This window comes from Kitasatospora sp. NPDC059648 (genome assembly GCF_042734825.1).
Classification (GTDB): Bacteria; Actinomycetota; Actinomycetes; order Streptomycetales; family Streptomycetaceae; genus Kitasatospora.
This window is the reverse complement of the sequence record NZ_JBHWDU010000017.1, coordinates 19,658-68,168: the sequence shown is the minus strand read 5'-3', so window position 1 is coordinate 68,168 and position 48,511 is coordinate 19,658. Positions and strand designations below refer to the sequence as shown.

Annotated in this window: 53 protein-coding genes and 1 pseudogene; 19 read left to right on the top strand and 35 right to left on the bottom strand. The window is 71.4% G+C overall.

Annotated elements, in window-relative coordinates:
- Positions 1–116: 116 nt before the first annotated feature.
- Entirely contained in the window at positions 117–248 is a 132-nt protein-coding gene (fxlA, locus tag ACFV1W_RS13610) for an FxLD family lanthipeptide (protein WP_380416096.1), read from the bottom strand.
- A 101-nt stretch (positions 249–349) separates the two neighbouring features.
- Complete coding sequence (locus tag ACFV1W_RS13605) at positions 350–1,243, bottom strand: TauD/TfdA family dioxygenase (protein ID WP_380416027.1); 894 nt, start codon at positions 1,241–1,243, stop codon at positions 350–352.
- 177 nt (positions 1,244–1,420) lie between these two features.
- Here ACFV1W_RS13605 and ACFV1W_RS13600 point away from each other — a divergent pair, with 177 nt between their 5' ends.
- Together ACFV1W_RS13600 and ACFV1W_RS13595 are read left to right on the top strand one after the other, a co-directional pair.
- Entirely contained in the window at positions 1,421–1,852 is a 432-nt protein-coding gene (locus tag ACFV1W_RS13600; protein WP_380416026.1) for an NUDIX domain-containing protein, read from the top strand.
- Positions 1,853–1,855: 3 nt separating this feature from the next.
- Complete coding sequence (locus ACFV1W_RS13595) at positions 1,856–3,004, top strand: helix-turn-helix domain-containing protein (protein ID WP_380416025.1); 1,149 nt, start codon at positions 1,856–1,858, stop codon at positions 3,002–3,004.
- 85 nt (positions 3,005–3,089) lie between these two features.
- Here the strand turns inward: ACFV1W_RS13595 and ACFV1W_RS13590 are convergent, their stop codons facing one another.
- The 9 genes and pseudogenes from ACFV1W_RS13590 to ACFV1W_RS13550 form a co-directional block, all read right to left on the bottom strand.
- Entirely contained in the window at positions 3,090–3,860 is a 771-nt protein-coding gene (locus ACFV1W_RS13590; protein WP_380416024.1) for an endonuclease/exonuclease/phosphatase family protein, read from the bottom strand.
- Between the two features lie 189 nt (positions 3,861–4,049).
- Positions 4,050–4,373: pseudogene (locus ACFV1W_RS13585) on the bottom strand (glycoside hydrolase family 15 protein); the annotation flags it as partial.
- 148 nt (positions 4,374–4,521) lie between these two features.
- Complete coding sequence (locus ACFV1W_RS13580) at positions 4,522–5,469, bottom strand: hypothetical protein (RefSeq protein WP_380416023.1); 948 nt, start codon at positions 5,467–5,469, stop codon at positions 4,522–4,524.
- Positions 5,470–5,533: 64 nt separating this feature from the next.
- Positions 5,534–5,782, bottom strand: coding sequence for a hypothetical protein (locus ACFV1W_RS13575; protein WP_380416021.1), 249 nt, complete (start codon positions 5,780–5,782; stop codon positions 5,534–5,536).
- Positions 5,779–6,300, bottom strand: a complete 522-nt coding sequence (locus tag ACFV1W_RS13570; RefSeq protein ID WP_380416020.1) for a hypothetical protein — start codon at positions 6,298–6,300, stop codon at positions 5,779–5,781. Before ACFV1W_RS13570 ends, ACFV1W_RS13575 begins: the two co-directional genes overlap by 4 nt.
- 32 nt (positions 6,301–6,332) lie before the next feature.
- Entirely contained in the window at positions 6,333–7,850 is a 1,518-nt protein-coding gene (locus tag ACFV1W_RS13565; RefSeq protein ID WP_380416018.1) for a Mur ligase domain-containing protein, read from the bottom strand.
- A gap of 91 nt (positions 7,851–7,941) precedes the next feature.
- Positions 7,942–9,345 carry a glutamine synthetase family protein gene (locus ACFV1W_RS13560; protein WP_380416016.1) on the bottom strand — a complete coding sequence of 468 codons (1,404 nt, stop codon included), beginning with the start codon at positions 9,343–9,345 and terminating at the stop codon, positions 7,942–7,944.
- Entirely contained in the window at positions 9,342–10,838 is a 1,497-nt protein-coding gene (locus ACFV1W_RS13555; protein WP_380416014.1) for an amino acid permease, read from the bottom strand. Before ACFV1W_RS13555 ends, ACFV1W_RS13560 begins: the two co-directional genes overlap by 4 nt.
- Before the next feature lie 66 nt (positions 10,839–10,904).
- On the bottom strand, positions 10,905–11,558 hold the full coding sequence (locus ACFV1W_RS13550) for a hypothetical protein (protein ID WP_380416012.1): 654 nt from the start codon (positions 11,556–11,558) through the stop codon (positions 10,905–10,907).
- A 577-nt stretch (positions 11,559–12,135) separates the two neighbouring features.
- Here ACFV1W_RS13550 and ACFV1W_RS13545 point away from each other — a divergent pair.
- Complete coding sequence (locus ACFV1W_RS13545; protein ID WP_380416010.1) at positions 12,136–13,494, top strand: helix-turn-helix transcriptional regulator; 1,359 nt, start codon at positions 12,136–12,138, stop codon at positions 13,492–13,494.
- On the opposite strand, the gene ACFV1W_RS13540 is transcribed toward ACFV1W_RS13545, so the two are convergent.
- From ACFV1W_RS13540 to ACFV1W_RS13530, 3 genes are all read right to left on the bottom strand, one after another.
- A complete protein-coding gene (locus ACFV1W_RS13540) occupies positions 13,472–15,259 on the bottom strand; it encodes a S9 family peptidase (RefSeq protein ID WP_380416008.1) in 1,788 nt (595 codons plus the stop codon). The genes ACFV1W_RS13545 and ACFV1W_RS13540 overlap by 23 nt on opposite strands.
- A gap of 158 nt (positions 15,260–15,417) precedes the next feature.
- Positions 15,418–15,939 (bottom strand): RibD family protein, encoded by a 522-nt coding sequence (locus tag ACFV1W_RS13535; RefSeq protein ID WP_380416095.1) that lies wholly within the window; start codon positions 15,937–15,939, stop codon positions 15,418–15,420.
- Positions 15,940–16,476: 537 nt separating this feature from the next.
- On the bottom strand, positions 16,477–17,289 hold the full coding sequence (locus ACFV1W_RS13530) for a helix-turn-helix transcriptional regulator (protein WP_380416006.1): 813 nt from the start codon (positions 17,287–17,289) through the stop codon (positions 16,477–16,479).
- Between the two features lie 418 nt (positions 17,290–17,707).
- On the opposite strand from ACFV1W_RS13530, the gene fabG reads away from it, so the two are divergent.
- The 4 genes from fabG (at position 17,708) to ACFV1W_RS13510 (ending at position 21,208) form a co-directional block, all read left to right on the top strand.
- Complete coding sequence (gene fabG / locus ACFV1W_RS13525) at positions 17,708–18,412, top strand: 3-oxoacyl-ACP reductase FabG (protein ID WP_380416004.1); 705 nt, start codon at positions 17,708–17,710, stop codon at positions 18,410–18,412.
- Between the two features lie 406 nt (positions 18,413–18,818).
- Positions 18,819–19,370: a hypothetical protein gene (locus tag ACFV1W_RS13520; RefSeq protein ID WP_380416002.1), complete on the top strand. Its 552-nt coding sequence runs from the start codon at positions 18,819–18,821 to the stop codon at positions 19,368–19,370.
- Between the two features lie 21 nt (positions 19,371–19,391).
- Positions 19,392–20,642 (top strand): MAB_1171c family putative transporter, encoded by a 1,251-nt coding sequence (locus tag ACFV1W_RS13515; RefSeq protein WP_380416000.1) that lies wholly within the window; start codon positions 19,392–19,394, stop codon positions 20,640–20,642.
- Positions 20,639–21,208 (top strand): hypothetical protein, encoded by a 570-nt coding sequence (locus ACFV1W_RS13510; RefSeq protein ID WP_380415998.1) that lies wholly within the window; start codon positions 20,639–20,641, stop codon positions 21,206–21,208. Before ACFV1W_RS13515 ends, ACFV1W_RS13510 begins: the two co-directional genes overlap by 4 nt.
- Positions 21,209–21,234: 26 nt before the next feature.
- On the opposite strand, the gene ACFV1W_RS13505 is transcribed toward ACFV1W_RS13510, so the two are convergent.
- Positions 21,235–22,116, bottom strand: a complete 882-nt coding sequence (locus tag ACFV1W_RS13505) for a helix-turn-helix domain-containing protein (protein WP_380415996.1) — start codon at positions 22,114–22,116, stop codon at positions 21,235–21,237.
- A gap of 723 nt (positions 22,117–22,839) precedes the next feature.
- Between ACFV1W_RS13505 and ACFV1W_RS13500 the strand changes: the two genes are divergently transcribed.
- From ACFV1W_RS13500 to ACFV1W_RS13460, 9 genes are all read left to right on the top strand, one after another.
- Positions 22,840–23,154: a transcriptional regulator gene (locus ACFV1W_RS13500; RefSeq protein ID WP_380415994.1), complete on the top strand. Its 315-nt coding sequence runs from the start codon at positions 22,840–22,842 to the stop codon at positions 23,152–23,154.
- Position 23,155: 1 nt separating this feature from the next.
- Positions 23,156–24,205, top strand: coding sequence for a hypothetical protein (locus ACFV1W_RS13495; protein WP_380415993.1), 1,050 nt, complete (start codon positions 23,156–23,158; stop codon positions 24,203–24,205).
- A complete protein-coding gene (locus ACFV1W_RS13490; protein WP_380415991.1) occupies positions 24,205–24,912 on the top strand; it encodes an ATP-binding protein in 708 nt (235 codons plus the stop codon). The genes ACFV1W_RS13495 and ACFV1W_RS13490 overlap by 1 nt, the downstream gene beginning before the upstream one ends.
- 109 nt (positions 24,913–25,021) lie before the next feature.
- On the top strand, positions 25,022–25,588 hold the full coding sequence (locus ACFV1W_RS13485; RefSeq protein WP_380415989.1) for a WhiB family transcriptional regulator: 567 nt from the start codon (positions 25,022–25,024) through the stop codon (positions 25,586–25,588).
- Positions 25,585–26,604: a DUF2637 domain-containing protein gene (locus ACFV1W_RS13480; RefSeq protein ID WP_380415987.1), complete on the top strand. Its 1,020-nt coding sequence runs from the start codon at positions 25,585–25,587 to the stop codon at positions 26,602–26,604. The genes ACFV1W_RS13485 and ACFV1W_RS13480 overlap by 4 nt, the downstream gene beginning before the upstream one ends.
- 84 nt (positions 26,605–26,688) lie before the next feature.
- Complete coding sequence (locus ACFV1W_RS13475) at positions 26,689–26,913, top strand: hypothetical protein (protein WP_380415986.1); 225 nt, start codon at positions 26,689–26,691, stop codon at positions 26,911–26,913.
- A gap of 179 nt (positions 26,914–27,092) precedes the next feature.
- Positions 27,093–27,527 (top strand): MobC family plasmid mobilization relaxosome protein, encoded by a 435-nt coding sequence (locus tag ACFV1W_RS13470; RefSeq protein WP_380415984.1) that lies wholly within the window; start codon positions 27,093–27,095, stop codon positions 27,525–27,527.
- Positions 27,524–29,272, top strand: a complete 1,749-nt coding sequence (locus ACFV1W_RS13465) for a mobilization protein (protein WP_380415982.1) — start codon at positions 27,524–27,526, stop codon at positions 29,270–29,272. Before ACFV1W_RS13470 ends, ACFV1W_RS13465 begins: the two co-directional genes overlap by 4 nt.
- Before the next feature lie 110 nt (positions 29,273–29,382).
- Complete coding sequence (locus tag ACFV1W_RS13460) at positions 29,383–29,781, top strand: hypothetical protein (RefSeq protein WP_380415981.1); 399 nt, start codon at positions 29,383–29,385, stop codon at positions 29,779–29,781.
- A gap of 204 nt (positions 29,782–29,985) precedes the next feature.
- Here ACFV1W_RS13460 and ACFV1W_RS13455 read toward each other — a convergent pair whose 3' ends face one another.
- From ACFV1W_RS13455 to ACFV1W_RS13440, 4 genes are read right to left on the bottom strand one after another with little or no spacing between them, the layout of a single operon-like run.
- Entirely contained in the window at positions 29,986–30,447 is a 462-nt protein-coding gene (locus ACFV1W_RS13455; RefSeq protein WP_380416094.1) for a GNAT family N-acetyltransferase, read from the bottom strand.
- Between the two features lie 26 nt (positions 30,448–30,473).
- The gene (locus ACFV1W_RS13450; protein ID WP_380415979.1) at positions 30,474–30,893 is read right to left on the bottom strand and encodes an arsenate reductase ArsC; all 420 of its coding nucleotides are present in this window, start codon (positions 30,891–30,893) and stop codon (positions 30,474–30,476) included.
- Positions 30,894–30,929: 36 nt separating this feature from the next.
- On the bottom strand, positions 30,930–31,682 hold the full coding sequence (locus ACFV1W_RS13445) for an aquaporin (RefSeq protein WP_380415977.1): 753 nt from the start codon (positions 31,680–31,682) through the stop codon (positions 30,930–30,932).
- Positions 31,679–32,071: an ArsR/SmtB family transcription factor gene (locus tag ACFV1W_RS13440; RefSeq protein WP_380415975.1), complete on the bottom strand. Its 393-nt coding sequence runs from the start codon at positions 32,069–32,071 to the stop codon at positions 31,679–31,681. Before ACFV1W_RS13440 ends, ACFV1W_RS13445 begins: the two co-directional genes overlap by 4 nt.
- 88 nt (positions 32,072–32,159) lie before the next feature.
- Between ACFV1W_RS13440 and ACFV1W_RS13435 the strand changes: the two genes are divergently transcribed.
- Positions 32,160–32,669: an ArsI/CadI family heavy metal resistance metalloenzyme gene (locus tag ACFV1W_RS13435; RefSeq protein ID WP_380415973.1), complete on the top strand. Its 510-nt coding sequence runs from the start codon at positions 32,160–32,162 to the stop codon at positions 32,667–32,669.
- A gap of 454 nt (positions 32,670–33,123) precedes the next feature.
- On the opposite strand, the gene ACFV1W_RS13430 is transcribed toward ACFV1W_RS13435, so the two are convergent.
- The 8 genes from ACFV1W_RS13430 to ACFV1W_RS13395 form a co-directional block, all read right to left on the bottom strand.
- The gene (locus tag ACFV1W_RS13430; protein ID WP_380415971.1) at positions 33,124–33,837 is read right to left on the bottom strand and encodes a VIT family protein; all 714 of its coding nucleotides are present in this window, start codon (positions 33,835–33,837) and stop codon (positions 33,124–33,126) included.
- A gap of 93 nt (positions 33,838–33,930) precedes the next feature.
- Complete coding sequence (locus tag ACFV1W_RS13425) at positions 33,931–34,143, bottom strand: ferredoxin (protein ID WP_380415969.1); 213 nt, start codon at positions 34,141–34,143, stop codon at positions 33,931–33,933.
- Positions 34,140–35,429 (bottom strand): NADH-ubiquinone oxidoreductase-F iron-sulfur binding region domain-containing protein, encoded by a 1,290-nt coding sequence (locus tag ACFV1W_RS13420; RefSeq protein WP_380415968.1) that lies wholly within the window; start codon positions 35,427–35,429, stop codon positions 34,140–34,142. The genes ACFV1W_RS13425 and ACFV1W_RS13420 overlap by 4 nt, the downstream gene beginning before the upstream one ends.
- A complete protein-coding gene (locus tag ACFV1W_RS13415) occupies positions 35,426–36,118 on the bottom strand; it encodes a ferric reductase-like transmembrane domain-containing protein (protein ID WP_380415966.1) in 693 nt (230 codons plus the stop codon). Before ACFV1W_RS13415 ends, ACFV1W_RS13420 begins: the two co-directional genes overlap by 4 nt.
- Complete coding sequence (locus ACFV1W_RS13410) at positions 36,115–37,056, bottom strand: FAD:protein FMN transferase (protein WP_380415964.1); 942 nt, start codon at positions 37,054–37,056, stop codon at positions 36,115–36,117. Before ACFV1W_RS13410 ends, ACFV1W_RS13415 begins: the two co-directional genes overlap by 4 nt.
- Complete coding sequence (locus tag ACFV1W_RS13405; RefSeq protein ID WP_380415962.1) at positions 37,053–37,478, bottom strand: hypothetical protein; 426 nt, start codon at positions 37,476–37,478, stop codon at positions 37,053–37,055. The genes ACFV1W_RS13410 and ACFV1W_RS13405 overlap by 4 nt, the downstream gene beginning before the upstream one ends.
- A gap of 100 nt (positions 37,479–37,578) precedes the next feature.
- Positions 37,579–38,925 carry an ATP-binding protein gene (locus ACFV1W_RS13400; RefSeq protein WP_380415960.1) on the bottom strand — a complete coding sequence of 449 codons (1,347 nt, stop codon included), beginning with the start codon at positions 38,923–38,925 and terminating at the stop codon, positions 37,579–37,581.
- Positions 38,922–39,611, bottom strand: a complete 690-nt coding sequence (locus ACFV1W_RS13395) for a response regulator transcription factor (protein ID WP_380415958.1) — start codon at positions 39,609–39,611, stop codon at positions 38,922–38,924. Before ACFV1W_RS13395 ends, ACFV1W_RS13400 begins: the two co-directional genes overlap by 4 nt.
- Positions 39,612–39,825: 214 nt before the next feature.
- Here ACFV1W_RS13395 and ACFV1W_RS13390 point away from each other — a divergent pair, with 214 nt between their 5' ends.
- On the top strand, positions 39,826–42,156 hold the full coding sequence (locus tag ACFV1W_RS13390; protein WP_380415956.1) for a heavy metal translocating P-type ATPase: 2,331 nt from the start codon (positions 39,826–39,828) through the stop codon (positions 42,154–42,156).
- A 122-nt stretch (positions 42,157–42,278) separates the two neighbouring features.
- Here ACFV1W_RS13390 and ACFV1W_RS13385 read toward each other — a convergent pair whose 3' ends face one another.
- The 8 genes from ACFV1W_RS13385 to ACFV1W_RS13350 all read right to left on the bottom strand — a co-directional run bounded on the left by ACFV1W_RS13385 (position 42,279) and on the right by ACFV1W_RS13350 (position 48,065).
- On the bottom strand, positions 42,279–43,550 hold the full coding sequence (locus ACFV1W_RS13385; RefSeq protein WP_380415954.1) for an IS256 family transposase: 1,272 nt from the start codon (positions 43,548–43,550) through the stop codon (positions 42,279–42,281).
- 127 nt (positions 43,551–43,677) lie between these two features.
- The gene (locus ACFV1W_RS13380; RefSeq protein WP_380415952.1) at positions 43,678–44,634 is read right to left on the bottom strand and encodes a ferritin family protein; all 957 of its coding nucleotides are present in this window, start codon (positions 44,632–44,634) and stop codon (positions 43,678–43,680) included.
- Positions 44,635–45,462: 828 nt separating this feature from the next.
- Complete coding sequence (locus tag ACFV1W_RS13375) at positions 45,463–45,699, bottom strand: MarR family transcriptional regulator (protein ID WP_380415950.1); 237 nt, start codon at positions 45,697–45,699, stop codon at positions 45,463–45,465.
- 113 nt (positions 45,700–45,812) lie between these two features.
- Entirely contained in the window at positions 45,813–46,142 is a 330-nt protein-coding gene (locus ACFV1W_RS13370) for an esterase (RefSeq protein WP_380415949.1), read from the bottom strand.
- Positions 46,143–46,218: 76 nt separating this feature from the next.
- Positions 46,219–46,431 (bottom strand): hypothetical protein, encoded by a 213-nt coding sequence (locus ACFV1W_RS13365; RefSeq protein WP_380415947.1) that lies wholly within the window; start codon positions 46,429–46,431, stop codon positions 46,219–46,221.
- A gap of 511 nt (positions 46,432–46,942) precedes the next feature.
- Complete coding sequence (locus ACFV1W_RS13360) at positions 46,943–47,383, bottom strand: hypothetical protein (RefSeq protein WP_380415945.1); 441 nt, start codon at positions 47,381–47,383, stop codon at positions 46,943–46,945.
- Entirely contained in the window at positions 47,346–47,690 is a 345-nt protein-coding gene (locus ACFV1W_RS13355; protein WP_380415943.1) for a hypothetical protein, read from the bottom strand. Before ACFV1W_RS13355 ends, ACFV1W_RS13360 begins: the two co-directional genes overlap by 38 nt.
- Before the next feature lie 27 nt (positions 47,691–47,717).
- Positions 47,718–48,065 carry a DUF317 domain-containing protein gene (locus ACFV1W_RS13350; RefSeq protein WP_380415941.1) on the bottom strand — a complete coding sequence of 116 codons (348 nt, stop codon included), beginning with the start codon at positions 48,063–48,065 and terminating at the stop codon, positions 47,718–47,720.
- Positions 48,066–48,284: 219 nt separating this feature from the next.
- On the opposite strand from ACFV1W_RS13350, the gene ACFV1W_RS13345 reads away from it, so the two are divergent.
- Positions 48,285–48,511, top strand: a 227-nt coding sequence (locus ACFV1W_RS13345) for a hypothetical protein (protein ID WP_380415939.1), incomplete at its 3' end; no start/stop codon positions are given.

Genomic DNA, 48,511 nt, shown 5'->3' with positions numbered 1-48,511 from the left:
GTTGGCCGCGGGGGTCGCGGATGGGCGCTGGGGGGCGGCCCTGGTATGTCGGCGGGGGGCGGGGCGGGGGGGTGGCTGGTGCCCCGGGCTTACACCCGGGGCACCAGCCGGCAGGGTCAGTGCACGCCGGTGGTGCAGGCGCCGCAGGTGCTGCCGCAGCCGTCGTCGGTGAGGACCTGCAGGCTGGCCGCGTCGGTGGTCTCGACGGTGCTGACGTCGAGGTCGAACTCGTCGCCGACGACGGACATGGCGGCCTTGGTCTCGGCCGGGATCTTCTGAGACATGGTGGCTCCTCCTTCGGGGGTTTCCCTTGCGGGACCTGGAGTCGGGGCGCGGAATGCGCCCCGCATCACCAGGAGACGGTGGGGCGGCAGTACCGCGTGTCGACGGTCATTTGTGCTGCGCGGGGCCGCAGTTCGCCGGGAGTGCCCGCGGGTTCGGCTTCCGTTTGCGGGGCGGTGGGGTTTGGCATGGACCACGGCGCGGGGAAGCCGGGGCCGAGAGCGAGCGCGGAGTGCGCCTCGCCCAGAGCGCGCAGTATCAGCCGCTCGCCCGAAAAGGCGGTGCGCCCGTGCAGCAGGCGGTGGTTGTCCAGCACGATGCCTTGTCCGGGGGTCAGACACAGTCGCTGGGTGTTCCGGTCGATGGCCTGGCGAAGAGCGGGCAGGTGCGCATCGGCGTCGGGCGAGAACCGGGCGAGGTCGTCCTGCCGCAGTCGCAGTCGCCAGCGGCTGGCCGGCAGCTGCTGGAGGACCGGGGCGAAGTGGCCGCTCGATCCGCCGAAGTAGGCGGCCCGGTCCGCGGCGAGTGCGTCGATGGCGGCGGGGTGGTGCGCGGCCAGCTCGGCGAGGACGGTCTGGGCGTCGACCAGCAGGCTCTCGCCGCCCGTGTCGCCAGCCCGTGCGCACGCCAGTAGGAGCAGTCGGGGCGGATCCGGGTGCTGCGCGCACTCGGTGTGCAGGGCCAGGGCGCCGCGCCCCAGGCCGGCGAAGCCCGCCCGTCCGGCGTGGCGGCCGGTGTCGCGGATGACGGTCAGCCCGTCCGGGTCGGCATCCCGGTGCCGCCACAGCGAGGACATCAGCTGGCCGGCCGCGAGGAGCACATCGTCGCGCCCGCCCAGCCTGGTGAGCCTCACCAGCCCGTGTGAGCGCAGCTCCGCTCCGGCTTGCTCGCGCACTGCTCCGTCCAGCACGCCTACGGTGAACTCCTGGCCACTGGTGCCGTTGATGTCGAAAGACGGCATGGTGGATCTCCCTCGTGGGGCCGAGTGGATGGGAGGCGACACACTCTCCACGCCGGACCGCCTCCATGGAAAGTGACAGATTGTCAAAGCGCGATCACTGGGCAGCCGGGCATCGTGTCGCCGCGCAACTGCTACCTTCGACAAGCCCGTGCCCGCCCACGCGCCCCGGAAGAAGCGATGACCGGACAGACAGAACAGCCCTACGTGCCAACGGCTTTCCCGATCTCCATCAAAGGCGTGGTGCTCGACCCGAAGGGACGAGTGCTGCTGCTGCAGAACGAGCGCCAGGAGTGGGAGCTGCCCGGCGGGAAGCTGGAGGGCACCGAGACCCCCGAGCAGCGGGTGGTCACGGAAATCCAGGAGGAGAGCGGCTGGACGGCGACCGTCGGCCCGCTGCTGGACGTGTGGATGTACGAGCCGATCCCCGGCCGCAAGGTCTTCATCGTCACCTACGGCTGCACCGCCACCGACGCGCACCGACCCCCGGTCGTCAGCCACGAGCACAAGGAAGCCTGCCTTTTCCACTGTGACGAGGTGCCCAGCCTGGTCATGCCGCAGGGCTACAAGAACTCCATCGCCCGCTGGTACGAACTCCAGGACCGGGCCTGACTGGTGGCCCGGATCGACCCCTACTGCGGCATCCGCTGGCACTGGACCACCCCCAGAGCCCAGGACATCCTGCGACGCCGCGCCCTGCCCGAGATCCTCCAGCTCTACCGCGAACTCCACGGCCTGCCGCAACAGGAACTCGCCGACCACCTCGGCTACTCCACCAGCTACGTCTCCCGCATCGAGACCGGCTCGCGCACGGTCACCGACATCGGCGCCCTGCGGCACATCGCCGAACGCCTGGGCCTGCCGCCGCACTGCTTCGGCATCACCGACGACGCCGACGGAGACCACCAGCTCGTGATCCAGCTCGCCGAGTCCGTGCTGCGCCTGGCCGAGATCGCCCGCCAGGCCGGCCAGGCCACCACCGCCGTCGCGGAGTTGTGGCCGCTGGTCGCCCGCTTGGAGGCCCGCACCGCCGACGGCCACGCCGACCTCGACACCTTGCGCCTGCTCGCCCGGGCCCGGGTCGGCCTCGGCGTCGCGCTCGGCCACGTGCTGCCGGAGGAGCGCCTGGCTACCGCGGCCCGCTGGACCGGCAAGGGCCTGAGCGTCGCCCGGCGCCTGGGCGATCCGGGCCTGCATGCCCACGCGCTGCGCCACCATGGCAACGAGCTGCGCAAGTCCGGCTTTCACCTTCGCGCGCTGGACCGGCTCGAACAGGCCCGCGATACCGCCCGCACCGCCACCGAACGCGCCGAGGCGGTCGTCCTGCTCGCCCGAGCCGCCGGAGCCGCCGGGAACGCCGCCGTCTTCGACGATGCGGTCGAGGACGGCCACCGACTCCTGGACGAGGCGGCGCCCACCGCGCTGTTCTCCGAGTTCACCCTTCACGAGGTCCGCCTTCGAGGCCTCATGAGCACCGGCCGGGTCGCCGAAGCGGTACGGCAGCTCGACCAGGCGCCGGCCGCCGGACTCGCAGCGACGTCCCAGTGGCGGATCATCGCGGCGATCACCGCCGGCGAGGTGCTGCTGCGGCAAGGGGATGCGACCGGAGCTGCGCAGCAGCTGACGGCCGCGGTCGACGGGGCGACCCTCCATCGTCTGCCGCACCAGCTCCAGCGCGTCGTTCGGGCTGGTCGCCGCCTGCCCGAAGTCCAGGGGCGGGCGGACGAAGCCCTGGCACGACTGAGGGCTGAGATAGCGGCCTGACGTCCGGCTCGGGGCTGCGGCGACGGACACGGCTGGTCCTCCTCTCCTTTGGGTGAACGGGTTTCGGGCGGGCAGCTGGCGGGAGTCAGCGGGTGTGGGCCTGCCGGTAGTCGAATTCCGGCTGGCGTGCGAGGCCGGTCATGAACGCCTCCTCGTCCCAGACGGAGACGAGGAGCGGGTGGTCGGAGAGCTCGGGCAGCGGGATGACCTTGAACTCCCTGAGCGTCGGCAGCAGGACGCGGGAGGCGCGTTGGAAGTCGATGCGCTGAGGCGGACCTTGGCGCAGGTTGACGTGGGGGTACTGGCTGGCGGTCGGTGCGAGGGCGTCGGCCTGGCCGAGACGGGTCGCCGCGTGGAGGGCGACGTCGTCGATGCCGACGCGGGTGAGGGCGCGGTCGGGCTCGGTGTCGCTCTCGCTGCCGCCGCGGGTGCGGTGTTCCTGGTGGGTGCGGTCGAGGATGTTCGGCCAGTCGGGGAAGGGCTGCTGCTCCTGCCCGGAGGCGCTGTACGAGTTGAAGTCCCCGCCGAGGAGCACCGCGCGGTCGGGCCGGTGCCAGGTGGCGATGTTGCCGGCCTCCATCCGGCGGCGTCCGGGCAGGCGGAAGCTCAGGTGCACCGAGGCGAGCTGGAGCGGGACACCGGTCTCGCCGTGCTTCACGGACACGACGCACGGCGGCAGCCACCACTCCTTCTCCTGCGGCCAGACGCCGGTCACACGGAAGGTGTCTTCCCGGACGAACAGCCCCGGGGGGTTGTCCGACTCCGGGGGCGCGGTCGGCGCGAGGAAGGCGCGCATGCCGAGCATGCGCTCGGCCTCGTGGAGCAGCCGTCCGCCCCCGGCGCGGGAGTGGCTCATCTCCTGCCGGAAGAGGACGTCGAACGGGTATTTCGCGAGCACCTCGTGGGCCGCGTACCACCTGTCGAAGTGGCCGCCTCCCCTGGGGTGCTTGGTGAAGCGTCGTGGTCGAGATTGAAGCTGCCGATCGTGATCGTGCCCATGGGTGCTCTCCTGGAACGGGTGGACTGGGATGGGTGTGGAGGAGCGTCAGGACCAGGTGCCCGCCAGGGCGCCGACGGGAACGCGGTCTCGCTGTCCGGGGAAGTGAGCGGCCTCGCAGGCGGCCAGGCGCAGGGCGGTGCCGGCCAGGGCGAGGTGGCTGAAGGCCTGCGGGAAGTTGCCGCCCTGGCGCTTGGCGCGCGGGTCCCACTCCTCGGTGAGCAGCCCGAGGTCGTTGCGCAGCGCGAGCAGCTTGTCGAACAGCTCGCGGGCCTCCTGCACCCGGCCGATCATGGCGAGGTCGTCGGCCAGCCAGAACGAGCAGGCCAGGAAGGCGCCCTCGTGGCCAGACAGGCCGTCGACGTTGTGGGCCGGGGGTTGAGGATGGTTCCGGTGAAGCCGGCCGCAGCCAGGAGAGCGACGGCGTCGGCCTGCCAGCTGGGACGGCCCGCGCCTGAACCGGCCAGATACAGCGACGGGGAGCCATCGGGGGTGTAGTGCTCCGGGTACTCAACCAGCCTCACCGTGCACCGCGGGAGACGGTGGTCAGGGCGGGCCGACCGAGTAGAAGGGTCATGACGACGGCGTGGGTGCGGTTGCGGGCTCCGATGCTGGCGGTAGCCCGGGTGATGACCCGGTCGATGGTGTCCTGGTTGGTGCCGGTCATCCGCGCGACGGCGCGCACCTCGTGGGTGGCGAGCAAGGAGAGCACCTGGTGGTCGCACGGGGCGAGGTCCGGGAGTTTGCCGGGCAGGGCCGCGCGCAGCTCGGCGGTGTCGAGCAGCTTGGAGACGATGAGGTCGGCGATGGCGCGGGTACGGTCGGTGAGGCCCCGGCGGTGCATCACCCGCGACATCGTGTTGGCGGCGGAGCTGGCGGAGCAGCCGAGTTGCTCGGCGACGCCTTCGTAGGAGTGCCCGAGCGCGAGGTGCAGAGCGACGCCGTACTCGCGCTCGCTGAGTCCGGTGACATCCCCGGCAACCGTGCTGAGGGCTCCGGCGCGGCTGAGGAGTACACGGCGTGCTCCGCCAGCTTGGGCGTCGCGTGCCGCCTCGTCCGTGGTGATGACCAGGCAGTTCTCGACCGGACGGCCGAGTGCACGGGCTGCGGCGCGATAGGGGTTGAGGCCCCGCTCGCGGGACTCACTCGCCGACACGGACGCGGACCACACGTTGGGGACGCGCTGCGTGGTGAGCATGCCGGTCACGCCGAGGCCCAGGCGCTCGGTGACCAGGGCGCAGGGGATCGCCATGGAGCCGGCGCGCATCAGCAGCCGCACCAGCGGCGCGGGAATGGTGGCCGAGACGGGGGCGCCCGCGGCCAAGAGCACGGGCGCGGCCCCAGAGAGGCGAGTGACGGGCAGCTCGGCGAGCGCCTCGGCGTCGACGAGGACGCCCGCGCGGTTGATCAGGTGGCGGTCCAGGTCGCGGGCCGCCAGTCCGTCGGCAGGTGGTCGTAAGGTGCTCATCTTCCGTCTGGGGTCGAAGGGGTGCGGCCCAGGCCCGAACGGCCGCCATGGGTAGCGCAGGTGTTCAGTCCGGTGGGAGCGGTTTCTGCGAGGATGAGCCGGAACGGCGCCTGGGCGCCGAGCGTGAGGTGATCAGCCGGTCGGCGACGGCCAGGGTGCCGAAGGCGACGAGGGCAAAGATCGCCAGATAGAGCGGCTGGGTGAGCTTGGTGCGGTGCTGGAGGAGATAGACGACGACGGCCCCGACCTGGACTCCCAGCAGGAAACAGACCAGCCCGACGGCAGCCCGGCCGGTGGCGCGACGGGTGTTCACGCCGCTTGGCCGCGAGGTTCGATGACACGGTCGAGTGGTTCGGCGGGCCACGTGGGGTCGATATCGCTGAGCAGGACCAGGCCGGCCAGGACGGCGGCGATGCTCGCCTGCACCTGGTTGCGGACCCCCAGCCAGGAGCGCAGGTCCCGGCCGTAGCCGCGCATCGTGGCGGTCGAGACGCCGAAGTCGGCCGCCAGCTCTGGGGCGGTGCGCCCGCCGACCCAACCCGCGAGGACCCGCTGGAGGCGGCGCGGGAGATGAACTGCGTTGGTGAGCGCGGTGCAGGGCTCGGTGGTGCCGGTGACGATGCTGTGCGCGGCGCCCCAGGCGACGAGTTGCAGCACGGTGCGCGTGCCGGTGGCGGTGAACAGCGCGCGGACGGCGGCGTCGACGTCGGTGGGGGCCAGGGTGAGGGCGGGGTCGGCCGCGATCGTGCGGGTTTGGGACTCGGCGGCGATGTGGACGAGGAGCCGGGCGTCGCGTTCGGACAGGTTGTGGGCGGGAAGGGTGGTGGCCATGGCAGCAGCAACTCCGGTGGTCGGCGGGCGGTTCACGGACGGTCAGTGGTGGGGGAACCGGTTCGCGCGAGGCGCTCCAGCAGCCGGGGGCCGAAGCGGGCGGCTTCGCCGGTGCCGATGACGAGCACCAGGTCGCCGGGCTTGGCGAGGTCGGCGACCTGCTGCTCGGCGCTCGGTTCGCATGGGCTCAAACGCACCTGGTGAGCCTTGCTGGCTCCCAAGGGAGGCCTGGCGGCGTTGATGACGACATCGAGCGGGTCCGGGACGTTCAGCACGGTCAGCGGGGTGGCGACCGGCAGCAGCACGGCACGGTGGGCGGCGGCGAGGGCCTTACCCAACTCAACGGCATGAGCGCTGGTACGGGCGATGCCGTCCGGTTCCAGGACGACGATGACGTTGCCCTCGGTGAGCATCCGGGCGGCCGTCACATCATCGGCGACCTCCTGGGGGTGCCGGGCGCGGGAGTCGCGGACGGTGATCCGCGCCTGGGTGCCGGCTTCAGTCAGGGAGCGCTCCACGCCCTTGAATTCGGCCAGGCGCTCGGCGATCGTCTTGGCGCTTTCCCCAGCGACGAGGGCGGTGGCGATGGCGGCGCAGGCGGCCAGGGCGTGGTGGTCGCCCGCGATCGGCACGATGAACTGGTGCTGCTTGCCCTGGTGGCGGAGGGTGAGGAGATAGCTTTCCCCGAGCCATCGGGGCTTGAGGACCCACACGTCCGCGCTCTCGACAAGGCCCACGGTCACCACCGTGGGGCCGGGGCGGTCGCTCAGCCTCTCGTGCACGATCTTCGCCCCGTTGTCCCAGAGCGGCAGGACCACGGTGTCAGCGGAGCGGGCGAGGTTCGTGGCAGCGTTCAGGGCCTCGATGGTGTCCTCGAAGTGCGGTGAGTTCATGGTGGCGGCGGTGATCAGCGCCACCGACGGGGACGGCCGCTGGTACACGTTCGGGACATTGGGGCGGTGGCTCCACGAGCCGGGCGGCGCGGCCTCGTGCGTGCCGGCGTCCGGGCACAGGTCCACCACGAGGCGCCGTCCGCCGCCCTGGCCGGGGGTACCGCCAACGGCGGGGGCGTTGAGGATCCAGCCGGTTCGGCCGTCGGCCAGGGCAGCGGCCAGGACGGCTGCCGCGGTCGTGGTGGCGTGGCTGCCGCCGACGGCGATCAGCGGATGGCCGAAGTCCTCGCAGAGCATGGCGAGCGCGTGTGCGCGGGCGAGCACCGGCACACCCAGAACTTGGGCCCGGTCGAGTTCCGGGTGCGGGGCGACGACCACCCCGGACCACACCACGGCCGTTCGATCGTTGCGGACGTGCCCGGCGTCGGAGCCGACCATGAGTTCCACGCCGGCCGCGCGCAGCCGGTCGGCGGCGGGGCTCTCCTGGTGCGCGGGGTCGATACTGCCGGTGACGTCCAGGCCGCGGGAGGCCAGCCAAAGAGCCAGGCCCTCCATGCCGGACTCGGTGACGCCGACCAGGTGGGCCTTGGCCAGCAGGCCGGGCCCAGTGGGGGCGGGCTTCACGCTCTTCTTCTGGGGGCGGATGGTGGTGTCCATGAGGGGTCTCCGGCAGTGTCAGGAACAGGGGGTGGGGTGGAACCGGGACGGCCGCGGGCTCGGGGGTGTGGCTCCGCGGCCGTCCCGGGGCTCAGGCCTGGGCGAAGCCGCGCGCGAGCTCGGCGTCGGTGACGCGGGCGGCGTGGTGGTCGACGTCCAGGCGGGCGAGGGAGGCGAGGTGGGCGACGACGTGCTCGCCCAGCAACGCGCAGGCGAGGGGGCTGGTCTCGAACGCCTTGATGGCGTCCCAGGCGTGGCGAGGTACCTCGGGCAGGTCCTCGTCCCAGCCGGCGTCGCCGGTGACGGGCTCGCCGGGCTTGAGATCTGCGGTGACGCCGTGGCGGACGGCGGTGACGGCGGCGGCGAGTGCGAGGTAGGGGTTTGCGTCCGCGCCGGGCAGGCGCACCTCCAGGTGCAGGCCCGGTCCGTGGCCGACCACCCGCACCGCGCAGGAGCGGTTGTCCCGTCCCCACGCGATCCTGGACGGTGCGAACGGGCCCCCGAGGCGCTTGTAGCTGTTCACGTACGGGGCCCACATCGGAGCGGTGGCGGGCAGCACCTCCAGCAGCCCGGCGACGGCCCGCTCACCCAGCTCCGACAGCGCGTGCGGGTCGTCGGCGCGGGCGAGGAGGGGCTCGCCACCGGCCCACAGGGACAGGTGCAGGTGCATCCCGGAGCCCACCCCGTCCGCCGGGGCCGCCATGAACGTTGCCGCCATGCCCTGCCGGTCCGCCAGCGCCCGCGCGGTGTGCTTGAACAGCACGTGCTGCTCGCAGGCCTCCCGGGCCGGGCCGTAGGGGAACGTGACCTCGATCTGGCCCGGGGCGCTCTCCAGCTTGACCGCCTCGACGGGAAGCCCCGCCCTGGCCAGGGCCTGCCGCAGCGACCGCGAGAACCCGACCGCCGCGCCCGGCCGGTCGAGGGAGTAGTCGCGGTTGTCCCACGTCACCGGACGCAGCCTTCGCCAGCCGGCCGCCGCCGCATCGGCGGCCGTGCTCTCGTAGACGGCGAACTCGGTCTCGATCCCGACCCGCACCTCGTATCCCAGGCCCTGGAGTTGGTCGAGCTGCTCGTCCAGGATGGTCGCCGGGGCCTGCGGATGCGGCCGGTCACCGTCGACTGGGTGGGCGAACACCACGGCGGTGCCCGGTTCCCACGGGAGTGTGCGGGCCCGGTCGAGATCGGGCACCAGGGTGATGTCGCCGAAGCCGGACTCCCAGGAGAACGTGCCGCGGTCCTGGGGTGTCATGCCCAGGTCCGTGCCGATCACGTACCCGCACATCTCCGGGCGGAGTTGCCCCGACGCCAGCCGCGCCAGCAGCACCTGAGCATCGAATTCCTTGCCCTTGAGCCGTCCCTGCGGATCGACGGTGGCCAGCATCACGGTGTCCAGGCCGAAGACCTCCACCAGCTCTGCCAGTCGGCCGACCGGCGCGGCGGTGTCGACGGACGCGGTCGCGAGGGAGCGGGCGGCGGTGCGCATCGCGGGGCTCATACGATCTGCTCCTCGACCGCGGCCAGCTGCGGGTCCCCGACGACCGGCACGGAGAACCTCCGGCCGGCCAGCCGCCACCACAGCGCCGCCAACGCCAGGACCACCAGCAGGGTGACGGGGGCGTAGTTGAACGATTCCACGGTCACCGGGTAGCGCTGCGGCAGGCACACCAGCACCGTCAGTACGACCACCCACGCCACCGCGGCGATCCCCACCGGACGGCTCCACCGGCCCAGGTGCCACGGTCCCGGGACGAAATGGTCCCGCTGCCGCAGCCGCAGGTAGACGGGCACGATGTACGACGGCGTCATCCCGATGACGTTGACCGCGGTGACCGCCCCGTACGCCGCCGCGTTCCACATCGACGGCACCGCCAGGACGAACGCCACCGCCACCGACAGCCACACCGCCGGCACCGGAACCCTGCGGGGAGACACCCTGCGCCAAGTCGCTGAGCCGGGCAGCGCGTTGTCCCGGGAGAAGGCGTAGATCATCCGCGAGCACGCGGTGACCTCGGCGGATCCGCAGAACAGCTGGGCGCCAATCACGATCAGCAGCAGCGCCTTCGCCCCGGTGGTCCCGAGTGCGTCCAGGAAGACCTGCGCGGGCGGCACGTCCGCCGCAGCGGTGCCCGCGTAGTCCTGCACGGCGAACAGCAGGCCGGCCAGCAGCACGAACCCGGCGATCAGGGAGACCCAGATCGAGCGGACGATGCCCTGCGGTGCGGCGACCCGTGCGTTCGTCGTCTCCTCGCTCAAGTGGGCGCTCGCGTCGTAGCCGCAGAAGGTGTAGCCCGCCAGCAACAGGCCGACCGCCGACACGTAGATCGGGTTCGACCACCCGGTGCCGTTGGCGAAGTGCCCGAACACCCAGGAGGGGGACTGGTGGTGGGAGGGGATGACCGCGAGCACGCCGACGATCACCAGCACGCCGCCGATGTGCCACCAGACGGAGATGCTGTTGAACAGGCTGACCGCCCGGACGGCGAAGACGTTCAGCAGGGCGTGCAGCACCAGGACACCGGCGAAGATCGTGAGGATCAGGCCAGGGGTTGCCTCCACTCCCCACTGCAGGTCTGCGAACGCCGCGATGAAGCTCGCGGCGCCGTAGTCGATTCCGGCGATCCCGCCCAGCAGGCCGAGGAGGTTCAGCCAGCCCGTCGTCCATCCCCAGCGTGGGCCGCCCAACTGCCGGGCCATGTAGTAGAGGCCGCCGCTGGTCGGGTAGGCGGAGGTGACCTCGGCCAACGCCATGCCGACCAGCAGCACGGCCAGGCCCACACCCAGCCAGCCCCACATCATCACGACGGGGCCGCCACTGATCAGGCCGAATCCGAACAACGTCATGCAGCCGCTGAGGACCGAGATGACCGAGAAGCTGACGGCGAAGTTGCCGAACAGGCTCATCCTGCGCACCAGTTCGGGCTTGATCCCGAGTAGCTGCAGATGGTCGTCATCCCCTTGGGGAAGGGGAACGCGTTCAGAACGCGGCATGAGGAAGCCTCCGAGGAAGGTCGGTGGTGTTGGGTCCCGGTTCGCTCACCGGGGCGGGAGAAGAGGTCAGCGGCCGGCGGCGGCCGACTGGGACAGGGCCTGCCGGAAGAGGTCGTCCGGCCGATCGCCGACGCTCACCCACGGCTGGGATGAGATGAAGGGCGCCATCACCGCGAACACCTCGGCAGCATCGACGGGACGACGGGCCGCCCAGAGCGCGTGCGCCAGATGGCTCTCGTCCACCACCGGCCACCGCCCCCGCTCGCCGGGCGCCGCCCGCCAGTTCTCGTACGCCCGCAGCACCGCGGTACGGAGTCTCTCGTCGTTCGTCCACTGCAGCCGGGCCGCGTCCTTTCGCGCCGCCCGGCGATACCGGTCGACGAACACGTACAGCGGAAGGGCGTGCACCGGCGACCCCGCCGGCGCACCGGGCAGGAAAGCCGCCAGGAACTCGGTCGCCGTGCCCGAGCCACCGCGGGCGAGCCAGACGCGGAGCATCCGGTGGAACGCCTCCCGGTTCCAGGGGTCCGCCCGCCGGGCCTGGGCGAGAAGCCCCCACGGTCCGGGCGGAAGCATAAGGTCGGGCGCCGGAACTCGGTGCTCGGGACGAGACTGGCCGGGATCCAGCTGCGCCAGCGCGAGCAGGCCGATCCACGGCACCGGGTCGTCGGTGAGCGTGGTCGCAGCCTCCCAGCACAGCTCCCGGGCGGAGTGCTCCATCCAGGCAACCGTTCGGGGATCCGTCGGCTGCGCACTCGCCATGAGAGCCCGTTCCACGGCCGCCCGCGCCAGGAGAGTCACCAGCCCGATGCTGCCTGCAGCCTCGGCTCGCCAGTGGTCGAGGACATCCGTACGCGACGCGACAGCGGCGAGGACCTGGGTTCGAGTCGTCCAGACCGGCCAGTTGCCCCATGAACTCGCCAGCACCGCGCGGGCAGCCATCCAGCGGCCCTGCTGCAACTCCTCCACAGCCCCACGAAGCTCGCCGTCGTGGCCGGCAGGGTGCTGGACGAACCGACCTGGATCAAGGGCGAAGGCTGTGTCCACGGCCGGTGTCCTTTCTGGAGGCGATGCCGAGTGCGCCCGAAACACGGGCGGGAGGGCTGGGCAACCGTCGAGTCGCCGGAGCCTGTGCGATGGGTGGGGCCGACCGGCGCTGCCGAATTTGGGTGGGTCATACGGAACCACCAGCCAAAGCCCGTGTGACAGTGCAGACTTGTTGCATCGTGTGGCGTTGATGTTGAAAATCTGCCCATGACCTGCGAAGTCAGCGGCCAAAATTCTCTGGGGGGCGCAAATGACGCGATGGGGACGGCTCGCCGTGTTGCGCAGGGCCGCGGGCTACACCCAGGAACAGCTGGCGACGGCGATGGATGTGGACCGGACGACCATCCACCGGTGGGAGAATGGCAAGGCGACGCCGCGCCCGTGGCAGATGCCGAAGCTCGCCCGACTGCTGAAGGTCTCTCGGGACGAGTTGCGCTCCATCGTCTTCGGGAACCCGGATGCTGATGGTGCTCCGCAACCGGGAGTAGAGGCAGGGAAAGGCGAGTTCCCGGCGGCCGCGCTTTCGCTGCCAGGACCAGGTATCAGCGGGCAGGGAGCCGCGTCCAACGTTGGCGATGTCGGACGGCAGCTCGACACGGTAGACGCTCTGATCAGCGACTGGGCATCCGTCAACTCGAAAACTCCAGCTTCCGCTCTGGCGCTGTGGGTCACGGAAGAGGACGTCGTTGTCGCTGAGGGCATGCTCGGCTTGTTCCGCCAGCTCGACCACACGCACGGGGCCCGTCAGCACTGGCGGCAGGTCAGCTTCTACATCGACACCGAACTCGAAGGCCTTCTGCGCCGGCCTGCCGTCGGTGAACAGGTCGCGCGTCAACGTGCCCAGCTCACGGCCGGGTTCTGCGAGCTTGCCGGCTACCAGGCCGTCGACATCGGCAACCCCGACCGGGCCCAGGAGTACTACCAGCGCGCCTTGGCCCTGACGACGGCAATCGGCGATCAGTCGTACGGTGCCTACCTCGTGGCTGTGAACCTCGGGCACCTCGCCCTGCACCGCGGGAACCCGGAGACGGCCCTGCGGTGGGCCTCCTCCGCCCGCGCGGCAGCCGGTACCGCCGCGAGCCCAGCCACACGGGCGGCCATCACCGCCGTCGTAGCTCGCGCGAACGCAAGAATGCTCAGGGAAAGCGAGGCGACCCAGCTGATCCTAGAAGCCGAGAAGCTTCTCGACGCAGCCAGCGCGGAAGACGAACCCACCTGGATCCGCTACTTCACCCACGCCTACCTCGCGGACGAGGCCGCACACTGCCTCCACGACCTCGGTCGTGCGCCGGATGCCAGGATCCAGCTCGCCGACGCCCTCGGAGGCGTCGGCAAGGACAAAGTCCGTCGGCGCGCGATCGACGCCGCTCTGCTCGCCGCGACCTGGCTGCGCAGCGGGGACGTCGACCAGGCATGCGCGGTCGCCCGCGATGCCGTCGTCTACACCGCCAGGACAGGATCAGGACGGTGTGTCGAGCGGGTGGCCGGCATCCTGGCCGACCTGCAGACACACGCCGACTACGTCGCGGTCCGGGAGCTGCGCGAGTTCGCCCGGGCCGTGCTGCCGGACGCCGACAGGCTGGCGGTCAAGCTGGCAGGCGGCTCATGATGCGCCGGTAGAAGTCGAGTTCGGCGCGGAGCGCCTGCTCCCGTGCCAAGGGCGCCGACAGGTAGTGGTCGCCGCCTTCCAGTAGCAGGCTGCCATGGTCACCGCCTCGGCCGGCCAGCTCGTCGGCGAAGCGCATGGCCTCCTCCGCAGACGTGATCGTGTCGGCGGAGCCATGGATCACCAGAACGGGGCAGCGGACCCGCTCGGGCTTCACCGCGCCGGCCGGGCCTCGCAGCGCGGCTGCGTGCGGACGCTGAAACGCCGGAACAGACAGTTCCCACCGACCGGGGTCGATGATCGCCGAGATGGCCGTAGCGGCAGTGAACGGTCCCGGACGGCATGCCGCCTGGAGCGCCGTGTACCCGCCCGCGCTCGCCCCGCTGACGAACACCGCTCCGGGCGTTGCCTGGCCGATCGTCAGGAGATGTTCTGCGACGGCCGCGCAGTCGTCTACGTCGTAGGAGCCCCAGTGGCCGTGCAGCGACTGCCGGAAGGCGCGGCCCTGACCCGTACTGCCTCGGTAGAGAACTTCGGCGACGATGAAGCCGTGGCTGACGAAATACTGAGTGACCCAGTCCAGCCGTAGGGGGACGTCATCCGTCGGGCCAGGATGGGCCCGCACGAGGAGAGGAGCCGGTCGTGTGTCTCCAGGCGGCAGGTGCAGCAGGAAGCGCACCGGCTCACCCGGACCCGCGATGGTCTCGACCGAGGGCGGAACCGGCTTCCAAGGCACAGGGAACTCGGAAGCCTCACCCACCGGGAATGCCTGGGCGTCCGCCCGTGCTGACAGATCGACCGACCAGATGGCCGGCGGACTGCTTGCCGTGGAGCCGACCACGGCCAGGAGGCTGCCGTCGACGGTGACGTACGGCTTCACGGACGTGAGATTCGAGCCGAGCCGGCGCCGACGGTCCTCGGTATCGACGGCGAGCAGCTCGGTGGCGAACCCGTCCATCACCGTCAGCACGACGGTGCCGTCTCCGGTGAAACCGTACGACTGGTAGCCGCCTTCCCAGGGCGCCGGCGCGCAGTCTGCCTCGGTCGGCGCGACTGCCTCCACCACGTCATTGCGCAGCCGGTACAGGTTCCACCGCCCTGTCCGGTCCGACATGAAGTACAGCAGGCCGTCCGGTCCCCAGGACGGCTGCACCACCGACTCCCCGGGGCCGCCCGCCACAACGCGGGTCGGCCCGACGGTGTCCGATCGGATGTCGGCCAGCACGAGGCGAGTGCTGTCCCACGGCATCTGCTCGCGCTGCCACTCCACGTACGCCAGGGTTCCTGCCGCCAGCCGAGGAGAGCCAAGGAACTCGCGGGAGCGAACCAGGACCCGCGTGTGCCCGGCTCGGGACACGGCAATGATCTCGTCCGCGGTGTCGTCCCCGCGAACCGCGAGCAGACCGCCGCCCGGTGCTGGAGCGAGATCTCCGTACTGCGCGGAACCGACGACAGAGTCGATCCGCTCGGGCACGCGGCCAGCCGCTTGCCGGAGGAGGGAACCGTCGTCACCGACGAACCAGACTCCCTCCGATGTCACCGTGAAGGCGCCGCCACCGTAGGCGTGGAGCTGACCTCCGACTGAGACGTCGGGGGGCGTCACCGCGACGGCTGAGCCTGACCGGTCGGCGCGCATGACCCGGCGGCATCCGCCGTGATCGGGATCCGACTGCAGCCACCACAGTGAGCCCGACGCCGACCGGAGCTCGTCGTACGCCACTACCTTCCGGGCCACCCACTCGGGCGGGAGCCCGATGCCCTCAGTCATACAGTCGCGGTCCTCTCAGCATGCGCTGCTGGCTGCTCGTCGGCTATCCGCCGCTTGGAGAGCCACCGTACCCGGCCGTGGGCCGAGGAAGCCTTCGGGGCCTACAGCGGTGGCTCTCCCGCACGGGAGCTCTACGACGGGCGTGGCGCCCCCGAAGATCAGTCGGACGTCGGCTTGGGGGCGTACCTCAGCAGCACGACATCGCCGATCGTCCGGGCTTCCAGAAGTGCCATCCGGTGGCCGCTTCCACCGGGGTAGTTCGCCGGGTGGAGGAAGCGTGGTGCGGCGGCTTCGCCGACGAGCAGCGGAGCGATGGCGAGGTGGATCTCGTCGGCCAGGCCCTGGGAGAGGAACTGGGTGTGGATCTGTCCACCGCCCTCGACCATGAGGCGCTCGACACCGCGGGTGGCGAGGTCGACGGTGGGGCCGGTGATCACGACGTCGGCAAGGCCATCGAGCGTTTCTCGAAGCTTCGGTGCGGCAGCGTCGGTGGTGTAGACGACCTTCTTGTCGCCGAAGTGCCAGAACTTGAGGTCCCGGCCCAGGTCGCCGCTGGCGGAGATGGTGACCTTGAGCGGGTACTCGGGCTTGCCGGCCACGATCCGGTCGGCGCGGCGCTTCTCGCTGTTGACCAGCAGACGGGGATTGTCGCTGCGCAGAGTGTTTCCGCCGATGAGGATGGCGTCGGATTCGGCTCTTACCTGGTCGACGCGGTCGAAGTCCTCAGCGTTCGACAGCAGCAGACGCTCGGGGGGAGGCGTCGTCGATGTGACCGTCGACGGAGGTTGCGACGCTCAACAGGACGAAGGGGCGGGAGGCCATCGGCGGTCCCGTCGCCGACAAAGGGCACGGATCAGTGCCGGCGGGCGCCGGTCATGAGGCTCACCGCCTGGCGAGACGTATCCGGAGAAACGACTGGCCGGAGTGGCGAATCTTTCGCGTGACCGTCATCACTCGACTTGCGCCGTTCTGACAGATCGGGCTGAGTGGCCGGGGCGGGCAGCAACCCATGCCTGCTGGACGGCGCAGATATCCTCATCCGCGGGCTTGCCTGAACCTTCCGAGCCCTCGGCACGTACGACAGCACCGAGGTCGACCTCGAAGCTTTGTGCGCCAAGGCGTTCATGACTCCCCGGCATCCTGGATGTCCCCTGCGCCTTCGGCTGGCACACCGGCCCCTCGCCGACCGCGGAATGGGCGGAGCCTGTGTGAACTGATCAGACGCCGTGGAAGGCCACGATGAACCGCAATTGTTTATTCCTCAGCGGAGCCAGGGCCATGATGCGCACGGGAACTTCCTTGGCCCCACCGTGAGGAATTCGCATTCTGCGGATATCGCCGTCGGGGTGCTCGTAGAAGTCGTGCCGGTCCCACAGTTCCTGGGCCTCCGGGCAGCCCTCCAGAATGTCCTTGACGAGAGACTTCAGCTGATCGTTTTCGGGATACTGGGCGGCGGCCGTCCGGATCTGGGCGAGGAAGGGGTGGGCCCAGGATTCCTTCCAATTGACAAGCTGCTCGCGCGCCTCGGGGAACAGGAAAGCCCATCTCATGATGTTCGGCTGGTAGACCCAGGGGTACATCTCGCGGGACGGGTTATTGTGCGCGACTACATTCCATGCCAGATCCGAAATGTAGGCCGGGTCCGGCAGTACTTTGTCGAGGAGGCGCTGCATGTCGGCGTCCATAGAGGCCATCGCGTCCGGCTCTGGCCCTCTTGGGGCTGGACTTCGACCAGTTGCCTTGTGGTACAGGCCGATCCGTTCCGCGTCGCTCAGGCGGAGAGCGTATGCGAGGCGGTCAAGGAATTGATCGGAGAACTGGGCCGCTTCCCCATTCTCCAGTTTTCCGTACCACTTGACGCTGACGCCAGTCAGTCGAGCCACTTCGCTTTTGGAGAGCTCTCGCTTGCGGCGGGAATGGCCTCGGTGTAGGCCGGGAATGGCATTGGGATCCATTCTTCGGCGCCACCGCTGCACCATGCTGGCGAGCTCTTCGTCGCGAGCGGCGAGACGCTCATAGTCGGTTCCCATGGGGTCGATTCTATGTCAGCCGGCGAACTGCTCCAGGGCGCCGCCGGAGTGGAGCAAGACCTGTGTGGGAAAGGCCACATTCGAGGCGCCCTGGAGGGCTTGCATCGTATCGCACTGGGGATTTCTCGGAATGATGATGAGTTAGGAGGCGTAGACCAGTTGCCTGGATCGCCTTATGGCGCGTCAAGTTCCCACTGTTCAGGTGCAGCTGACCTCGAACCTTCCAGTGATCGAAATTCTTGATCATTCTTACTCTCTGTGCCCAACGTGTGCGGTTCGGAACTTCGACTTCCGGAACTGTCACTTCCGGAAGTCGGAGTTCTGGAAGTGCGAGTTCCCGTCCCGCCCTGGCATCGTGATCGCGTCGGGGGGCTGTAAGACGAGTTCGGCGCTATGCGTCACAGGTAAGGAGTCCCCCATGTCCCGTTCTGCTCTGGTGGTAGGCGGAAGCCGCGGCATCGGCCTGGCGGTCGCCCGGAAGCTCGCTGCGGACGGACACCAGGTGGCAGTCACGTCCCGCAGTGGGCAGGCAGTGGAGGGGCTCCTGGCAGTGCAGTGCGACGTGACCTCACCGGAGTCGGTTGACCGGGCCTTTACAGAGGTTGAGGAGCAGTACGGACCGGTGGAGATCCTTGTCGTCAACGCCGGGATCACTCGGGACACCCTGCTGCTGCGGATGGCCGAAGAGGACTTCAACGCGACGCTGCAGACGAACCTCGTGGGTGCCTACCGGGCGGCAAAGCGGGCCTCGCGAGGGATGCTCCGCGCCAAGCACGGCCGCCTGGTCTTCATCTCCAGCGCCGTCGCCATGACCGGTGAGGCCGGGCAGGCGAACTACGCCGCGTCCAAGGCCGGCCTGATCGGGTTCGCCCGTTCCCTGGCCCGCGAACTCGGCCCGCGTGGCATCACCAGCAACGTCGTTTCCCCGGGCCTGACGGAAACGGACATGACCGCGGCCCTGACTCCGGAACAGCGCGAGACGCTCGTCCAGCGCGTTCCGCTCGGGCGCATGGCCCGTCCCGAAGAGATCGCAGCCGCAGTCGCATTCGCCGCAAGCGACGCAGCCGGATACCTGACGGGTGCAGTCCTTCCCGTCGACGGCGGCGCCGGAATGGGCCACTGACCCTGCCGTGGGCCGTCATCGGTCCTAGGCGTGCGAGGGGAAGCCCAGGACCGACTCGACAACCTGCGCGCCGGGGCGAGCACCTTCGTTCTGCAACGACGCGGTGATCGCTGAGCGAGCAGTAGCAGCGCTCACTGGCGCCGTGCCAGTCGACGTCCTGTGCCGTGTCCACGTGCGGCGGCGATGACTCTGCCGCGTCCCAAACGTTCCCTGGCGGCCGGTAGGACCCGCTGGCAAGCACTGCACCTTGACCGACCAACCCCCATGAGGACCCGGTGTCTACCCTTCAACAATCGGCGCCTCAGCCGCCGGCCGGCCAATTGTCGAGCCCGCCACTGGCGGGCACCAGACACGGCAGGGTCCTCAGCGCGCAACGAGCGTTGCGGTTGCTGAGGAGCTGGCCGGCATGCTGACGACGATGCGCCGATTTCGCCGCGAGTGCGAAAGAAAGCTGGCAGATCTGCCGCTGCCGGACCCATTCACGATCGAGGGGCTCGTGGCCGCCATGGAGGCGGCGAGCGGGCGCACCATCAAGCTGGTCCCGCTCGATGACCGCGGTAGTGACCTGCGTACGGCCTGCGGCCTGCGGATGCGGGCGGACGAGCTCTCCCTGATCTTCTACCGACCGAGGCCCACGCAGCACCAAACGAACCACGTGAAGCTCCACGAGCTGGTGCACGAGTGGTTCGACCACGGCACTAGCCTCGGCTCGGACGAGTTGCAGCTCCTGTTGCCCGAGCACCTGCGCCAAGGCCTGGTCGAGCGGATGGGCAGCGGCGCCGTTGTCCAGGCCCGCGCGCGCTACGACACCCGCGAGGAGCAGGAAGCGGAGTTGTCAGCGTCGTTGATCAAGCGCATCGTCCAGCGCCAGTTCCACCCCGCCGGGGGCGACATGGTCAGCCTCCTGGAGCAAACCCTGTCCCACCCCGTGGCCCCGCCCCGTCGTGGCCAGAGATAAGAAGAGAAGGAAGAACCAGCCGTGCTTGCTCTCGCTGCGTACATCGCCGCGACCACGATGACCGCCGTCGCGGTCTGGAGACTGCCCGCGGTCCTCTACGGGGACGCGCACCGTCGCGCTCTCTGGGGCTGCTACGCCGGCTTCGCGGTGGCGCTGTGGCTCAAGAGCCCCGGCGTGATCAACCTGATGAACCGCCAGCCGATCACCGATCTGTCGGTCCTTCTCAAGCACTACGTGAGCACCGGCGCGATCCTCGCGATCCTCACGTACGTGGTCGCCTCCTACGGCAAGACCAACCAGGAGGTGATCCCGCGCCACGTCGCCGTCGCCCGCTGGATCGAACGGGTCGCCTGGAAAGCCGCAGTCGCGATGCTCGGGCTGATGACGGTGCTCTTCTTCACCGTGGTGAACCGCTCCCACCCCAGTGTGGACTTCGTCCCCGACCACGCCGGGCAGTGGGGCGCGATCCTGTACGAGAGCATCTTCTACGTGTACTTGGGTGCGTCGAGCGCCGTCACCTGCTACCAGTGGACCAGCGCGATGCGTCGCGCCGAGACCCGCCTCCTGCGCATCGGACTGGGCCTCATGGCCATCGCCATGGCGATCGGCGTGGCCTACGTCGCGATCCGGACGACGTTCATGTGGGTCACCCTGGCCACGCCGCTCGCCCCCAGCTTCAACCACCAACTGGGCATCTACACCGAGTACATGCAGATCCTGCTCTTCCTGACGTTTGCTCTGGGCGTCAGCATCCCGACCACCAACGCCGCCGCGTCGCGGTGGAGATCCTGGCGCGCACTCTGGCGCCTCTACCCGCTGTGGAACGACCTGGTCACCGTGTACCCTGACGTCCCGTTCCAGCGTCCGGCCAGCCGCTGGCGCGAGCTCACCCGGACCGACCCGCCGATGGACGTGCGGCTGGACCGGTGCACCCAGGACATTGCGGACGTGGTCGAGCAGCTGCGCCACCACGCCTCGCCCGTGCTGCTCCCCGTGATCGAAGAGGCCGTGGACGGCAGCACCGACCCGCAGGCGGCAGCCGAGGCACTGTGGATCAAGGCCGCGCTGGCGAACGCTCAAGCGGGCCGCCGCTACGATGTGCCGGCTCCCGCGCTGCCCAGCAAGCCGATCTCGGACACGAACGCGGAGGCCGCGTGGCTGCTGCGCGTCGAGGAGGCATACGCCGCCGCGAGCGACGCCCAGATCCGGGAGCTGCTTGAGAGCGCCGAGGCAGAGGAACTCGCCATGGAGATGGAGGAGATGGCGCTGTGAACACGACCACCGTCGCCCGTACCGTGACCGATGTCCTGCAGCCGCGCAACGTTCTGCTCGGCGGACTGACCGGCCTCGGGGCCGCTGCCGCCGGCAGCTGGACCGGCATCGGCTGGGGGCTCCTGGCCGCGCTGTGCGCCGGCATCATCCCGGCGAGCTACATCGAGTGGGAGCGCAAGAGAGGGACCTGGGGCGACCGGCACGTGGTTGACCGCACCAAGCGAGCACCGATCTTTGGCGTCATCCTCGGCTCAATCGGCCTCGGCTCCCTCGTGATGGTCCTCGGCCACGCTCCGTACGACATTCTTGTCGCCATGATCGCCCTGTGGGCGATGACCGTGGGCCTGCTCGCCGTCAACACGGTCTGGAAGATTTCCGTGGACAGCGCGGTCGCCAGCGCGGTGGTCACCATGCTGGCCGTGGTCCACTCACCCTGGTGGATCGCCGCGTACCCACTGGTCGTCGCCGTTTGCTGGTCGCGGGTGGCACTGAACTACCACACCGTCGCGCAGACCATGGCGGGCGCCGCGCTCGGCGCCGCGACCGCCACCGCCTGGCTCTGGTGAAGAACTGACCGAAGCGGGCCCTCGCCTCAGCGGCGGGGGTCCGCGTTCTTCTGTACCTCCGCCACGATCGCGCTGATCTTGGCGAGCATCGCCGGGTCGAGGCGGCCTTGGCCGCCGCGGGCTGCCAGGGCGAAGTCGTCGGCGCTTCCGCGCAGGGCCAGCAGGCTGATGGCGTCCACGACTTGGCGCTCCAACTGCTCGTCGCTCTGGAAGTAGAGCGGGGTGACCCCGAAGAACTCGGCCAAGCCCTCCAGGACGACGCCGGCCGCGAGCCCGGCAAGTACCTCGGAGGGTGGGGGCGTGCCAGTACGCAGAGCCTTCACGGCGCTGGCGGAGATGACGTCAATGCCGGCGTGACCGTTGATGGCCGCCGCGATCTCGGCATCGGTCGGCTGGCGGCTCGGGAAGGTCGTCTCCAGCAGGTACGTGAGCTTCTCTGCGAGAGTCCGCGGAGCCGGCGGCGTGCTGACCTTGGCGGCGGGGATTACACCGAACGATCGGTCCTGCGCCGCCAGGAGCTGCTTCTCGGTGACGCCGTAGGCGTCGGCGAGGCGCGGGACGTAGGCGTCGGCGAGCCGCCGCACCCCCCGCTCCGCGTTGCTGACAGGAATGTGGGACTTGGCGCCGATCAGCTCGCCGGTCCTCTTCTGCGGGTAGCCGGCATCGCACCGCAAGTCGGCCAGATCTGGCTCACCGTCGCGCGGGAACAGCGCGTTCAGCGGCTCGCCGAGCGCCCGCGCGATGGCGGGCAGCCGCTCCGGCTCGGGGAACGTCGCACCGGTCTCCCACTTCGCGACCGTGGGCTGCTCGACGCCGACACCCTGAGCGCGTCCCAGGGCCTCCTGGGAGAGTTCGCGGGCTCTGCGGGCACGGCGGAGTTCCTGTCCGTCGAAGCGGCGAGCGGGCATCCGGATACTCCTGGTGGCAGCTGGCGATTATCAACTCTGGGTAACGACCCGACCATCAGCTTGATAGCCGTAAGCATGTAGCATACTGTGCGCTATCGGAGCGTTGCTCGTCTTACCTACGGGCAGCGCATCTTCGCCCCAATCAACCCTCGCCGGGCCTCCGGGCCCGGCTGGCTGGACCTGGCCGGGTCCGTTGTCGCCGGCAATTGGAGACGCAGGTGAGTTCGACACCGCAGCCTGTCGCCAGGCGGCGCCGTCATGATTCTCGATACCGGAGTATCGCACACCGATCGATAGCGCAAGGTATGCAGCCTGGTCGGGCGTCGGCGGGACGGTGTGACTGGCGTCGGCTTTTGACCCATCCCGCGCCCGAGCGCTACCGCCACTCGGGCGCGGGAGATCCGCGACAGCCGCCCGGTGGCCGGCCGGGAGGGCACCTCAGGGAGCTGCATGTGGAAAAGCCTTCTCTGACCTGCGAGTTAAGGGATGGATGTGTGACCCCTGGTCGCCCTATGGTTTTGGTCCCGCCGCGATGGCGGGCAGGCCGGAAGGGACAGCGGATGCCCTAGGCCACGGCCAGAAATGAGACCGGCGTCCTGGAGCTACCAACTCCTGGACGCCGGGCCAGCGCCGCAAAGGCGCCGATTCACAACCACGCGGGCGGCGGGACTTCTTTTGCACGAGAGGCCGCCGCACGCGCTCCTACGAACCACGGAGTATCGCATGCCCACCCTGTCCAGGGAAACCCGTTACGCGGCGCCCGGCCCAAGCCAGCAGCGGCTCGGAGCCCAGCTCGCGGACATGATCCCCGGCGCGGTCACCATCCGCGTCAGCCTCACTGACCCCAGCCGCCAGTGGCCCCACCCCTACACGGTGGCGCTCGACGCGCACGGCGGGCAGCTCACGCTGAGCCGGAACACCACCAAGACTGCCGCCCGCTGGGTGCTGCGGACCTGGCCGGACGCGGACTGGACGCGCCCGCACACCCTCGACCTCGCCACCGGGCAGCTTGCTGCTGCCGCAGTCCGGAGCCGTTGACATGGCGCGCATCCGACCCGTCAAGCCGGAGACCTGGGTCTCCGAGACGCTCGCAGAGGTGTCCATCCCGGCAATGCTCACCTTCCTCGGCATGACCAACCACGCCGACGACCAGGGCCGCCACCGCGACAACGCGGCGATCGTCTGCGGCCTCATCTGGCCGATGCGCGACGAGATCACCCGCACGGACGTCGAGGACCACCTCCAGCAGCTCGCCTCAGTCGGCGCGATCTGCCGCTACACCGGCTGCGACGGACGGAAGTACTTTCACTACCCGACCTGGCGCAAGCACCAGAAGATCGACAAGCCGAGCCTGTCCCGGCTGCCCGCGTGCCCGCACTGCGAGCCGGAGCGGTGCGGCGTCTGCAAGGGTCCGTGCATCCAGCGGGCGGCCCTCGCTGACACCCCGGAACCCGCACCCTCGGTCGCTCCGAGTGCTCCCCGAGTGTTCGCCGAAACCTCGGCGAACACTCCAGCAGCCCTCGACCAGCCGCACGGGTCCTTCCCGGCGTCTCCGGCGCAGACAGCTCCTGACGCCGCCGAAGCGGTGGACCCGGCGATCGACGCCGATCGCGAGCCGGTTCTCGCCCACCAGAAAACCGCAGGTCAGGTGGCATTCGGCGAAGCCTCTCCGAAGGTTCGCCGAGACCTCCCGGAGCCTTCGGTGCCTGGATCTAGGATCTTGGATCCTGGATCCTCTTTCCCTACGGGGCGCCAGGCGCCCGACGCGGACACCGTCTCGGCCGGCCAGCTGATCGGCGAGTACGTCGCCGCCTGCGCCGAGCGTCCGCCGGGCAGCGTGCTCGGCCACCTCGGCAAGGTCGTCAAGACCCTGCTGGACGAGGGCATCGCCGCCGAACACGTCCGGACCGGGCTGCGGCGGTTCGCAGAGATCCAGGGCCACCCGTCCCGGCTGCCGAGCCTGGTCAACGACGCCATGAACGCACGAGGCGCCGGTTTGGCGCGGCCGGGATTCCGGCCTAACGTGCCCGCTCACCAGGCGTGGACCAACCCGGTCGACGCCGTCGCCGCCTACGCCGAGGAGCTGTGATGCGCACCCACCGCGACCCGCAGACCCTCGCCGACGGCCCCTCGGTGCTCGACCGGATGGCCCGCATCCTCGCCGCCCGCGGCATCGACCAGGCCACGGTCGATGCCCTCCCGGACGAGGCGGAGCCGTACTCGCCGGAGGAGGTCCTGTCCGCCGGGATGCCGCCGCGCTACCGCGACGCGGTCGCCGAGCACCCCGAGGTCCTGGCATGGGTTCGGCAGGTCACCGCCCAGGCCATCCCGCCGAGCCTCGGCGCCCGCCGCCAGGTCGCTACCGGCCCCAGCCTGCTGATGGCCGGGGTCGTCGGCGCGGGCAAGACCCACGAGGCGTACGGCGCCGTCCGCGCCCTCGTCCAGGCCGGCATCGGCGTGCGCTGGCGCGCCACCACCGCCGCCGACCTCTACGCCGAACTCCGCCCCGGAGCCGACACGGATGCCGAGCGAGTGCTTGCGGCCTACAGCCGGGTGCCGCTGCTCATCCTGGACGACCTCGGCGCCGCCAAGTCGACCGAGTTCGTCGAAGAGCAGACCTACCGGCTGATCAACCGCCGCTACAACCACATGCTCCCGACCCTGATCACCACCAACCTGCCGATCAAGGACCTGCGCACCTGCCTCGGTGACCGCGTCACCTCCCGGCTCGCCCAGATGACCACCCGGGTCAGCTTCGAGCCGGTCGACCGCAGACGCCTCCAGCGCGCCGCCTGACCGCCGTCGCGCCCGGCCGCCCCATGGCGAGCCGCCCAACCTTCACCGACCCAGCGCACCTCTCCGCCGACGCCGCCCTGCGCGCGGAGAGCGATCGGAGCTACCCCGCATGACCGCCACCACGACCGGCCCTGTCCGCCACCGCTCGCTCGGTGACCACGCCTGGCAGGACCAGGCCGTCTGCAACCCGACCGAGTACAACCCCGTCGATCCGGAGACCTTCTTCCCAGGGCCGGAGGAAGCCGACAAGATCGCCACCGCCAAGGCGCTGTGCGCCCAGTGCCCCGTCGCCCGCGCCTGCCTGGACGCCGCCCTCGAAGGAGGCGACACCCACGGCATCCGGGGCGGCCTCACCGAGGAGGAACGCGGACCCCTGCACACCAGGCTGGCCCACCGCCTCGACTACAGCCGCGTCAACGCCACCCTCGCCGGACGCGACATCCACATCACCAAGGCCGAGCGCCGCGCCGTCGTCCTCGCCGGATACCGACATGGCGTCACGGTCGAACGCCTCGCCTGGCTCCTCAAGATCACCCCGGAGCACGCGCTCAAGCTCTACCGGGAGACCCGCCGCGCGATCCGCCACCGGCAGATCGCCGAGGGCGCCGCCCGCGCCGCCGCGACCGGCGACACCGCCGACCAGCTGAACCGCGAGGACTTCGGGACGGCCGCATGAGCACCACCACCACCTCAACCACGCCGAACTCCGCGCACGTCACCGGCTGGGACCGGGCCGTCGTCATCGCCCTCGGCGCCGCCGGCTGCGCGCTCAGCTATGACGCACTCCAGCAGATGGCCGTCGCCATCCACGTCCGAGGCTTCCTCACCTACCTGTTCCCGTTCGTGATCGACGGGTTCATCTCCTACGGTGTGCGGGCCCTGCTGGTGCTGCGCGACGCCCCACTGCGGGCCCGGATCTACGTCTGGACGCTGTTCGGTGCGGCCACCGGGGCGAGCCTGTGGGCCAACGCCCTGCACGCGGTGCGCCTGAACGAGCAGAACACCACCATGGGCCTTCGGCTGGGCGACGCGGTGGTCGCGGTGCTGTCCACCATCGCCCCGCTCGCCCTGGCCGGCGCCGTCCACCTCTACATCCTCATCGCCCGCGGACAGGTCAACCTGGCTGACCCGGCGGGCTGCGGTGACCGATCGGCCGACGCTGACCGCGGTCAGGTCGCCGCCGAGGTTGACCGGGCCGAGCGACCGGGCGCGCTGACCAGCGGTCACGACGGCGCCGGTCACCCCGGTGCGGGTCAGCCGGTCAGCCGCCCGGTCACCGCGTCGGAGAAGCGGCCGATACCGACCCCGGTCAGCCCGGTCAGCCTGACCGAGCCCGCTGACCTGGCCGGTCACCCGGACACCGCCCGGTCGGACACTGGCCAACCGGCGGAGAACGGGCCGGTCACTGCCCAGCAGGTCAGCCTCGCCGAGGTCGCCGGTCAGCCGGTCGAGACCTCGGTCGCCGCCCCACAGGTCAGTGACCGGGATGGTGACCGTCGCACTGACCTGGACACCGAGGACCTGCTGAAGATCGCCCGACAGGCGGTCAAGGAGGAGGACAAGCTGACCCGCAAGGTGGTTGCCCAGGCGATCCGGGGTCAGCAGATCCCCCTGTCCAGCGACACCCTGACCCAGCTGATGGCCCAGCTCCGCGACCAGCACGGTCAGCCGGTCACCGCAGACCGGGACTGACCTTCATCCGACCGCCGGGGTGACCGACACGGTCACCCCGGCCGGTTACCCACCCGAGCCACTACTGAACGGGAGCACCCCAGCATGCGCACCACCCCCGCCACCTGGGCCGAGGCGGACTCCTGGCTCGCTGTCCTGCACCTGCGCGGACACCTCCACCGCGTCGAAACCGGCCCGGACGGCACCCGCAGCGTCCAGCGTGGCCGGCACTCCCGCCCCTGGACCCTCCACCACCCCGTCCTCGCCCTCGACTTCGTCGAGGACCTCGTCCGCGAGATCCGCAAGCGCGACACCGAGGCCAGCCGGTGACCACCACCAGGTCGGACGGCACCACCCCCGGACCGGAGCGTGACCGCGATCAGGCTCCTGGCGGAGCAAGTTATGGGGTAAGGAGTCCTTACCCCGCCCCCGCCCCGAAGGGGGCGGCGGCTCCCCGGTCGGCGGCAGGCCCAGGGGTGCCTTCCGCCGACCGGGGAGGCGGCCCAGGGGTGCCGACCACAGGGGAGGAACCGCAACAGCAGCCGAGCGCCGAAGCCGTCCGCACTGTCACCCGTCGCCGCCTTCGCCAGAGCGTGCCGCGCACCAACCGCGTCTGCCCCCGCTTCAGCGACACCGAGTGGGCCCTCCTGAAGCGCGCCGCTGACCGGGCCGAACTCGCCCCTGGCGGCTACACCGCAGCTGCCGTCCTGGCCGCCGCCACCAGCTCCGACCCGAACGCCGCGGTCGCGGACTACCGGCGCGGTATCCAGGAACTCATGGAGTCCAACCGTCAGCTCGGCGCGGCCGGCAACAACCTCAACCAGCTCACCCACTACGTCAACGCTGGCGGCCAGCCCGGCGTCGAGCTTCGACAGCTCCTGGCCCGCGTCCAGGAGTCAATCGACGCTGTCGACGAGGCTGTGGCCTGGATGGTCCGCCGGTGATCCCCAAGATCCGCACCGGCACCGACCGCAGCTTCCCCCTCATCGACTACCTCTTCGGGCCCGGCAAAGCGAACGAGCACACCGACCAGCACCTCGTCGCCTCCTGGAACGGATTCGCCCCCGACCCAGGCCCCAACCCCGAACCGCACGAGGTCGCCAAACTCGCCAACCAGCTCGACCAGCCCGTCAAGGCCCTCGGCGAGCAGGCACCGGCCCGCAAGATCTGGCACTGCTCGGTCCGCGCCGCCCCCGGCGACCGGCACCTCGACGACGCCGAGTGGGCCGCGATCGCCCGGCGCATCGTCCATGCCACCGGCATCGCCCCCGAAGGCGACACCACCGCCTGCCGCTGGGTCGCTGTCCGCCACGCACCCGACCACATCCACATCGCCGCCACCCTGGTCCGCCAGGACGGCCGCCTCGCCAACCTCAGCTTCGACCGCCCCAAGGCCCAGGCCGAGGCCCGCCTCATCGAGAAGGAGTACGGCCTGCGCCAGCTCAACCCCGGCGACGGCACCGCCGCCAGGACCCCCACCAGCCAGGAACACTTCAAGGCCCAGCGCGTCGGCCGCACCGAGACCCCGCGCGAGACCCTGCGCGAGGCCGTCCGCCAGGCCGTCGCCGGAGCCGCCACCGAAGCCGAGTTCTTCATCCGCCTGCGCGAGGCTGGCCTGCGGGTCAAGCTCCGCCACGCCCCCTCCGGCGACGTCCTCGGCTACAACGTCGCCCTGCCCGGCGACCGCAACCGCGACCGGGAGCCCATCTGGTTCGCCGGCAGCACCCTGGCCCCCGACCTCTCCCTCCCTCGGATTCGCCGCCGCCTCGACGACGCCCCCGCCACCAACGCCCCGGAACCGGACAACCGGCCGGCCTGGTCCGACCGCTCCGCTCCCGCGCGCCGACGCCGGGACGCCGCCGGCACCGCCGAGCGCGCCGCCGCCGTCCTCGACCAGGACGACGACGAGGCCGCCGCCCAGCTCATCGGCGCGGGCGAACTCCTCGACGCCCTCGCCCAGACCTCACCAGCCGCCACCCGCGCCGAACTTCGAGAAGCCGCAAGGGCCTTCGAACGCGCCACTCGCAGCCACGTCCGCGCGGAGAACGTCGACATCCGCGCCTTGCGCTCGGCCGCCCGCGGAATCGTCCACGCCGGCAGCGCGCTCGGTCGAGGGGAGGACGGCGGCGCCACCGCCATGGTCCTGTCCACGCTGGTCCTCGTCGCCCTGGCCGCCGCCCGCTGGCACTCCGCCCGGGGCCACGCCCAGCAGGCAGCCGCCTCCCGCCAGGCCGCCGAACACCTGCACGCCGCATACCAGCAGGCCGGCGCCACCCAGATGCGGACGATGCGCGAGATTGGGCGCACCCTGCCCGAGCCCGAGCGCCTCCGCCATGAGGCCACGATCCGTACGGCCCCCCTTGGCAAGACGGACACCCCGGCAGGCCCGGTCCGCGAGTACGATGCTCTGGCCGCCGTGCTCGCCGAGGCAGAGCAGGCCGGCCACGACCCGCAGGCGCTGCTCGCGGAGGCCACCTCCTGGCGGGAACTTGAAACCGCCCGCGACACCACCGACGTCCTCGTCTGGCGCATCCGCCGCATCGCTGACCTGCCCGCTAACCCCCAACGGCCGCGCACCGGAACGACCGCTGGTACCCGAGCCGCGACTGAGCCAGCGCGGACCCGCACCGCTCAGCCGACATCGGCCCGGCTCGCGACCGACCCGCGCGGCTCGGCACCCCGCCGCTGACGGGTGGTCCGGCGGACACACCGCCGTCTGGCGGACCACCTCAAAACCTTCTCGACACCCGGTCCCACCAGGTGTTACGCAAGAACCCGAGCACCGCGAACGGAGAGCCTGTGCCTAGAACCACCGAGCAGACCACCACTCCGGCCCCGATCATCGCTCCGACCTCCGCCGGCACCGACCCGCTCCTGCAGCTGGAATACGAGACCCAGCCTCCGAGCGGCCCGGAGGCCGTCCGCCTTGTGCAGTGCCCCACCGAACTGGCCCTGCGCGGAATCCCGGTGACCTGCTCCAGCTGCCGGGCCCGGCGCGACTGGCTGCTGATCAATCACCGCCGCCACGTCTGGATCCGGTGCCGCTGCGGGGCGGAGTGGCTGGAGCCGGAGATCACCCGCCGGGACTTCGACGCGATGCTCGCCGACAACCCGAGCTGGACGAACTACCGGACCCTCGACGAGGCCCGGATCGCTCTGGGGTTCGACGGGGTCTTCGCCGGGCTGTACCTGCAGTAACGAGCGGTATTGCGGCGGATGCAACATACGGCATTCGCTGCCATCGGCTCTGACCAGCTGATTCGCGAGGGAGCAACCTTGGGGGTTGCTCCCTCAGCTGGTTCCTGGCCAGGTCTGGCTCACCAAATGCAACGATGTTGCGTTCAATGCAACACGGCACGCCAACTTCACGCCGGGGAGTCGATGCCGTCCAACCGCCTTGACTCAGAAGATGGTTGGGCTTCGACGTTCGACGAGGGTGACGTCGCGCCAGATGCCGTGGTGCCGGCCGATGCGCTCGCGGGTGCCGACGACACGGAAGCCGGCGTGGGCGTGGAGGGCGAGGCTGGCGGTGTTCTCGGGGAAGATGCCGGACTGGACGGTCCAGATCCCGGCGGCGTCGGTGGAGGCCAGCAACGCGGTCAGCAGTGCGAGGCCGAGGCCCTGCCCTCGTGATTCGGGGTAGACGGAATGCTCGACCACCCCGGGGTACGCGCACCGGTCGGAGACCGGCACGACGGCGGCCCAGCCCAGCACCCGGTGGCCGTCGAGGGCGACCAGGCGGTGCTCGGCGAGCCGGGTGGCGTCGAAGGCGTCCCAGGTCGGTGCGGTGGTCTCGAAGGTGGCGTCGCCGTCGATGCCGGCCTGGTAGATCGCCAGCACCTGCTCGGCGTGCTCCGCGAGCATCGCGGTGACGGTCACCGACGTGGTGGTCACGCGACCGGCTCGATGCCGAGCTCGGCGAGCAGTCCCCGGATGAGCTGCTCGATCTGGTCGCGGATCGAGCGCACGGCCTCGACGCCCTGGCCGGCCGGGTCCTCCAGCTTCCAGTCCAGGTAGCGTTTGCCGGGGAAGTAGGGGCAGGCGTCGCCGCAGCCCATGGTGATGACGACGTCGGAGGACTGGACCGCCTCGGTGGTGAGCACCTTCGGCGTCTCGGCGGAGATGTCGATGCCGACCTCGGCCAGGGCCTCGACCACGGCCGGGTTCACGGTGTCGGCGGGGGCGGAGCCGGCCGAGCGGACCTCGACCCGTTCGCCGCCGAGGCGGGTGAGGAAGGCGGCGGCCATCTGGGAGCGGCCGGCGTTGTGGACGCAGACGAACAGCACGGACGGGACGGCGGGAGAGCTCAAGGGTTCTTCCTTCGGGCAGGAGCGGCGGGGTGGGGTTCAGCGGCCGGTGGCGGCGGGGTGGTATTCGCCGTGCGGGACCACGACGTCCTCGGCGGCGGCAGCGGCGGTGGGGCGGCCGAAGAGCAGGGCGACCAGGGCGACGCCGACCGCCAGGCCGACGAGCTGGGCGGCGATGAACGGCAGCACCGAGGCGGGTGCGATGCCGGCGAAGGTGTCCGTGAACGCCCGGCCGATCGTCACGGCGGGGTTGGCGAAGCTGGTGCTGGAGGTGAACCAGTACGCGGCGCCGATGTAGGAGGCGACGGCGACCGGGGCGAAGTGCGCGCGGCCGGCGCGGGCCAGGCCGAAGATCAGCAGCACGAGCCCGGCCGTGGCGACGACCTCGCCCAGCCACAGGTGCGGTGCCGAGCGGTCGTGGGTGGACCAGTGCACCAGCGGCTCGGCGAACATCGCGTCCGCCAGCACCGCGCCGCCGATCGCGCCGAGGATCTGCGCGGGCAGGTAGGCGGCAACCTCGCGCAGGGTCGGACCGTCGCCGCCCGGGCGGCCGGTCCACCAGGCGGCCAGGGTGACCACGGGGTTGTAGTGCGCGCCGGAGACCGGGCCGAGCAGGGCGATCAACACGCCCAGGCCGAAGACGGTGGCCAGCGAGTTGGCCAGCAGCTGCACGCCCACGTCCTGGGAGAGCCTGGTGGCCTGGATGCCGGAGCCGACCACGACGGCGACCAGGGCGCCGGTGCCGACGAACTCGACCGCGGCCCGGCGTCCGAGCGGAGCCATCTCGGTCATCTCGCGCCCCCTGCCGGGACGGCAGCGGTGGCGGCCGGGGCCTGGAGCAGGGCGGACAGCCTGGCGAGGGCGGCGGGCAGCACCCAGTAGTAGACCCAGGTCCCGCGCCGCTCGGAGCCGACCAGGCCGGCCTCGCGCAGCACTTTGAGGTGGTGGGAGATGGTCGGCTGGGAGACGTCGAACGGCCCGGTCAGGTCGCAGACGCACGCCTCGCCGCCCTCGTGCGAGGCGATCAAGGACAGCAGTCGCAGCCGCACCGGGTCCGACAGGGCCTTGAACATCTTCGCCAGGTCGGCGGCGGCTTCCTCGCCCAAGGGCTCGCGGACCATCGGCGAGCAGCACGCCACCGCGTCGTCCTGACCGAGCACCGGCAATTCCAGATTCGACATGCGTCTATGTTGACGGCCATCTATTCGAAGAGGCAAGCTCGCTGTATCGACAGATGTCGAAACAAGACCTCGGATCGGGGAGACCGCCATGTCCCGTGTTCAGCTCGCCCTGCGCGTCGCCGACCTCGAAGGCTCCATCGCCTTCTACTCCAGGCTCTTCGGCGCCGAGCCGGCCAAGCGCCGCCCCGGCTACGCGAACTTCGCCATCACCGAGCCGCCGCTCAAGCTCGTCCTCATCGAGGGCGAGACCGGCGGGGACACCCGGCTCGACCACCTCGGCGTCGAGGTCGAGAGCACCGAGCAGGTCACCGCCGCCACCACCCGCCTCAAGGACGCTGGCCTGGCCACGTTCGAGGAGAGCGACACCTCCTGCTGCTACGCGCTGCAGGACAAGGTGTGGGTGCACGGGCCCGGCAAGGAGCCTTGGGAGGTCTACGTCGTGAAGGCCAACGCCGACATCCTCGGCAAGAGCGCCGACAGCGCGCCGGAGGCCTGCTGCGGCACCACCGCCTGCTGCACGCCGGACGAGGAAGCCTTCGACCCGTCCCAGAGCCCGGCCGAGGCGAAGGCCGCCGCCGGCTGCGCGTGCGGCGGCTGACCACGCAACCGGAGGAATGCGACGCCTCAGGAATAAGTGCTCTACGCCGGTATGACAATGCGCGGAATTACAGCTGATGCAACATCGAACACGATGTCCCGTGCTGACCGAGGGTTCTTCGGCGAGATCGGCTGGCGGCTGATCTCGTCGGCCCACTCCTGCCTGGAGTGACGTAACCGATGCAACGTTGTTGCGCTGAATGCAACATGGGCCGGACGGCAGACCTTCCCGGATGCTGTGCACGTGCTGCTGGCGTCGGGACTTGACTGGAGCGGAGCCTTGGCAGGCCGCTCTACAGCTGACTGACTCGGAAGGTAGGAGTGAGGTCGCCTCCATGGCGACGGGCCGCGAACTGGCACGCAGTGCGGCGCTCCGGGAGGTTGCCGCGCCGGTGGCCGTGGTAGCGGTGAACCGATCGCGGGTTCCAACGGTGATGTTCTCGGTGAACGTCTGCTCAGACACCGGAGACGTGGGCGAGTTGGCCGACGGCGGCGGTGATGGCCATCGCGAGGCCGCCGCCGATGACCACGCGCAGGGCGGGACGGAGGACCGCCGTACCCGCGGCGCGGGCGGAGAGGACGCCGGCCAGGGCGAGGCCGCAGAGGGTGACGGCGACGATCAGCCACAGGCGTGTGGTGGTGGATCCGGCGAGCAGGCCGAGGAAGGGCACGAGTCCGCCGCCGAGGAAGCTGGCGGCGGAGGCGAGGGCGGCCTGGAGGGGGTTGGCGGCGGTGTGTTCGCTGTGGCCGAGTTCGTCGCGCAGGTGGGCCTGGAGCGGGTCGGCCTCGTGCAGGGCCTCGGCGACCTGCCGGGCGAGGTCGCGGGGGACGCCCCGGTTCTCGTAGATGGCGGTGAGTTCGGCGAGTTCGGCCTGCGGGGACTCGGCGAGCTCGCGCGCCTCCTTGGCGCGGTCGGCGGTCTCGACGTCGACCTGGGAGCTGACGGAGACGTACTCGCCGGCGGCCATCGCCATCGCACCGGCGGACAGGCCGGCCAGGCCGCCGGTGACGACGGTGGAGGTGCTCGCCCCGCTGGCGGCGAGGCCGACCATGAGGCTGGCGACGGAGACCAGGCCGTCGTTGGCACCGAGGACGGCGGCGCGCAGCCAGCCGGCCCGGCCAACGGCGTGGCTCTCGGGGTGCGGGGTGAAGCGGTCGTGGCGGGTCATCGGGGCGGCTGCTCCTGTCGGCTCGTCGAGATCAGTGTCGCGGGAAGTCGGGCGGCCGTCCCGTCCGGGCGGGCCGTCCGGGCAGGACGTCGGTCACCGGCGGTCGGTGCGCAGGGCGAGGCGCGGGCAGGCGCGGACCGCGCGGCGGGCGTGCGCGCGCAGGCCGCGCGGGACGACGGCGCCGTGTTGGACGGGGTAGCCCCATTCGTCGAGGGTGATGAGTTCGGGGAGGAGTTCGGCGCACTGGCCGTGGCCGGTGCAGGCGATCCGGTCGATGCGCAGGACCTCGCGGTCGGCGGCTGTCATGTCCACTCCTGGGTGCGGGTCGTGGGTGGGACGGGCAGGGTGGTCGGGCGGTGGCAGTGGCCGTGGGTCAGGTGGTGGTCGACGTCGTCGGTGAAGGTGGTGAGGGCGCTGGCGGCCAGGCGGGCGGCGCCGTCGGGGTGGCGGCAGGCGCCGCGTCCGGGCAGGAGGCCGATCCGGTGGCGGAGGCGGTCGAGGCGGTCGGGGGTGGCGTGGCCGTGGGCGAGGCCGGTGAAGTCGTCGGCGACGGCGGGCAGGCCGAAGCGGCAGGGGCCGCACTGCTGGGCTCCGTTGGCGGCCAGGTAGGTGAGGATGCGGGCGGTCTCGGCGAGGGGGCAGGCGTCGTTTGGAAGGGCGGCGATGACGCCGGCTCCGGGCGTCGCATGCGGGGCGAGACCCTCGCGGCTGAACGGCAGCGCGAGGGCGTACGGGAGGCTCAGCCAGGTGCCGGCGAAGCCGCCGATCAGGACGGCCTGGAGCGGCTGGTCGGCGCCGCCGGCCTGCCGGAGGAGCGTGCCGACCGGGGTGCCGGGTTCGGTTTCGAGGACGCCGGGGCGGCGGATGGCTCCGGCCACGGTGACCAGGGTGGTGCCGGGTGAGGCGGCGGTGCCGGCCTGCCGGAACCAGTCGGCGCCGTGGCGGGCGATCAGAGCGAGGTGGGCGAGGGTTTCGACGTTCTGGACGAGGGTGGGCCTTCCACGAACGCCCTTCTCGTGGGTGCGCGGCGGGGAACTGGTGGGGCGGGCGGGGCCGCCGTTGAGCCAGTGGACCAGGGCGGTCGACTCGCTGGTGACGTAGCCGTGCGGCAGCGCCTCCAGCCGGACGACTACGGGGTCGACGCCGACATCTTGGCGTTCCTCGACCGCGGCGGCCAGGGCGTGCAGCAGGGCGGTGCGGGTGCGGGGCACACACAGGTGGATGCGGTCGGCGCCGACGGCCTCGGCGGCCAGGACCGCGCCGTCCAGGACGAGGTGAGGGGCGACGGCGAGGAGGGTCTGGTCCTTGCGGCTGAGCGGCTCGCTCTCCATGCCGTTGACGACGACCACGGCCCGGCGTCGCCCCCCGGCGACGGCGCGCAGCTTGCGCCCGGTGGGGAACCCGGCTCCGCCACGTCCGGTCAGCCCAGCCTCCTCGACGGCTTCGATCAGCGCTCGCCCCGGCCGGGGTGCAGGGCCGTGGTGTCGAAGGTGCTCGGTCAGACCAAGTGGCCTGCCAGCGGCGGACCAGCCGTCCAGCAGCCGCAGGGTGGTGCTCGGCTCGGTGAACGGGCGGGCCGGTGCAGGGTTCATCGGATGCCTCCCAGGGCGCTGACGGAGAGGGCCGCAGCGCGGTGGGACCAGCCCGGCTGCAGTGGCCCGGTGGCCAGGAACGCGGTGGCCAGCAGCGGTACGGCCAGGACCAGGAGACCGGCACTCAGACGCGCCGCGATGTGGCCGGGCCCGGCCCGGTAGAGCCGCCAACCTGCGGCGGCGGCCACCGCCGCCAGGCAGACGGCGTAGAGCCACAGTTGCAGCGGCAGACGGGTGTCGCTGCCTGTGCCGGCCGCGTGGAACAGGCCGATCGGCCAGGCCGCGTACGCCAGCCAGTGCACCGCCTTCCACCGCTCTTGGCCAATGCGCAGGCGCAGTGCGCTGGTGATCGCCACGGCGAGCAGAAGGTCGAAGGCAACGGTGCCCAGGCCCAGCCACAGCGGCCGGTAGGAGGCGCCGAACGGAACGACGGAAACGGCCCAGGAAAGGTGGACGTAGGGGTCGGTGATCGCGGTGGCGATGTGCAGGGCGAGGAAGGCGAGGGTGAGGACGGCCAGGTTGCGGTGGAGCAGGCCGATCTCGAAGCGGCCGATCCGGCGCGGTCGGGCCTTGCCGCCGATCGCGATGCCGAGGGCGACGGTCGCGGTGAGCAGGAGGAGAGCGATGGTGCCGCCGGCGCGGCTGGCGTACCAGAGCGGGCTGGCGGCGAGGGCGGTCGCGGTGGTCATCTCGGGCCTCCTGTCCGGTCGTGGGGCCAGCCGCCGAGGCGGGTGACGGTGCCGTCCAGGTGGACCAGGCGGGCGGGCAGTGCGGTCCGTTCCAGCCAGGCGGTGGCGGCGGTGCCGAGCACGATCGCGGCGGTGGTGGCGGTGTTGGCGTCCACGCAGGTGCCGGCGGCGACGGTGACGGTGCGCCAGTGCGCTTCGGTGGAGTGGCCGGTGGCGGGGTCGACGATGTGGTGGACCACTTGGCCGCCGCGGCGCCACATGCGCACGCTCACGCCCGAGGTCGCCAGGGCACCGGAGGTGACGGCGACGACCGGGCCGGGGCCGGTGGCGGCGTGGTCGTCGGCCAGGCCGATGGCCCAGCCCCCGTGCGGGGCTTGGCCTGCGGTGGCGAGGTCGCCGCCGAGGTTGACCAGCACGCCGCTACCGGTGGCGTCGGCGATCCGGCGGGCGGCGCGGTCGGCGGCCAGGGCCTTGGCGGTCGCGCCCAGGTCCAGGACGGTGCCGTGCGGCACCAGCAGGCGCTGGGTGCCCGGATCCCAGTCGACGGCCTGCCAGCCGGTGGCGGGCCGGGCCGTGGGCAGCGGCGAGGTGTCCTGGGGGCGCAGGGAGGTGAAGGTGCGGTCGTAGCCAAGGGCGATCACGGCGCGGCCCACAGTGGGGTCGACGGCGCCGCCGGTCAGTTCGGCGGCGCGCAGCGCCGCCTCCAGCGCTTCGGCGAACAACTCGCTGACGGTCGTGGCGGTGCCGGCGGTGGCGTTGATCCGGCTGAGTTCGGAGCCGGGACGGAAGCGGCTGCATGCGTGGTCGATGGCGGCGAGTTCGTCCATCAGAATCCGTTCGGCTTCGGTCAGCGTCCGCTGGTCGGTGGTCAGCAGGGTGGCGGTGGTGCCGAGGGCGGGGAAGCTGGTGGCCGCGCCGAGGACGCGGTGGCCGTTCACGACGCACCGGTCCGGGTCTGCGGCATCTGGTGAGTGGGGGCCGGGGCGTGCGCCGGTGGGGAGAGACTCGTGCAGGTCACCGTGGACTGCGGCGTGGCGGCGCTCAGTGCCGGAGTCGTGAGTTCCTCATAGTCGTCGCGGCCCTGCTCCTTGTCGCCGCGCGGCGGCGTGTTGGCCGGGGCGGGAGCGGCGGGTTGCTGGGTGCAGGTCACCTCGGCGGGCAGCGTGCTCCGTGTCGGTGCGGGTGCCGGCGCGGGCGCGCCGGTGACGCCGGGCGCGAGGCTGACGTAGGTCAGGCCGAGAGCGGCGGACCCGGCGGCGGCAGCCGCGACGGTCCAGCGGGTCGCGGTGGAGACCCGCCTCATCCCACGCTCGCGGCGCCCGGGCCCTTCCGGCTCAGGCTGGTTGTGGAGATCGGCCATGGCGGACGCTCCTCGTGGTCCGGCTCGGGTGTTTCCACTGACCACGATGCGTCGGGGCGCTTCTCGGACCTGCTCACAAGCTGTGCAGAACCGGTAAAGATCAAGGTGTTCGGCGGTCGTGCCACCAGGGCAGGTCGAGGACGACGGTCAGGCCGCCACCGGGCGTCTCCTCCAGGGCGATGGTGCCGCCGTTGGCGGTGATGAGCCGGTGCACGATGGCCAGCCCGAGCCCGCTGCCGCGGGCTTTGGGGTTGCCGAAGCGGTGGAAGGCGACCGCGCGTGCCTCGGGGGTCATGCCGGGGCCGTCGTCCATCACCCGTACCCGGACGGCGCCGGCCACGGAGGTGCTGTCGATCGTCACCGTCCCGCCGTCCGGGACGGCATCCAGGGCGTTGGCCAGCAGGTTGTCCAGCACCTGCTCCAGGTCTCCCTTGCCCAGGGCGACCGGACCCGCAGCCCGGGAGTTGCTGGTGAGGTGGATGCCGCGTTCCTGTGCGACCGGCTCCCATGCCGTGATCCGGTCGGCGACGACCTCGTCCACGCGGACCGGCACGGGTCTCGGTACGGTCTGCTCGGCCCGCGCCACCGCGAGCAGCCCGTCCACCAGCCGCGAGAGCCGGGCCACCTCCTCCTGCGCGGAGGCCAGCAGCTCCGGTGCGCTCTCCGGTGCGGCGGTGGCCAGCAGGTCCAGACGCAGCCGCAACGCCGCGAGCGGCGTGCGCAGTTGGTGGGAGACGTCGGCGATGACGGCCTGGTGGCCGTGGATCAGGTTCTCGGTGCGGGCGGCCATGGTGTTGAAGGTCGCGGCCAGGCGGCGCACTTCGGGCGGGCCACTGTCCACGACCGCGCGTTCGCCGAGTCGGCCTTCGCCGAGTTTGTGCGCGGCGGTGTCCAGGGTGGTCAGTGGCCGGTTCACCCAGCGGGCGAGCCGGACCGAGACCAGGGCGGAGGCGGCGATCCCGGCCACGGCGACCAGACCGGTCCAGGCCCAGGTGACCGCGATCCGGGCGTTCAGCGGGGCGGCGGAGCGGGCCAGGACCACCGCGCCGTCCGGCTGCCGGAACGTTCCGACGGGTTCGGCGGCCAGCAGCCGTCCGTCCGTCTCCGGCGGTTCCGGCTCCCGGCCCGTGAGGGTCTCGGCCGCCAGCTCGGGGGCCTGGGCGGCCTGGCACGGTGTCGAGGCCACCAGCCGGCCGTTCATGTCGTACACCGCCGCGCAGTCTCCGGCCTTCGCCGCGGCGGCGAGGTCGGCGTTCATCTCGTCCGCCGGTGCCCGGTCGGACAGGTACTCCTCGGCGGAGGCGGCGATCACCCGGGTGGCGGCCTGGGCCTTGTCCCGGAACGCCAGGTGTTCGCGCTGCGTGATCGACAGGCCCAGGGGTACCGCCGCCGCAGCCACCAGGACGACCGTCAGCGCCAGCAAGGCCAGCACGATCCGGCGGGTCACGGCGGGTCCGTGACCTCGCCGAGCCGGAAGCCCCGCCCGTAGGCGGTCTCGATCAGCCCCGGGACGCCGAGCTTGCGCCGCAGCGCGGCGACGTGGACGTCCACCACCTTCGTCGGCCCGTACCAGTGCGCGTCCCAGGCGCTCTCCAGGATCTCCTGACGGGTCACCACCCGGCCCGGGTCGGCCACGAGGCAGGCCAGGATGTCGAACTCCTTCGGCGTCAGGGGGACGTCTCGGCCGCCGACCGTCACCCGGCGGGTGCGCCGGTCGACCGCGAGCGGGCCGTGGCGCACCGGTTCCTGCTCCGAGGGGCGGGTGCGGCGCAGCACCGCGCGCAGCCGGGCCATCAGCTCGGCCAGGCCGAAGGGCTTGACGAGGTAGTCGTCGGCGCCTTCGTCTAGGGCCAGGACCCGGTCGGCCTCCTCGCCGCGCGCGGTGACCGCGATGATCGCGGCGTCCGACCGCTGCCGGATCCTCCGGCACACCTCGACGCCGTCCATGTCCGGCAGGCCCAGGTCGAGCAGCAGCACATCGGGTACGGGCGCCGCCAGCGCGGCACGGCCGGTGTCGACGCTGTCGGCGGCGTAGCCGGCCTGCCGCAGGCCCCGCACGAGGGAGTCCGCGATCACCGGATCGTCCTCCACCACCAGCACCCGGAAGGCCCCGGTGTCCGTCGCTGTAGTCATTTCGTCCCGCTCCCTGGTTTGGCCAGCCGGTTCGGCGGTCACCGCCATCGTGCCCACACCGGGGGAATGATCGCTTGGGCCGAACAGCCCCGGCTCCACCCACAGCTGTCCAGTGTGCGATCAGAGCCCGCCCAGCCCAGCTGATCGGCCCGATGGCCCCTGGTGGCTGAACCAGCCCGTGGGGTTCGGTGGACTGGAGGATCGGAGGTCCGGCATGACCGAGCTGCACCACGACAAGCAGGCGGCGCGGCGCACGACCCCCGGCACGCACGCCTGGCTGGAACCGGCCCTGCTCGCCCTCACCGGCGCGGCGCTGGCCGCCGGCGGGATCGCCTGGCTCGTCGGCGCCGGAACGCTCGCCGATGCGTGCTGGGCCGCCGGAACCGTGGTGGCGATCATCCCCTCCCTCGCCTGGGTGATCAGCGCTCTGCGCCGGGGCCGGGCCGGGGTCGACCTGATCGCCGTCCTCGCTCTGGCCGGCACCCTCGCCACCGGCGAGTACCTGGCCGGAGCCCTGATCGCACTCATGCTCGCCACCGGCCGGTGGCTGGACGCCGCCGCCGAACGCCGCGCCTCCCACGATCTACGCCACCTGCTCGAACACGCCCCGCGCTCGGCCCGCCGCCGCGCCGGCGACCAGGTCCGCACCGTCCCCCTCTCGGAGGTACGGGTCGGTGACCTCCTGGTGGTCGGGCCCGGCGAGGTCGTCCCCGTCGACGGCCGGATCGAGAGCGGCACCACCGTGCTGGACGAGTCCGTCCTGACCGGGGAGTCGGCGCACATCGAGCGGGCGGCCGGAGAGACGGTCCGCAGCGGCGGCGTCAACGCGGGCAGCGCCTTCGACCTGCGCGCGACAGCCACCGAAGCCGACAGCACCTACGCGGAGATCGTCCGCCTCGCCCAGCAGGCCGGTGCCGAGAGCGCCCCGGTGATCCGGCTCGCCGACCGGTACGCCGCCTGGTTCCTGCCGCTCTCCCTCGCCGTGGCCGGCCTGGCCTGGCTGCTCAGCGGATCGGCGGTGCGGGCGGTGGCCGTGCTGGTCGTCGCCACCCCCTGCCCGCTGCTGCTCGCCGCACCGGTCGCGATTGTCTCCGGCCTGTCCCGCGCCGCCCGCCAAGGCGTCGTCATCCGCGACGGCGCAGCCCTGGAAACTCTCGGCCGCGCCCGCACCCTCGTCCTCGACAAGACCGGCACCCTCACCACCGGCCGCCCCCGCGTCCTCGACATCGTCGCCGCCCCCGGCCACAGCGTGACCGAGGTCCTCACACTGGCCGCCTCCGTCGACCAGTACTCCCCGCACGTCCTCGCCCAGGCCATCACCGACGAAGCCCACGCCCGTGGCCTGACCCTCCTGCCCGCACACGACATCACCGAGGAGCCCGGCCGCGGCGCCACCGGTCACGTCGCCGGCACGGTGGTGAGCGTCGGCAAACACGACGGTGCGCCCCTGTCCGCCTGGGCCCGCGCCGCCGACAACCGCGCCACCCTGGACGGCGCCGCCACCGCCTGGCTGTCCACCGACGACACGCCCACCGGAGCGATCCTGCTGCGCGACCCGCTCCGCCACGACGCACCCCGCACCCTGCGCCGCCTGCGCGAAGCCGGCATCATCCGCCTGCTCATGCTCACCGGCGACCGCACCGAGCCGGCCCGCGAGGTCGCGGCCGTCCTCGGCCTCGACGACGTCCACGCCCAGCAGACCCCCGCTGACAAGGTCGCCGCCGTTCGCGCCGAACGCGAGCATGCCGTCACCGTCATGGTCGGCGACGGCGTCAACGACGCTCCCGCCCTCGCCGCCGCGGACGTCGGCGTCGCCATGGGCGCCCGCGGCTCCAGCGCCTCCTCCGAGGCCGCCGACATCGTGCTCACCACCGACCGCGTCGACCGCCTCGCCGACGCCGCAATCATCGCCGTCCGCGCCCGGCGCATCGCCGTCCAGAGCGCCCTCGGCGGCATGCTGCTCTCCCTCGCCGCCATGGCCGCGGCCGCGTACGGCCTGCTCCCGCCCGCCGCCGGCGCCCTGCTCCAGGAAGCCATCGACGTCGCCGTCATCCTCAACGCCCTGCGCGCCCTGCGCCTCGACCGCACCGCCCTGCCCACCATCGAACCGGCCACCGAACAGCTCATCCGGCACTTCGCCGCCGAACACGACGACCTGCGCGAGGTCATCGAAGCCGTCCGTGAAGCCGCCGACCAGCTCACCGACACCACCGGCCCGCAGGCCCTGCACGCCGTCCGCCACGTCAACCGGCTCCTCACCGAACAGCTCCTGCCGCACGAACTGGCCGAGGAGCACCAGCTCTATCCGGCCCTCGCCCCCGCCCTCGGCGGGCCGGAGGCCACCGCCACCATGAGCCGCGCCCACACCGAGATCCACCGCCTCGCCCGCCGGATCGCCACCCACCTGCAACTCGCCGACACCAACCACGGCCACCTGCGCGACGAACAGCTCGACGACCTGCGGGCCTGCCTCTACGGCCTCCACAGCGTGCTGCGCCTGCACTTCGCCCAGGAGGAGGAGAACTACTTCTCCCTCGCACACTGACCGAACGGAGAAGCCGGGGGCGGTCGAGGTCGACCACCTCCGACTTCTCCGACACCGTCCACCGTCCGGGTGGGCCCCGGCGGGGGCGGGCGTGTAAGCGATCTCGTGTAAGTGCCTCGTAGTTATCGGATGCTGAGCCGGTCCTCGAAGAAGAGCGAGAACTGGTTCAGCGCCTCCTTCCAGTGTGCGGCGACGTGGTTGATGTCGCGGGCCCTGGGACTGATCTGCTCCCGGACGGCGAGGTAGAGCACCTTCAACGCGGCCTGTTCCGAGGGGAAATGACCGCGGTTGCGGGTGGCCTTCCGCAGCCGGGAGTTCATCGACTCGACCATGTTCGTGGAGTACACGACCTTCCTTATCGCGGCTGGGAACGCGAGGTAGGGCGTGAACTCGCCCCAGGCCGCCCTCCAGGTGCGGACCACGGCCGGATAGCGTTCGCCCAGCTCGGAAGCGGCCAGCTCGTCCAGGGCCCGCTCGGCCGCCTGCTCGGTCGGCGCGCCGTAGATCGCCCGCAGCGCCGGCACCAGGGCGGAATGATCCCTGCCCGAGGACAGCCGCAGCGAGGCGCGAATCAGGTGGATCACACAGGTCTGCACCGTCGCCCGCGGCCAGGTGGCCGTCACCGCGTCCGGTAGCCCCTTCAGGCCGTCGCAGCAGACGATGCACACGTCCTCGACACCCCGGTTGCGCAGTTCGGTCAGCACCGTCATCCAGGCGGTGGCGCCCTCGCCCTCGGCACCGACCCACAGGCCCAGGACGTCCTTGCGGCCGTCCATGTCCACCCCGACCGCCACGTAGACGGGCTTCGAACACACCGATCCGGAGCGGATTTTCACCCACAGGGCGTCGATGTAGATGATCGGCCAGACAGCGTCCAGCGGCCGGTTCTGCCAGGCGGCCAGCTCGTCGGTCACGGCATCGGTGACCTTGCTGATCAGGTCGGCGCTGACGTCGACACCGTAGATCTGGGCGAGGTGGGAGCGGATGTCGCGCACCGACATCCCGCGCGCGTACAGCGACAGGATCCGCTCGTTGAAGCCGGCCAGACGCCGCGCGTTCTTCGGGATCAGCCGGGGCTCGAACTCGCCGTTGCGATCCCTGGGCACCGCGACCGTCACCGCCCCGACATCGGTCAGCACGGTCTTCGGCGACGTCCCGTTGCGGCTGTTGCCCGAGCCGCGGCCCGCAGGATCGTGCTTCTCGTAGCCCAGGTGCTCGGTCATCTCCGCGTCCAGGGCCCGCTCCAGCACCGCCCGGGTGACCTGGGTCAGCAGCCCGCCCTCGCCCAGCAGGGCCGCACCCGAGGCGTCGGCACGGTCCATCAACCGCTCGACGACCTCGTCCACCAACCGCTCATCGACCGGCTCGACGACCGGCCCTTCCTTCTCGCTCATGTCCTGTCCGTTCCGGCCGGCCCGAGCCCTCAGCCGGGCCCAGACCAGCCTCCCAGATCACGGACTTACACGAACTTTCTGACACGCTCGCGGGGGCTCACCCGGAACCGGGGCGGTCACCGCCTGGTCAGCCCAGGCCCTTGCGGGCGGTCTGGAATGCCTGGGCGTGGCCGGCCTCGTCGGTGGCGTTGTGCTGGAAGAGGGTGGCCGCGGCGGTGTCGCCGGCGGCCTTGGCCTGCTGGGCGAACGTCGGGTACATGGTCTGGGACTCGTAGGTCTCGCCGGCGATGGCCGTGGCCAGGTTCTGGCTCGTGGTGCCGACCGTTCCGGCCAGCGCCGCCTCGCCGGAGAAGTGCTCCTGCAGCTCCACGTCGGAGACGGCGGTGAACAGGCGCGCCAGGGCGGGGTTGCCGCTCTGCTGGGCGTGCTGGGCGTAGAGGGTGTACTTGGCGTGTGCCAGGGCCTCACCGTGCATGGCGGTGTCGAGGTTGGCCTTGGTCTGCGCCGAGGTCACCTTGGGCTGCCCGGCCGGTACCGTCACGGGGTTGACGGCCGGTGGTGCCGGGACGGCGCCCTTGCCAGTGCGCAGCGCGGTGAGGGCGGCCTGGTACGCGGCCTGGTGGGCCGCCTCGTCCTTGGCGATCTCGGTGAAGAGGTCGGCGGCGGCGGTGTCGCCGGCGGCCTTGGCCTGGCGGGCGAACGTCGGGTACATGGTGGTGGACTCGTACCCCTCGCCGGTGATGGCGTCGGTGAGGTTGGCCTCATTGCTGCCCACGAGGCCGCTCAGTGCGGCTTCCTGGGTGAAGTGCTCACCCAGCTCCACATCGGCGGTCTTCCGGAAGAGGTCGGCCACCGCTGGCCGGCCCTCGCGCTGGGCCTGGGCCGCGAAGAGAGTGTAGGAGGCGTTGGCGAACGCCTCGCCCTTCATGGACTGCGTGAGGTTGGTCTGCGTCTGTTGCTGCAGAGTCGGGATCGCGGTCCTGGCAGCCGGGCCGTCGACAGCTGGTGCGGCGGACGCGGCGCACATTGCGACGCTCGCGGCCAACGCACCGGTGAGCAGAGCGCGTATCGGGTAGGCGGTCATCTCAACCTCCTTGGCGGACGCATTCGTCGGGCACCCTCGCCCATCACAGCAAGACGCCCCGGATACGGCCATCCGGCCGCATCCATTCAGGTGAATACGCGGACGCAGTAGGTGGAATACGACACCCCGGAATAAGTACTCTCCGCCGGTATAGTTCCAGCAACAGAAAGGACCGCCACCGGTGTCGGTGGCGGTCCTTCTCGTTCGGTCAGCGGTCTGGCGGAGTGGCTGGTAAGGGGAGTCGGCCGGAGGCGGTGAGTCGGTGGAGGCTGAGCTTGACGGCTGCGGGACGGAGGCCAACGTCGGCGGCCAGTGCAGCGGGTTCGGGCATGGAGGAGTGCTGCAGCCGTTCGAGGATGGCTCGGTCGGTCCGCTCCTCGGCTGCCTTCACGGTGCGGTAGGCGCCGAGAGCGCCGCCCCCGACGGCCAACAGGCCCACGGCGCACAACGCGTTGGCGTCGTTCAGGCGGCGGAGATCGCGGTAGCCGCCCCGAGCGCTGCGGTGGTGACCCAGGCGATCAGCACGCCGGTGCGAAGGATCGGGTGGTCAGGCATCGGAAGGCAGTCCTTCCTGCGGCTGTCCGGGCCGCTGGTGGTGCAATTTGGCGCCGCGGAAGTCGCAGCCGCGGCAGGCATCTTCGCCTTCGATGTGCCCTTCGTACCAGCCGTGGACGGCGGCGCGCAGGACCGCCTGCTCGACGGTGGCCTCGCCGGTGCGTACGGAGTTGACGGCGTTGGCGACGATCAGCTGGAGCGCGGCGGAGTCCGGGGCGGGGAACGGCGGCGAGGGCCTGGGGGAGTTGGTCGCGGCAGCGGGGCCCTGTCTGGTCAGTCGGCGGATGTGCCGTCGGCCGGCGGGTTGGTGCGCAGGTCGCTGCGGTAGCCCTGGCCGAGGGGCTTCCAGTTGCGGAGGGTTGCGGGCTTCCAGCGCGGGCGGTCCGGGATGCTCTCGTCGTCGGGGGCGGGCAGGGCACCCCGGCTCTTGCGGCTGCGGGCGGCGCCGACGCTGATGCCCAGGTGCGCGGCGACCTCGGCGTAGCCCCAGAGCTGCTGGTCGTCGGCCATGTGCTGTCCTTCCTCGGTCCTTCGACGACGAGCGTACGCGGCGCCGGGTGGGTGGGCGTACGGCAAGGCCGCCCCTGCCGGGAGCGGCGTGGGGCGGCCTTCTGCGGTGGTGGTCAGGATTCGGCGAGCTGGTTGGCGAGTTCGAGCGCGGCGATGGCCACACGGAGGGAGGAACACAGGCCGGTGACCTCGTGGAGGGTGGGGCGGACAAGCCGAGGCCAGTCGTCGCCTGCGCCGGGCCAGCTGGCGAGGAGGACGTCGGTGGTTGCGAGGCCGAGGCGGGCGGTGACGTCCCAGCCGGAGCCGGTGGCGTTCTCCCACCGCAGGAGGATGCGGCCGAAGGGGATTCTGGGGGCGGTGTTCGGGACCCAGAGGACCGTGATCGGGCGCTCGGGTGTGGCGGGCGCGGTGTGGACGAGCGCTCCGCTGGCCCAGGCCGGCATCGGCCGTAGGGCGATCCGGTCGAGCGGGCGGGCCGGGTCGGGGCGGTAGCGGGTCGGGATGGGTGGCTCCTTCGGTTCAGGTCCAGGCGAGTTCGTCGCTGACGGCGGGCGGCAGGTAGCCCTCCTGGCCGTCCTCGGCGAGGTAGGCGTGGCCGTCGTGGACGACGACGTTCGTGGCGAGCAGATGGGCGAACGGCCAGTCGGGGTTCACGGCGAGGCGGACCCGGAGGCTCGGGTCGAGGTTCTGGAGCTGGGTGAGCAGATGGCCGACGGTCAGGTACTGGGGCATCGCGGAGCCTCCTGGGGGTTGTGAACGGTGGGCGGTTGAGGGCGGGACGGTCAGGGGAGGCCGAGCAGGGTGTGACCCGCTCGGCTTCGGCGGGGCAGGACGAAAACGAGCTCGTCGGCTGGCCACGGGTCGCAGCTCTCCCAGGGGTAGCCCGTGGTGAGGACGACGGTGCCGTGGGGGCCCTGGACGTCGGGCAGGCCGCAGACGCCGCAGCCGCAATCCGGGTTGTAGGGCGCGGGGTTGGTCGGGTAGGGGCCGGAGGCAAAGTAGTCGGTGGTGCGCAGGCGGCCGGGGGCTGCGGGTTGGAAGCTGGAGACGATCAGGTCGCCGGAGCGGACCTCGTCGGCGCGGACGGTCCGAAGGGCGGGGCTGGTGAGGATGCGGCGGGAAGCGCGGTGTTCGGTGGTGGCGGTGACGATGACCGGGCGGAAGTCGACGCGATGGGCGTTCGTGGCGGTGTCCCTCTTGGTGGACGGGCGCCCCGGGTCGGACCGGGGCAGCTGGCGGTGGTTCAGTCGGCGAGGCGGTACGAGCGCAGGGGCAGGGATTCGCCTTCGGTGTCGAGGATCACCAGGCCGTCGTCGGCCAGACGGTCGAGGGACCTGGCGACGGCGCGGTCGCGCAGGCTGAGAGCGGTGCCGATCTGGCGAACGCGTGCGCCATTGGGCGACTTGGCGAGCTGGGCGACGATGCGGGCGTCCCGGCGCAGGCCGCTCTCGTGGACGTCGTCGAAGGCCAGCAGCAGGCCGCTGGCGCTGAGGGCGAGGCCGAGGACGAACGCGGCGGACTCCGGCGGGACGGAGAAGGCGTTGGCCAGGCCGAGCGCGGCGATGGCCGGGCCGGGGATACGGGTGAGGTCGATGGTGATCGTCAGTGCGGTCTCCTTTGTCGAAGTCGGTTGTGGCGATGGGTGGTTAGGAGCGCTGGCGCGGAATGGGCGGGGCTTCGCCACCGTGGGACTCGATCAGGTCCCGCACCAGGGCGACGGGGACGTGCAGGTGGATGCCTTCGGTGGGGGCATCCTCGTCCGAGCCGGGTTCGAGGTAGTCGCGCCAGTCGGCCCAGGGTTCGGGGCGCCGGGTGGGGAAGCCGACCTCCAGTGTTCGGGCGGGCAGCAGGACCACCTCGGTGGGGTCGGGGGCCAGCACCGAGAGGCAGAAGCCGTCGGCACACGCGATGTGCGTGTCCCGTACGGCGAGGCCGAGGGCGTTGCGCGGTGTGCCGTTGGTGATCGCGTGATCGAGTCGGGGGGTGGTCAACTGGTCATCCAGGTAGGGGTGTCGGGGTCAGTGGGTGGGGTTGGCGATGAGCGCGGCGAGGAATCCGGCGACCGCCTCGGAGGGGGTGTGGATGCCGAACTCCTGGGTCCACGCCTCGGCGTCGGCGGGCTGGACCCGGACGCGCCAGACGATGCCGCGCTGCCAGGCGCCGGGGTCCTCGGGCAGCCAGCCGACGTAGACGCGCCCGTCCGGGCTGGTGCAGTGCACGTTGGCCTCGGGGGTGTCGACCATCGGCCAGCCGAGGGCGTCGAGCAGGGCGAGGACCGGCTCCGCGCTGTGGTCGGACGCGAGCCAGGTGCGCTCCTCGGCGGCGGGGCGGATGGGGGCGGGCAGAAGGCTGCTGGGCGTGTTCATTCAGTCGGTCCCTTCGTTGACCTGCGGTTTTCCCGACACGAGAACTTTGACATGCTTCATGCCGAAGTACGTAGTCGTTTCCAGTGGCCGACGGTCTGCCGTGGGCAAACTGGGCGGGGAATGGATCGGTCCGCCCAGGTGCTCAACCAGGGTTACGGCGTGGGGCCGTGCAAAAGCTGAAGGGGGACGAAGGGTTTGGTACCGAGCAGAGGCCGGGACATGGCGGCGCTGGATCGCAAGGTCAGGGCGGCGGGGCGGCCGTGGACGATGGGCGACGTCGTGATGATCGCCGAGGGCCAGTGGGCCGTCGCCACGACGAGCCGTGCCGAGCGGGAGCAGATCGAGGCGGCGGAGGCGCGGCTGGTGGACGGTCAGCGGGTGGAGCTGACCGTCGAGGAGCTGGCCCGTGTGGTGGGCGCCGGGGATCCGGGCGCCCACCACGACCA

Excerpts from the sequence above, each read along its gene's own strand:
- ACFV1W_RS13605 (WP_380416027.1), bottom strand. The coding sequence starts at position 1,243 with ATGCCGTCTTTCGACATCAACGGCACCAGTGGCCAGGAGTTCACCGTA.
- ACFV1W_RS13565 (WP_380416018.1), bottom strand. The coding sequence starts at position 7,850 with ATGGACACCACCATCCGCCCCCAGAAGAAGAGCGTGAAGCCCGCCCCC.
- ACFV1W_RS13560 (WP_380416016.1), bottom strand. The coding sequence starts at position 9,345 with ATGAGCCCCGCGATGCGCACCGCCGCCCGCTCCCTCGCGACCGCGTCC.
- ACFV1W_RS13500 (WP_380415994.1), top strand. The coding sequence starts at position 22,840 with ATGCCCACCCTGTCCAGGGAAACCCGTTACGCGGCGCCCGGCCCAAGC.
- ACFV1W_RS13545 (WP_380416010.1), top strand. The coding sequence starts at position 12,136 with ATGACGCGATGGGGACGGCTCGCCGTGTTGCGCAGGGCCGCGGGCTAC.
- ACFV1W_RS13490 (WP_380415991.1), top strand. The coding sequence starts at position 24,205 with ATGCGCACCCACCGCGACCCGCAGACCCTCGCCGACGGCCCCTCGGTG.
- ACFV1W_RS13520 (WP_380416002.1), top strand. The coding sequence starts at position 18,819 with ATGCTGACGACGATGCGCCGATTTCGCCGCGAGTGCGAAAGAAAGCTG.
- ACFV1W_RS13370 (WP_380415949.1), bottom strand. The coding sequence starts at position 46,142 with ATGCCGGCCTGGGCCAGCGGAGCGCTCGTCCACACCGCGCCCGCCACA.
- ACFV1W_RS13385 (WP_380415954.1), bottom strand. The coding sequence starts at position 43,550 with ATGAGCGAGAAGGAAGGGCCGGTCGTCGAGCCGGTCGATGAGCGGTTG.
- ACFV1W_RS13485 (WP_380415989.1), top strand. The coding sequence starts at position 25,022 with ATGACCGCCACCACGACCGGCCCTGTCCGCCACCGCTCGCTCGGTGAC.
- ACFV1W_RS13365 (WP_380415947.1), bottom strand. The coding sequence starts at position 46,431 with ATGCCCCAGTACCTGACCGTCGGCCATCTGCTCACCCAGCTCCAGAAC.
- ACFV1W_RS13590 (WP_380416024.1), bottom strand. The coding sequence starts at position 3,860 with ATGAGCCACTCCCGCGCCGGGGGCGGACGGCTGCTCCACGAGGCCGAG.
- ACFV1W_RS13540 (WP_380416008.1), bottom strand. The coding sequence starts at position 15,259 with ATGACTGAGGGCATCGGGCTCCCGCCCGAGTGGGTGGCCCGGAAGGTA.
- ACFV1W_RS13350 (WP_380415941.1), bottom strand. The coding sequence starts at position 48,065 with ATGAACACGCCCAGCAGCCTTCTGCCCGCCCCCATCCGCCCCGCCGCC.
- ACFV1W_RS13380 (WP_380415952.1), bottom strand. The coding sequence starts at position 44,634 with ATGACCGCCTACCCGATACGCGCTCTGCTCACCGGTGCGTTGGCCGCG.
- ACFV1W_RS13530 (WP_380416006.1), bottom strand. The coding sequence starts at position 17,289 with ATGGGAACCGACTATGAGCGTCTCGCCGCTCGCGACGAAGAGCTCGCC.
- ACFV1W_RS13395 (WP_380415958.1), bottom strand. The coding sequence starts at position 39,611 with ATGACTACAGCGACGGACACCGGGGCCTTCCGGGTGCTGGTGGTGGAG.
- ACFV1W_RS13430 (WP_380415971.1), bottom strand. The coding sequence starts at position 33,837 with ATGACCCGCCACGACCGCTTCACCCCGCACCCCGAGAGCCACGCCGTT.
- ACFV1W_RS13555 (WP_380416014.1), bottom strand. The coding sequence starts at position 10,838 with ATGCCGCGTTCTGAACGCGTTCCCCTTCCCCAAGGGGATGACGACCAT.
- fxlA (WP_380416096.1), bottom strand. The coding sequence starts at position 248 with ATGTCCGTCGTCGGCGACGAGTTCGACCTCGACGTCAGCACCGTCGAG.
- ACFV1W_RS13375 (WP_380415950.1), bottom strand. The coding sequence starts at position 45,699 with ATGGCCGACGACCAGCAGCTCTGGGGCTACGCCGAGGTCGCCGCGCAC.
- ACFV1W_RS13440 (WP_380415975.1), bottom strand. The coding sequence starts at position 32,071 with ATGTCGAATCTGGAATTGCCGGTGCTCGGTCAGGACGACGCGGTGGCG.
- ACFV1W_RS13550 (WP_380416012.1), bottom strand. The coding sequence starts at position 11,558 with ATGGAGCACTCCGCCCGGGAGCTGTGCTGGGAGGCTGCGACCACGCTC.
- ACFV1W_RS13455 (WP_380416094.1), bottom strand. The coding sequence starts at position 30,447 with ATGCTCGCGGAGCACGCCGAGCAGGTGCTGGCGATCTACCAGGCCGGC.
- ACFV1W_RS13600 (WP_380416026.1), top strand. The coding sequence starts at position 1,421 with ATGACCGGACAGACAGAACAGCCCTACGTGCCAACGGCTTTCCCGATC.
- ACFV1W_RS13480 (WP_380415987.1), top strand. The coding sequence starts at position 25,585 with ATGAGCACCACCACCACCTCAACCACGCCGAACTCCGCGCACGTCACC.
- ACFV1W_RS13505 (WP_380415996.1), bottom strand. The coding sequence starts at position 22,116 with ATGCCCGCTCGCCGCTTCGACGGACAGGAACTCCGCCGTGCCCGCAGA.
- fabG (WP_380416004.1), top strand. The coding sequence starts at position 17,708 with ATGTCCCGTTCTGCTCTGGTGGTAGGCGGAAGCCGCGGCATCGGCCTG.
- ACFV1W_RS13580 (WP_380416023.1), bottom strand. The coding sequence starts at position 5,469 with ATGAGCACCTTACGACCACCTGCCGACGGACTGGCGGCCCGCGACCTG.
- ACFV1W_RS13390 (WP_380415956.1), top strand. The coding sequence starts at position 39,826 with ATGACCGAGCTGCACCACGACAAGCAGGCGGCGCGGCGCACGACCCCC.
- ACFV1W_RS13475 (WP_380415986.1), top strand. The coding sequence starts at position 26,689 with ATGCGCACCACCCCCGCCACCTGGGCCGAGGCGGACTCCTGGCTCGCT.
- ACFV1W_RS13435 (WP_380415973.1), top strand. The coding sequence starts at position 32,160 with ATGTCCCGTGTTCAGCTCGCCCTGCGCGTCGCCGACCTCGAAGGCTCC.
- ACFV1W_RS13495 (WP_380415993.1), top strand. The coding sequence starts at position 23,156 with ATGGCGCGCATCCGACCCGTCAAGCCGGAGACCTGGGTCTCCGAGACG.
- ACFV1W_RS13425 (WP_380415969.1), bottom strand. The coding sequence starts at position 34,143 with ATGACAGCCGCCGACCGCGAGGTCCTGCGCATCGACCGGATCGCCTGC.
- ACFV1W_RS13570 (WP_380416020.1), bottom strand. The coding sequence starts at position 6,300 with ATGGCCACCACCCTTCCCGCCCACAACCTGTCCGAACGCGACGCCCGG.
- ACFV1W_RS13415 (WP_380415966.1), bottom strand. The coding sequence starts at position 36,118 with ATGACCACCGCGACCGCCCTCGCCGCCAGCCCGCTCTGGTACGCCAGC.
- ACFV1W_RS13405 (WP_380415962.1), bottom strand. The coding sequence starts at position 37,478 with ATGGCCGATCTCCACAACCAGCCTGAGCCGGAAGGGCCCGGGCGCCGC.
- ACFV1W_RS13445 (WP_380415977.1), bottom strand. The coding sequence starts at position 31,682 with ATGACCGAGATGGCTCCGCTCGGACGCCGGGCCGCGGTCGAGTTCGTC.
- ACFV1W_RS13420 (WP_380415968.1), bottom strand. The coding sequence starts at position 35,429 with ATGAACCCTGCACCGGCCCGCCCGTTCACCGAGCCGAGCACCACCCTG.